Genomic DNA, 57,671 nt, shown 5'->3' with positions numbered 1-57,671 from the left:
TACTACAGATAGAACCTTCCCGATGAGACGTTTCGATGTTGAATCAGGGTGCCAGTACTTCCTGGAATTCATGATAAACGTAAAAAAGCAGTTTCGTCAGCCTGTCGTGACGTTGTTCTCCAAGAATCAGAGCCGTTTTCCCGATGTGTCCGGCGGGAACGCCTGTGGAATTAGCGCAGTCTGAAGATCCTTTCTCAGGGGTTACCCTGAGAAATAGCTGAAGGCCAGCCCACGGCAAGCTTCCGCCGATAAACAGAAGGGAAATACCATCAAATGAATTAACATGTAAGCTAATTGACTTTGTCTACAGTCTGAGAACCGCAGTGAATGCGGTTCTTTCGATCAGGAAGGCCCTTCCCGACTGCGATGTTTTTTGATTTTGAGAAGATCTTTTGCATCTACCTGCCTGTTCAGTCTGGCTCTGTAGAGGAGCCAGGATACGCCAGCGATCAGAAGCAGGATCACTGCTGTAAGGATTAAAAATACGGGCAGATACATGGTGCTCTTCCTCCTTTAGTTACAGTTTATTGGGAAGCGAGCAGGATTTCTCCTTCCGGCTGCAGACTGTTTGGCTGCGGCTCCAGACTGATCGCAATTTGATCAATCTGCGTATCCTCCATATCCGTCAGTCTGTAGGTTACAGCTCCGTTCCCGTTCTCGTCAATCGTAAAACTGCCTGCCGGAACCGGCGTTTCTCCTTCGATTACCCAGGCCTGAAACGCTTCGGTGCCTTCCAGCTGCGGCATATTGGACACTTGAATAACTAAATCAATATGTCCGTTCTCTGAAATGATCGTGGCTGATCCTTCTCCCTGAAAGCCCTCGCCAGCTGGGCTCAGAGCCGAAGCAAGCAGCACATCCGATACCCCGTCTTGCTCCTCCAACTGTGCAGCCAGTTCCTCGTAATCCGCTTCAAGCAGATCACGCTCAAAGACGAGTTCCTGCCGCTCTTCTTCTAATAGGGAGGTCTCTTCGGCAAGCTGCTGCCGGTCATTCGCTTGAAATATATTTCCGGATACAGAAAGGAGAAGCGCAGCCGCTGTTAATCCCAGTGCCCATACGGGGATTCCACGCTTCTTCTTCATTTTTTCTTCTAATTCCGCCGGCTGTTTTCCTGGCGGAGGCATTTCTTCCTTCGTTTCTTCTTCAAAAACCGTCCCAAGAATTCGATCTTTCATTCCCTCCGGCGGTTCGGCAGCTGCACTCATGAACGGAAGCTCTCCGGCTAATTCTTCCCATTCCTGAAGCTCTTCTCTGCATGATGCGCAGGTCTCCAGATGCTGCTCAAAATCGCGGCGCTCCTGCTCATTCATTTCTCTGTTGAAGTAATCAATCAGCTGATGACATTCTGTGCTGCTCACTGCCAATCCCCCCTCTCCTCATAAAGCTCCTGTTTCAAATGTTTTAGCGCCAGTCTGATACGTCCTTTCACTGTTCCAAGCGGAATCCCTGCCGATTCCGCAATTCGCTTGTGTGAATAGCCTTTAAAGTAAAACAGCTCAATGATCACCCGCTGTTCACTTTTCAGTTTTTTCATGGCTTCTTTAATCGTTTCCCGCCTTTGTTTCCATTCGACCAGGTCATCGACGCCCGGCCCCGCATCTGCTGTTTCTGCTTCCGTATGCATTTCTTCAGCGGCAGTCCGTGTATGCTTGCGTATATAATCAATCGCCGTATTACGCGTCACGGTAAGCAGCCAGGAGGAAAACCTCCCCTTGTCCGTGTGATACACGCCTTTGCCGCGCCATAGCTTAATCATGACTTCCTGCACGATTTCTTCAGCGGCGCTTCTATCCTGAACCATCTTATAAGCAAATGAGAACAGCAGCTTTGCATATTTGTCATATAACTCTTCCATAGCCTGCTTATCCTTCTTTTTCAGTCTTTCATAAAGAGCCGCATCTTCCTGATTTCCCATTTCACCCTCCTTCCGGCAGAAACAGCACCTCTGCCTATAAAACGAAAAAAATACCGGTTTGGATCATTTATTGCCTGGTCGTGCGGGCAGAGATTGTGTCCACAAAAATGAACGCTCAAATAAGGATGCTGTTTGAAGCAGCAGGTCCTCACGACCTTTTGCCGCCATCACCTGGATGCCCAGCGGCATGCCTCTGTCAGATCCTGCCGGAATGGATATAGCAGGCTGTCCGCTCAAGTTCGCCAGCTGCGTAAAAGGCGTGTAGCACAAGCTAGGCTCAAACATTTCTTCAATGAGCTCCAACCTGTCGCCCCCGTGAAGCATCCGTTCCCGCATACGTTCTTCTTCTTCCGTTGTTTTCGTGAGCTCACCTGTTAATGGTGCGCGCGAAGCAGTCGCCGGCGTTATGTACAAATCAAACGTATCGTGAAAATCCTGCATTCGGGCTGCGGTCTCATCCCAGCTTTTAAGGCTGTTTGAATAAGCTGCCGCATCTACGTAACGGCCAGCTTCCTGCAGCATCCACGATTCAAGCTCAAGCCCGCTGCCGTCCACTGATAACCCAGCCTGCTCCAGCTGCTGAACCACCGATCTCATTTCTCCGGCGTTCATCGTATAATAGTTTCTCATCAGTGAGCGGCCGTCTATGTCCGGCTGCTGTTCCTCTGCGGCGTGACCTTGTTCTTCCAAGAATGAAACGGCACGGCGGACAGACTCCTGAGCTTCAAATGAGACGGTCGTTCCGACAGGAGAATCAAGCGAGAAAGCGATTCGCATGCTTTTAGCCGGATCCCGTAAGGCGAAAGCAGCTTCCGGCAATGTTGGCCAAGGAAAAGCGGCTTCCGGCTGAAATGTCTGTGAAGCTTGCAACAGTGAAGCACAGTCCCGCACGGTTCGTGTTAAAACAAAATCGATCGCCGCTCCCTGCCACTGTCTTCCGGCTCCTGGTCCTACGGGTGTCCTTCCGCGCGTCGGCTTTAAACCGACCAACCCCGAAAACGAGGCTGGAATACGGATAGAACCGCCTCCGTCACTCGCACCAGCAGCGGGAACCATCCCTGCTGCAACAGCGGCGGCTGCACCCCCGCTCGATCCGCCGGGACTTCTGTTCATATCATGCGGATTGCGGGTCGCCCCAAACGTTTTTGGTTCTGTAATGTTTTTCAGCCCGAACTCCGGCGTATTAGTCTGACCGATGATACGCAGCCCTGCCTGCCTCCACTTCCGCACCAGATGTGAATCTGCTGCAGCTGGAGCAGTTAACAGCTTCGAACCAGCTGACAAACGTACTCCTTTTATTGCCTGGGAAATATCTTTGACAACGAACGGAACCCCGGCAAACGGCCCGTCCTGCTCCACGTCCGGCTGCACCCTACGAACGATTGCGTTCAACAGCGGATTCCACTGCTGGATCGTCTTTTCAGCAGCGGCCTGCACCTCTGCTGTCCGCACGTCTCCGCTTTTCAGCCCTGCTGCCAAAGCGGTTGCATCCATGTTGCGGTATTCATCCACTCTCATCGTGTGCACGTCCTTTCTCTGCTTCCTATCATACCTGAAGTCCTCTCGTGATACGACTGATTTGCGGCTTTATTAGACAGATCTTCCACCTGCAGCATTAAAAAAGCTGCCCGTCCGGATTTAGCGGACTAGGCAGCTTTCCTCACTCTATTTCCTGCGTCAGCGTCTGACGCTCCATGCAGACATGATACAATCGTTCAGCTTCTTGTTTATCAGCAGTTCCATGAATGAGTGCACGACCGTCTGCGAACACCATCATCCGCCTGTCTTCAATCAGCAGCTCAGTAAAGGCGCCCACCTCTCTGACTGCTTTAGCTTCCCTTACAGACCGGCGCAGCTGATACGAAAGACCCACTGGACGAACCTGAACTGTGTTTCTTCCGCAGAGCGTCATGACCGCGAGCCCATTTTCCATCCGGCTTAAGGCTGGATAAGTTGGACTGTTCCCGCATGAGGAGCAGGATTCCTGTTTCATCTGGCTTACTTGGAACGTCCGGACAGAGAAATCGATCAACTCCGCCTGAAGCAGGCCGGTTCTCCGTTTCTCTGGCTGACCTGAAAGCAGCTTCAATGCTTCTGCTGTCTGCAGTCCGGCTGTAATTTGTACAGCAGGTCCGAGCACACCTGCCGTTTCACAGGACTCCGTTTCCTGATCGCTTTCACCGAATAAACAGCGCAGACAAGGTGCCTCCTCACCGGGCAGAACGGTATACGACATACAGCGGTCGGCCAAAGCGCCGCCGTAAATTAGGGGGATGCGATGCTTCAGCGCAAAATCATTAAGCAGCAGCCTCGTTTCAAAATTATCAAGACCGTCCATGATCAAGGAAACGTCTTGGAAGGATTCCACTACTGCTGGCGTAAGTTCAGCTGTGTACGCCTCTACCTGAACCGAGCTGTTTACTTGCTGGAGCCGTTCGAGCGCGGCTTCTGCTTTAGGACGGCTTTGTTCCACATCCCATTCCGTATAGAGCTGCTGGCGCTGCAGATTGGTGAGCTCCACTATATCCCGGTCAATCAAACTGAGCCGGCCGACACCGGCTCTGCAAAGACTTTCCGCGATACTGCTTCCGAGCGCTCCGACGCCGGCTATCAGCACGTGGCTGTCCTGAATCTGCTTCTGTGCACTCCCGCCGAATCCCGGAACACGCATTTGTCTGGCATAGCGCTCCATCACGATTTCCGGCTCATTCCTGCAGCAGGACTGCTTGCTGATGCTGATGATGCTTTTGCGATTCGCCCTGCTTCAAAGCCGGCTCTGCCTGCCTCACATGCACGTCGGACAGCTTCTGCCATTTTCGCAGGATCTTCTGCCCCGGCTACCGCTGAATTGAGCAGCACTCCGTCTGCGCCGATCTCCATTGCCAAACAGACATCAGCTGCCCCGCCCAGTCCTGCGTCCACAATAACAGGACAGTCGAGCTCTTCTGTAATTATTTTTAAGTTATACGGATTTAAAATACCAAGTCCGGAGCCGATCGGGGAGGCTGCCGGCATCACAGCATGGCACCCAAGGGCTTCCAGACGTTTTGCAAGCACGATATCATCTGACGTGTAGGCGAGCACGGTAAAGCCCTTTTGCAGAAGCGCTTCAGACGCCTTCATTGTTTCAATCGGGTCCGGCATCAGCGTCCGGCTGCAGCCGATCACCTCTACCTTTACCATGTCACAAAGTCCTGCTGCACGAGCGAGTTCTGCTGTCCGGACCGCTTCTTCTGCTGTAGAGGCTCCAGCTGTATTGGGAAGCATATGATACTTGTCAAGGTCCAAGCCGGCAAATACGTCCTGATCTGCCGTCTCCAAATCAATGCGCCTCACTGCGAACGTAAGCACTTCGGTTCCGGAAGCGGTTACTGCCGCTTGCTGTTCTTCTGTATTGCGGTATTTACCTGTTCCGAGCATCAGCCGTGACTGAAGCTGATAGTTTCCTACTTGAAGCATGCGTCATCCTCCTCCTACAAAATGTACGATTTCCAGCTGATCTCCATCTCTAACCGGCTGGCTTTCCCACTCGTCTCTCCGCAAAATAGTGCCGTTTTGTTCAACCGCCGTGCGCTTTCCGTTTACTTCAAGTGACGCGAGCACATCAGCTATCGTTTCCGTCTCTTTTGTCAGCTCTTTCGTTTTCCCGTTTACGATCACGTTCATCTGTTAGTCTCCTTCCGGATTGAATGGCTGCAGTGCTTCGGGCACCCGTCCAGAGCTGCACGCTTCTGCCAGCAGCTTTCCCGTGTAGCCTGAAAACAAAATTCCATTGCGGTAATGGCCGGTGTTCACATAAAGACCGGCAGCTAATCGACCAATGGCGGGTCTTCCGCGAACACTTTTCGGCCTCACGCCAGCCCACCTTTGTTTAACTGCTCCACCTGAAAGCTCCGGACAAATTCTTTCAGCTTCTTTGAGGAGCCATTCTTCGGACGCAGCGTGAACGTGCAATGTCGTGTCATAGGGCGTTTCTGTCGCACCGCAAATAACTGATCCATCGGCTTTCGGCACGAGATAAACCGTTTCTGTAACAATCACCGTATCCAGTATGGGAGCTTCCGGCTTAAAGCGGAGGCATTCTCCTTTTACCGGAACCATTTCCGGCATTCCCGGACAAGGTGCGGGGCCTATTCCGCCAGCATAGAGTACGTGTCGTCCGACGTATGTTTCTCCGGCAGCCGTTACGCTCCAGAGCGTATTTTCCGCCGTGATGCTTGTTGCCTGAGCAGGATAGATCACCTCCACCCCTTCTGCGTCCGCCGCTGCACGTAAGGTGTTCAAGTAAGCAGTTGCTTCCACCTGCGCTTCACTTGGAAATGAAATACCAGAAAGCGCTTGGTGAACACCCGCTATTTCCGGAGCATCTACACAAGTGAGGCCGGCCTTATCCGCATGAGCCCTCAACTCTTCCTGCCCCTGATCCGTATACGCAAGTCTCCATGCTCCTGTGTTCAATAATCCCGCCTTCACGCCTGTCTGCTTCTCTAAATCCGGGACCCAGCTCTTCAAATAATCACGTGCCGATTCAGCATAGGATCTGACGGACTCATCCGGAAGCCATTCGGTCGAAGCACCAAGCATACCAGCAGCAGCTGAAGAGGCCCCTGCCCCCGGTTTATCCCGTTCCAAAACGACTGTCTTCATCCCTTTTCGCGCGACGTGCACGGCAGGCGCCATACCGTTGACTCCTCCACCAATTACGATCAGATCATACATAGACGATCACGCTCCTTTCGAATTTCTGCTGCAGCCTCACCGGGATGCGGTGCCAGCATCACCGCTGACAAAAAACAGGCACCGGCGTACCCTCGCTCGTGAAACTGCTTCAGCGTCGAGCGTTCAGCACCTCCGATTCCGATCACAGGGATCGACGCACGGCTTAAAATGTGCTGCTGGACATGAAGCGGCAACACCTGTTTGGGCGCGCTGAATGGAGGCAGAACCGGTCCGCTGACCGTATAAACTGCTTGCTCGTTCTCTGCCTTCGAAAGCTCTCCCAAGCTGTGGATCGACATCCCTCCACCGCGTTCGACGGTGCTGTCAGACGGGGAGTGAATGGTTCCTTTCCACAGTTCCCAGCCCGTTGTCTTCTTATTCACAATCAGCTTTATCGTAAAAGCCTCTTGTAAAAACCATTGAAAAAAGGCGCTGCTTTGTTCCGCTCTCCACGATGGTTCTCTCAGATGCACGGCGTCAAAACGTCCATTCAGCTGTGTAATCACTTCTGAAAACTGATCAGGCTGCATCAAGCCCGTACTCACCGCGTGAAGGTCCAAGCCATTTCCCCCTTTTATCAACATGCAAAAAGCGCTCCCCTGGATGCAGGAAAGCGCTTCAACAGTCACATTACGTGCCCTTGTCGTCACTTCCCTACGCCAGTATCAACTGGATCAGGTTCCGGGAGTCCCAAAGCGCCGCTTCGATCTCAGCCCCTGCATATGGGGCACCTCCAGTGAGCTTCTATTTAATTTCCAGTCTAGTTGCACCCGAGCCCTTTGTCAATCCGAACGTTCAGGCTACAACGTCTGCTTCTACCTGCTTCATTTGGTAGAAGACGCCGCGCTGATGCATGAGCTCCTGATAGGAGCCCGATTCAACCAGCCTGCCTTCTTCCATGACAAGAATCTGATCCATCGCTTCCAGTCCATTTAAGTCATGGGAAATGACAAAAAGCGTACTGCCGGCTGAGGCCCGTTCCACTTCCATGCCTACTTCTGCTGCCGTAGCTGCATCCACCGAAGCTGCAGGTTCATCCAAAATCCAAACCGGCTTCTCCCGCAGCAACAGTCTCGCTGTACCGAGCCTTCGGCGCTCGCCGCCCGACAGGTTCGCAGCACGTTCCTGCAGCACGGTATCCAAGCTTAAATATCCGAGACGGACGCGCTCCAGTACTTGCTGCAACTCCGTTTCATCTGCCCCGTTGCTGAATAGATTGTCCCGAACAGTTCCGGCAAAGAAATGCTGCTCTTGCAGCTGTGCATTGACATGCGGCCAAATGGTCGTTTCATCCAAGCTGGAGGTGGATGCCTCACCATAGCGGACAGTGCCTTTATCCGGCAGGTAAATGCCGAGCATCAGCTGCGCTAATGTTGATTTTCCTGATCCGCTCGCGCCTACTACCGCTGTTCGTGAACCATTCGGAAGCTCAAAGGAAACGTCTTTCAGCACTGAACGTGTTTCATTCGGATACGTAAAGCTGACAGAGTCAAACACGATTGGAACGTCTGCCTGCTGAAGCGCAGCTGCGCTTCGCTCAGGCTGATCCTGCTGTTCTTCCTCAATCGCCTCGTTCAGACGTCCGGCTGCCTGCCGGCTCTCCTCGGCATAAGAAGGATACTGGGCCATCGGCACCGCATTTTCAAATACCGTCAAACTGATCATCATCAGCATTGCCAAGTAGACCCCATCAAGTGTTCCATTCGCTGTCATGACAACACCGGTTACGAGAATCAGCCAGGAGATAAGAAACGCCGTGCTTTGATTCCACGTAAGCCCCGCCAGCCTGCTCCCCGCAGCCTGACGCTGCTTGGCAACGTAGCTGCCGGCCGCTTCAAGCAGCTCGGCCTCTTTCGCGTCCAGCTTTTGAAACAGCTTCAAGTCTTGGTAGCCGTAGAAAAACTCTGCAGCATCGGTTGACAGCTTACCTCTAGCAGCACGAATACCGGCCGACGCCCGCTGCTGCCGTTTCCGGTAAACAGTCGGAAGGATCCATCCTGCCAGGAGCACTCCGCCGACGAGCAGTGCAGCGGCTGCCGGTGAAAAAAACACCGTAAAGGCGACCGTTGCTGTAAACACAGCAGCCATTACGACCGGCGGATAAAAGACGCGCAGAAAATAGTTCTGCAAACTTTCAACATCCCCGACGATCCTGGATAAGAGATCTCCGCTTTGAAACCGGTGCGTAATCCGCGGAGCAAGCGGTGCAAGCTGCCGAAAGAAATGCGTTCTAACGCTGCTCAGCATGGTAAACGTCGCCCGGTGTGAATACAGCCTCTCTCCGTAGCGGCTGAGCCCTCGCGTAAAGCTGAATAGTTTGAGCAGCGCAATCGTCACCGTCAGAACATATAACGGTGGTTCAATTGCTGCTCTGGAAATCAGGTACCCGCTGTTTGCAAACAGGGCCACTGCCCCCATACCAGCGAGAAAGCCAAACAGGACCGATAAAAAGACATCACGCTTCTCACGTAATACAAACGATCGAATCAGCTTCATATTTCCACCTCCTGACGGTTCAGCATGGTTCTGTAGCGCTCTGAACTTTTTACGAGTGCATCATGTGTTCCAGCTTCAACTACCTGGCCTTGTTCCATAACAAGAATCATATCAGCATCGCGGATTGTGTGGAGACGGTGCGCGATTGTCATTACGGTTGCATGTTTCCCGAGCTCTTGCAACGCTTTTTGCAGCACTTGCTCTGTCCGGACGTCGAGTCCTGCCGTCGGTTCATCAAAAAAGAGCAGGTGCGGCTTTTTCATAAACGCTCGGGCAAGAGCTACACGCTGCTTCTCTCCTCCCGACAAGCCGCGTCCACCATCGCCTATGACCGTATCCAGCTTGTCAGGCAGCTCCTCTATGAGCGGTGTGAGTCCCGACTGCGCCACTGCAGCTGCAATCTCCTCTTCAGACGCGGTTTCCATTCCAAGCGCAATGTTTTCCCGCAGCGTCCCTGCAAACATGTACGGGTGCTGGGTGATATAGGCTGTTTTCTGAAACCAGCCGGCTTCACTGTAAGCTTTCTGTTCCAGACCGTCTGCTGTAATGCGGCCTTCGGTCCCGAGCAGACCAGATGCGGCCTGCATCAAGGTCGTTTTGCCGGATCCGCTTCGTCCAATAACGGCTGTACTCGATCCGGCTGGCAGGACTGCAGTTACAGGTCCAAGCTGAAAACGGCCGTCGTCATAGGCATATGAAGTCGCTTCAAACGAAAGCTGCGGAGCTTTTTCCAGAACAGCTTTCCCTTCTCGTTCCGCCTCTGTTTCTTCATCAAGCTCTGCATAGACTCGTTCCGCTGCTGCCATGCTCCCTCTCCCCGTATGAAAAGCGCTTCCCATTTCCTTCAAGGAAGCAAAAAATTCAGGCGCCAGAATCAGTACAAAGAAAGCTGTGAAGAAAGAAAGCTGGTCATAAACGACAAGTCTTAAGCCCACTTCAAGTGCAACGAGCGAAACGCTGAGCATCGATATAAATTCGAGCATGAGAGAAGAAAGAAAGGCAACTTTTAGGACCGTCATCGTTGCATCCCGGTACCCGATGCTGCTTGCCTCTACTTCCTGCTCCTGCTGTCTCGCCCGTCCGAACAGACGAAGCGTGCCGAGCCCCTGCAGCACGTCTAAAAATTTACCGGAAAATGCCTGCAGCTTCTCCAGCTGTTCGTCTGATTTAGCCTGTGTACTTTTGCCGATCATAATCATGACAAGCGGTATGAACGGTGCAGTGACGAGCAGGATCAATCCGGATACCCAGTTCATGTAAAAAATGGCGCCGAGCAGAATCAGCGGGACAATAGATGACTGCATCATCACCACGTAGTAGCTGCTGAAATAAGCATCCATTTCATCGACTGCATCCAGAAGTGTACTTACTTTTCGGCCCGTTTGACGGGTGCCTGCCTGCTGAAGCGGCTGCTTTTTAAACGTCGCCAGCAGCTGCCGGCGAAAACGCTGCTTCACTTCCGCAGCGAGCCATTCACCTGTGCGATTATTCACATATTGAAGCGCAGCACGTAACAGCAGCGCTGCTGCAGCTCCTGCGAGCAGCCAGATCACCTCTGCCGGTCCGCTTCCGCCAAGAAAGACGGCATCAACAACGGCTACGATAAAATAGGTCTGCAGCACAATTGTAAGTCCAATCAGAACGGAAATCGTCATCAGCAGCATTCTTGTTTTTTTGTATTCTTTGGAGAGCTCTTTTAACCTCTCTTTGACACTCATAAACGTTCTCCTTTATGCATTGATCGTTACTTTTCTCATTATAAACGATAAGCATACGATTTCGACAGCACAAAGACCGGTCCGATAAAACGGCCGGTCCTCTCAGGCACCTTAGTGGGACATCCACTTTGGCGGTGTATTTTTATCCCAGTAAACATCTGCTATCGTATGATGTTCTTCAAAATCATCTTCTTTCATATGATAATGAAAGTTAAAATAGTATCCTTGCTTTGGCTTCATATCACGTCTAACGTGAAACCGGACCACGTCTGTTTCCGCTTCTTCATCATAAATGTGAAAAATCTTTTCGCCATATCCGCTTGACGGATGCTCGGAAATCGAAAGCTTCACCGGGATATCATCTTCTTCGTAAATAGATGATATGACATCTTCCATCTTAGGAATAATTTCTTCTAAAATATTGTCTTCCACTTTGTTCAATATTTTAGGTCCGAGTTTGGAATACATCTGCTCCTTCGCCTGCGACGTTAAGTCTTCAAGCTGCTCCTCTGCCGTTAAGTAGAGGGTCTCCTCTTCCATGATGGAACTGTCGGAGACAGAATCAAATGCACGGGACGTATCGTACTTAACCTCATCCGGCTGTTCGGAATCCTTCTTTTCTTTTTTGTCTTCCTCATCTCCAGGAACGTAGGCACCGAGAGTCAGGATGGACAGTGTAATCATTGTTAATCTTCTGAGCCACAATTTCATGTATGACACATCCCTTCCCGCACGGCCCTTTGCTTTAGTTTAACACGCAGAAGAAGTCGTTTGGCATTTTTTTCACTATTCGCTACTTTTCGACCGGCTGCCCTTGTTCGGCCAGCTGAATCCAGGATTGTCCTCCATCGTCTGTCACATAAACATCTTCTTCAGCTGTGCCGACAGCGAGCTTCCCATCCTCTTCAGGATGCGGTGCAATATGGAGCACAACGTCATCATCCAGCGTCAGATCAACGTCATTCCAGCTTTCTCCAAAGTCTTCACTCATCATGAGACTTCCGCCTTCTGCGTCAGCCGTATAGGCATAAAGCCCACTGCTGGAAGCTGCCGCACTAACCATAACACGCGCCTGGTCCACTGCTTCCCAGGAATCACCGGCATCCGTCGATGCATAGATGCCTCCGCGTCCGCTTATAAGTAAATGGTCCGGATTTTCCGGATTGGATACAAGGCTGATCAGATCCGGGTACTGTTCCGGAAGGTTCGATGCGTCAAGACGATCCCATTCCAGCCCTCCATCTTCCGAGCGATAAAAAGCAGAATCCGCTGCATTGATTCCGTACAGCCGGTTCTCGTCGCCCCGATTGACGTCCATGAGGTGAAAATCGACCTCGCCTTCAAGCGCAGTCTGCTCCCAGCTTGCTCCGCTGTCAGTGCTGCGGATAAAGCCAATCGGGTCCTGCAGGTCGGAATCGTGAGATGGATGACCGCTCGATACCATTGTATTATCCTCTAAAAGGGTAAAGCCCATCAGATCATGCTGTTCCTCATGCTCTGCAGGATCTCTCCAGACCCCGTCTTGATCAATCGTTTTGACACCGTGATGGGTCGATACGTGAAGGGTGTCTGCCTGTTCACGATCAAATTCCAGTCCATGTATATGTTCAAATGTGTCCACCTCGTGCCCTGCCGCCTGTGAGCATCCGCCGGCGAGCAGCAGCAAAGCGGCTGCAGCTGTCTTTTTCATAACGAGTCCCTCCCATTCTGAGAGCATCATAGCATATTCCCTGTCATACAGCAGTACTTAGGTGAAAATGTACGATTATTGTCAACATTTTGCGGTCTTCTACTGACGTTTAAAGTGTCCCGGCATTGAAAAACACGGGCGTTTCGTTCAATATAGATGAAGAGACGAAAGAAATGAGGGCCTGGCATGAACGAAGATAACATTACAAGACTAACAATGAACGATAAAGAACTGATTTTAATCGGCACTGCTCACGTTTCTAAGTCGAGCGCCGAAGAAGTGAAGCACGTTATTGAAATGGAACAGCCGGACTCGGTTTGCGTGGAGCTTGATGAACAGCGGTATCAATCTGTCATGGACAGTGACAGATGGAAAAACATGGACATCTTTAAGGTCATCCGCGAAAAGAAAGCAACACTGCTGTTCATGAATCTTGCAATCTCATCCTTTCAAAACCGGATGGCCAAACAGTTCGGTATTAAGCCGGGACAGGAAATGATCCAGGGGATTGAATCTGCTGAGGAAATCGGAGCAGATCTTGTACTTGCCGACCGGGACATTCAAACGACATTTTCCCGTATTTGGGGAAACCTCCGCTTTGGCGGCAAAGCGAAGCTGATCACGTCGATCTTCGGAAGCGTAATCGTTCAGGAGAAAATTTCCGAAGCCGAGCTTGAGCGGATGAAGAAACAGGATACACTGAATGCCGCGATGCATGAATTTTCCCAGGCTTTCCCCCGGCTGAAAGAGCCGTTGATCGACGAGAGGGATCAGTATTTGGCGCAAAAGATTAAAGAGGCTCCCGGTAAAAAAGTTGTCGCGGTGCTCGGCGCTGCCCATATACCGGGTATTTTAAAGGAAATTGAACACGAGCAGGATTTAACTAAACTGACTGAAATTCCGAAAAGATCACCGATTCCTAAATTGATCGGCTGGGCCATCCCGCTTGCCATAATTTCTGTCATTATCTACACGTTCTTAAATAATCCGGCGGCCGGTCTGGAACAGACTATCAGCTGGCTTTTGTGGAACGGATCTTTTTCAGCACTTGGTGCGGCCATCGCTTTCGGTCATCCGCTTGCCGTTTTGACCGCGTTTGTCATTGCTCCGCTCAGCTCGCTTAATCCGCTGATGGCCGCAGGCTGGTTCTCCGGATTCGTTCAGGCGTACATCCGCCGACCGAACGTCGGTGATTTGGAGGTGCTGTCAGATGACGTGCAATCGTTAAAAGGCTTTTGGCAGAACAAGGTTACCAGAGTGCTGCTCGTCGTGATCCTTACGAATATCGGCAGCACGCTCGGCACCTTTATTGGAGGAGCCGATGTCCTTCGTGTCTTTTTTGAGAACTTGTAGGCAGACACATGACAGCTCATACGATCGCGCAACAAAGCCCGGATACGGCGTCACGTATCCGGGCTTTGTTTTTTAGTTTACAGGTAGATCGTAGCGAACTCGATGTCAGAGGATTCAGCGTTTCTCCCGGTTCGCTCCATACGGAATCGTGTAAAAATAAACATCATCGCGCTTAAACCGCTGAAAAAATCCCGGAGATTCATTGGAGGCAAGCTGTTTTGGCGTATACGTGCGGCCAAGCAGCTGCGGCATCCGCTCCTGAGAATGAAGTGGCGTTGTTTGTGCTTTTTCTAATACATCTCCAACTATTCCAAGTGAGAGTTTTTCTTCAAGTATTTGTTTTGTTTGGTAAACCGATAAAAATGGATATCCCGATCCACCTTCGTAAACAGCATGCAGAAAAATTAATTCATAATCCAGCTGCATGAGCCGGCGGAATTTATGCAGCTTTTCTTTTTTCGACTTTGCTTCCTTAATGGCCCTCGTTACTTCCATGCTTTCTTCGTAACGGCCGTATATCATGCTCTCCAGCTGATCAAACGTATCGGTAAAATAGACTTTCCGGTGATCGTGGGGAATGCCTTTAGGATTCAGCTCGACTTCATACATAAAGTAGCCGGCACCGTCCTTTTGAATTTCTCCATCCCGGAACATCCGTCTAAGGTCAATATCATGATAGCGCCGCTTCTCTTGCAGCTGAGGGGGAGCCGGAGGGTTCGGCCGCTTTCTGTCATTTGGCAGCATAGCGTTCACCCTTTTCTTTGATGTTACCTATATTGTACACCTTGTATAAAAGCTGTACAACGGAAACGGTTTCATGCTGCAACACGGTTTCTGCTCCTTCAGTCAGACGCTTTTTTTCACTTACGAGTGGCGTTTTAAGGCTTCGTCCGCAAGCTGGTCCAACACAATATCGTCCATCGGCGGATTATGAAGTCCTGCACGAATATCCCGATAGCAGCGCTGGAGCGTGCTTTGAGCAGACAAGCTGCCAGCCCCTCCAATTCGCATCGCCAGATCGACCATTCTCATCCCGTTATTCGTTACCGTATATTTTGCGGCAGCGAGATCCGGCTGCAGGTCCGGTTTATCTTCTTTTGCTGCAGCTTCATACTGTTCAGCTGTCCGGTATAATACCGCTTCGCTCTGCCGGAGAAGCAGCTCCATCTCTCCCAGCTTAGCCCGCACATGTGCGGTTTCACTGATCGTCCCGTCCAGCGAGTTTGGAGAATAGGATTGACTGAACGAAACTGCCGTACGAAACGCTCGTTCTGCAATTCCTAAATAGCATGCTGGAATATGCAGCAGCCAGCCGTTGACTGGCTGAACCTGCTGTGGCTGCAGCTGTATTTTTGCATCCGGACGAAGCGAGACGTTCTCAAGCCGGAGATCGTGACTCGCTGTCCCGCGCATAGCGATAGAATCCCACGTTTTTTCTACTGTTATACCAGCCGTCTGCATCGGCACAAGAAATTGTGCGGCCCCCTCTCCTTCTATGTTTGCTGTAATTGCTGCATAATCCAGGACTGGAGCCATTGAAGCAAATGCTTTATGCCCGTTCAAGATCCAGCCGTCTTCCGTCCGTTCAGCTATTGTTTCGGGCTTTCCTCCTCTTGCCGGGCTGCCAGAAGCCCTCTCCGACGCAACAGCATTATAGAGCTTTCCGGCAACTGCTTCTTTCATCAAAAATGCCTGTTGTTCCTCAAGCCACAGACTATGTTCTCTCATATGATAAAGCAGCCCATTATGCCACCCCATGCATAGGGCAGATGCCCCGTCAGCTCTCGCCAGCAGCTGCTGAAGTCTTAAAAAATCAGGAAGAGTCATGCCGAATCCGCCAAGATGTTTCGGTACTGTCAACGATGTATAGCCGGCCTCCGTCAGAATCGCTGCTGTCTCTGCCGGGAATGTCCCCGCCCGATCATGCGCATCTCCTGCTGCTGCGATCGTTCCTTCCTTCTCCAGCAGCCAGGCTCTCATAGTTTCTGTCACATCCGTCACCTCCGCTTATCCCTATGCTACACTGTGTTTTCTCCATTTCGCCAGTTTCACGCCCGCAGCAGGAGAACCAGCATGCAGAGCTGTCGCTTCAGTGCTTAGAAAAAGCGCCGTTCATGCATATTGTCCCTTCTTCACGTCTGAGAATATCTTCACGCATCCCCCACCTTTTCCTTCTTTTATAATCCAGGCTGGCGAGCTGCTTGTGTCTTTTCCTTCTGCCTAAACAGAGCGTTATTTTACGTTGCGTTTGCCACTTTTACGATGCTCGGGATGAACGAAAAAATGCAGCCCTCAACTGAAAGGACTGCCTGCCTTCTATTATGATGGAAAACGCGTGGATTTGAAGCGGAGCAGCAAGTATGGATGCATCCGTTTCGCTGAACGCGCCTGCATGGCTCGTTTTGCTGCCCAGCGATTCAAGCTGCTGTTACCCGCTTGGTTACAGCTTTTTAAAAACAGAAGCCCCACCTTCTGTAAAGGCGGAGGGTTATACATCCATCTCTTCTTTATAGATGGCTATTTGATTTCGGCCGCCATTCTTGGCTGCGTACAAAGCGCGGTCCGCTCGCTGTAAAAGTGATTCAGCGGAGTCACCCGCACGCCACTGCGCAATGCCGCCGCTGATCGTGATTGGACAGGATTCCCACTCTCTTTTGCTCATATGCAGGCGGATATCATTGCCTGCTACCTCTGCCTGTACCGAATCAACAGAACTGAACAGAACAAGGAACTCTTCGCCGCCTAAACGCCCTACCGTGTCCCCTTCGCGGATGATGGCCTGAAGCTCGCGGCCAAGTTCACGTAAAACATCATCTCCGACGTGATGTCCGTAACGATCGTTTACCATTTTAAAATGATCGATATCGAGCAGCATCACAGAAAACGGTACGTGATTGACATAGGCAGCATGAAGCAGTGATTTGAGCCGTTCTTCCAAAAAGCGCCGGTTGGGAAGACCAGTCAATTCATCTGTTATGGACAGCCTTGACAGCTTTTGATTTAGCTCAATCAGCTCACGACGCTTATCTTCGTATTCACGCATGAGCGTCTGTAATTCACGGAATGCTGTATCTTTATCTTCCAGCACCTGTTCCGACTGACGCTTTGCATGCATCAGCTCCTGCTCATACGCTTCACGCTGAGTCATTTTCACCAGGGCACATAAAATGCGGTCTTCCTGCCTCATCGCGTTAACAAGTACGGGAAAGGCGGTTCCGTCACGATGCCTGAAAACCAGATGCATCTCCGCGATTTCCCCATGAACCATCATAAGCGGAGCAAAGTACGTTTGGAAATAAATTCGGGACGGCCTCGTCAGCATGTCATGCATATGGGTGTTCGTTATGCCCGTTTCATGTCCCAGCAGCCGTCCCATCGTGTTATTCATCTCTAAAATATTGCCGTTCATATCAAGCTCTAACAACCCGCATGGCAGTTCGTCATAGAGGCGATTCATCGGTCGCTGCCTGCCTCATGAGCTTTTACAAACCGAAGAATATGGTTCGACACTTCATCGGGGGCACTCAAATGGGGATTGTGGCCCGTTGCTTCAAGCAGAATCAGTTCGCTGTCCGCGAGCTGCTCATGGATAAATTCCACTGCTTTAAGCGGTGAAATTGTATCCTCCTGGCCCTGTAAAATCAGAACCGGTTTATGCAGCTCTCCAACGCGGCCGCGCATGTCAATTTGAAAAGTCACTTCCGCAAACTGCCTCGTAATCGTCGCGTTATTCCGATTCAGCCGTTCTTCGAATTCTGCTGTCAGACGGTCCGGGTTGGCCGGCCCCATCGCGACAGGGGCCAGCATTTTCGCCCATTCCTTATAATTTCGTTCCATCAGCGTCAGCAGCTCATCGATTTCATCCTTCTCAAATCCCCCGTAGTACGCTCCGTCGTTTAAATAATGAGCAGAAGGCCCGATCATCGTGAGCGTCTGAAATAAATCCGGACGTTCAATCGCCGCTTCTGCTCCAATCATTCCGCTTACAGAATGACCTATGAAATGTACGTTGGTCAGCTGTCTTTCGTCTAAAATCGCAATAATATCTTCCGCATAGCCCGATTCGCTGCTGTAGCGGACAGGATCATACGCCGACAGATCTGAACTGCCTGCACCCGTATAATCAAATGTAATCACTCGATAAGCCTGCGATAATGCCGGAATCATTTGCTGCCATACCTGCTGATCCGTGCCAAATCCATGAGCCAGAACCAATGTTTCCATTCCATCACCGTATTCGTGCACATTATTCTGTTTATATGTAGAAAGCGCCATCTGTATGCCCCCTTTTTTATCTTATATAGGATCAGTATAGCATATCCATTTATCTGATGATTCCTTCTTCTGTGAACAAAAGGGGACTATACCCAGCTTTTTTATCCATTAAATACCAACTTTCATCGAAAATACGTTTTATCATCCACTTTCCTAGCAAGGATGCCAACTATTTCTCTACGTTGAATAAGAATGATCATGATATAGTATATTCATCTTAGGATAAAGGTGGCGGAAGCAGTGAAAGCATTCACAATTACACTATGCCTGCTGACTCTGACTGTGCTGACAGCTCCATTTATATGGTGGCATTTAACAGAAGAGACTGATTTGCAGGCTGCGGTAATTTCCAGAGATGGATTAAATGAAGTCGGAGACGCAGGCGGGGTGCCGGCCTGGTTATTTCCTCATAAAAAGCTTGATACCGCATCCGCTGAAAATGGAGTGCTTCAGAGTAACGGCTTGATCGCGGCTCTCGATAACGGAAACAGCGATTCCTTTTCGGAGGACATCTGGATGCCGGTTAAAGCAGCCGTAGAGGGTGGAGACACAGACTTACTTATGGAATCCGCTCTGTTAACAGGTTCTACAGAACAGGACGTGCGAAGCGATATCTTATCCTTTACAGAGTCGTCCTGGTCCGGTTGGAGCGGACGCTGGATGTCTTCGTTGAATAAGAACGATGCCGACGTTTCTGCAGAATTAATTGCGCAGTACGAGCAGATTGACCCGTGGAATTATACGGGTGCGGGATATGTATTCGTTCACGAAGGAACAGGTGGCATTGTTGCCGTCCCTTCAGAAGGAGAAGGACCGGTGCTTTCCTTTACGGATATGGGCCGCGAGCGCTATGGCATCGAGCAGTCACCTCGTTACAGCGGATGGTTCCAGCTCATTGAAGCTGACAGCAGCGATCATCTGGCCGCCTCATTCGAACTAAATTTAACTGAGGCAGAGGAAGCACTTCTGAAGGAGGCATCGATCCCTGTTACATCAGCTGCTGTGCAGCAGTTTCGCCGCAGCGGGTCTACGATCACTTTTTTGAGCGGTGACTTTTCCGATCTTGACGCTGCCCCTTTTACCTACCGGTATACACACCCTGCCTTCGTGGATGTCATCCGGGCAGCCGTGCCTGGTGAGCCGGAGGATCGTTTTTTCTGGCTGACCGGAAAAAGATTGTTTACAGAAGCAATCATTGCTGCAAAAACCCCGGATGAGCCCGACGATACAGCTGCTGCTTTACCGGATGGAATGGAGCATGGAGGAGCCGTTTACTCCAGTAGAATGAACGAGCATCATATGGAAGTATTCCGCGGCGGCGAATGGATGGAAATGCCCGTAAAAGGAGTAAATATGGGTATGGGGAAGCCTGGTTATTTTCCTGGAGAAGCAGCGATCACCCGCTCGGAATACCGGCGCTGGTTTGAGCAAATTGGAGAAATGAATGCAAATACGATCCGCATATATACTATCCATCCGCCTGTTTTTTATGAGGAGCTGGCAGCTTATAATCATACAGCTGATGAGCCGCTTTACGTGATGCATGGCGTGTGGATTGATGAAGAGCCTCTTGAAGAAACACTTGATGCATTTGACGAGGAGATTATTTCTGTTTTTGAAGCAGAGATGAAAGACGTGATTGATGTCATTCACGGAAATGCCGTTATCGAACATGTGCCGGGACATGCGTCCGGGGTATATGAAACGGACGTATCACCTTATGTAAGTGCTTGGGTGCTCGGTATTGAATGGTATCCGTTTATGGTGGAGAACATGGATGAGCTGTATCCGGATCTTCCGGACATGCAGGGGACGTTTGTGTACACCGAAGACGCTTCCCCGTTTGAAATATGGCTGGCCGAACGGTTTGAAACCTTAATAACCTATGAATACGACACGTATGAATCCGTACGACCTGTCAGCTTTACGAACTGGGTGACGACAGATAAACTGAACCACGAAGCTGAGCCGCTGGAGCAGGAGGACCTGGCTTCTGTCGATCCGGACACGATTTATTTAAGCGGACCTGCCGAAATGGCAGGCCAGTTTGCTTCCTATCACGTCTATCCGTACTATCCAGACTTTCTGAATCTCGAAGAACGATATTTAAAATATGAGGATCATACCGGTCAGCCGAACAATTACGCTGGTTATCTGGATGACTTGAAATCGGCACACCGCCTTCCCGTTTTAATCGCAGAGTTCGGTATTCCCGCTTCAAGAGGCCGGACTCATGCAAATCCATTTGGATGGGATCAAGGGCATATTTCCGAGCAGGAACAGGGAGAGATTACTGCCCATTTATACAAAACCATTCAATCGTTTGACCTGATGGGAGGCCTCGTCTTTTCCTGGCAAGACGAATGGTTTAAACGCACATGGAATACGATGGATTACGACGATCCTGACCGCAGACCCTATTGGTCTGACATCCAAACAAATGAGCAGCACTTTGGCCTTCTCAGCTTTGACCGTCACATCATCATGATTAACGGGGACAATGACTGGCAGAGTCGCACGGTGCTTGGATTGTCTTCGGATCAGGTTCAGCTTGCTGCAGAGCATGACGAAACCTATCTATATCTCCAAATTGACGGAGCTGAGGCAGATGACTTTACGGTATACCTCAGCATAAGAGAAGATAAAGGAGTCGACGTCAGCGGCTTTCCAGCTGATTTCCGCCTCACGCTCGGCGCTGAAGAAGGAAAGCTTGAAGTAGCTGGGGATTATGATCCTTTCTACGTGGACTATGCCGATGAAGCCCTTGACGAAGATGGAAGCTGGTCCGAATCATTGACGGACGTGTTCCACCCCATCCGCCTCGCCCTGAATAAAGAGATGGTCCGGCCGGATACCGGTGAGACACTGCCCTTTGAATACGATGAAACAGGCAAGCTGTTAAGAGGATCTGCTGATCCCTTAGAAGATGATTGGAGCTCCCTTCATGATTATGAAACGAACGGAACGTATACCGAGGTCCGAATCCCGTGGCTGATGCTGAATGCAACCGATCCCGGCAGCCGGGAGTTTCTTGGCGATGTTTGGGCAGACGGGTTTGACGACCGTATTGCGATCAATGAGATCGGGATGCTGCTTGAACACGACGGCAGCTTCTACGAGCCTGAATCCGGCTACAGCTGGGATACATGGGACTTGCCGCAATCAGAAGAACGATTAAAAGATTCTTATTATTATCTGCAGGATGTATTTAAAGACTGATTTACGTGGAGGACAGCTATGGATCTGTCAACAGGGATACTGGTTATCACGGCGCTGTGCGCACTGCTAATCGGTATATCCAAAACCGCATTGCCAACGCTTGGTATTTTCGTCGTCGCTGTGATGGCGACGATTTTTCCGGCGCGGGAATCAATTGGCATCGTACTCCCCATGCTGATCGCCGCAGATCTCGTCGCCGTTTTTTATTATCGGAGAAGTGTTGACTGGTCTACGCTTCTCCGCCTGCTTCCCTGGGTTAGCGGCGGCCTGGCTATCGGCTTTTTCTTCTTATTTACGATGGAAAGCGGACGGTCCATCGAAATTGCACTAGGACTGATCATCACTGCTATGGTCGCGCTTCAAGTGCGCAATATGCGCCAGGCGCCAACTGCTGAAGCTGATTATTCAAACCTATTCCTCATCGTCATTGGCACGCTTGCTGGCTTTACAACGATGATCGGAAACGCTGCAGGTCCGGTCATGGCTATTTTCCTTCTCGCAGCTGGTCTCCAGAAACAAGCATTTATTGGAACAGGCGCCTGGTTTTTTCTGACTGTCAACTTGATCAAAGTCCCCCTCTATACGTCACTCGGACTTATCACAGCCTCTTCTTTAACCCTTAATGCGGTTATGCTGCCTTTTATCTTGCTCGGCACGTGGGCTGGGATACGCCTGATTCGACTTATTCCGCAGAAGCTTTTTTCTGTGCTGATTTTGATTTTAGCGCTTGTTGGCGGCTTAAGGTTGCTGTTAGGGGCGTAGCTCTTCTATTTCCCGGGAAATAGAAGAATGTGAAAGGAGTGATCGTCATGCCTGAAGGTCCAGAAATTCGCAAAGCCGCTGACCGTGTTGAAAAAGCGGTTAAAAATCGGGAAGCATCTGATATTTTTTTCGCGCATGATCATTTAAAAGGGTATGAAGACATCCTGCGAGGGTCCGTCATTACCGGTGTAGATACGAAAGGAAAAGCCATGCTCACCCGGTTTAATAATGGATATACCGTTTATTCGCACAACCAGCTTTACGGGAAGTGGATCATCCGAAATGTATACAATTATCCGCAAACAAACCGTCAGCTGCGGTTTGCGGTTCACAATGAGAAAAAATCGGCTCTGCTGTACAGTGCCTCTGATATTGAAGTGCTTCCCGATGAGGAAGTTGCCGAGCATCCATTTATCCGCAAGGCAGGACCTGATGTGTTCAGTGAACACGTAACGGCTGAGATGCTGAAAGAGCGATTTTGGAGTAAAACCTTCCGCAACAGACGCTGGGCCTCTTCTCTGCTCGATCAGGCTTTTGTAGCAGGAATCGGCAATTACCTGCGAAGTGAAGTTCTGTTCGCTGCGGGCATCCATCCTTCTCTCCGTCCCGCTGATTGCTCGGAGGAGCAACTGACAAAAGCGGCAGAAGCTGTTATTCAGATGATGTGGCAGTCCTACCGGCATGCCGGTATTACAAATGATTTGTCCCTTGCTGAAAAAATGAAAAAAGCAGGGCGCCGTCGAAACGAGTATCGCCACTGGGTGTTCTCACGAGCAGAGCAAAGCTGCCACCTGTGCGGAACGCCTGTTACAAAAATACAAGCTGCTTCCAGAAGACTTTATTTCTGCGAATCGTGTCAGCCGGAGCTTTCGTGACAGCATCCAGCTCGACCGAAAACGACCTGCCGCTCAGCATTAGAGCAGCAGGTCGTCCGAGCGGTTCTTGTTTTTCCGGTCTCGGCTGATTTCATCTATGCGGATGGATTTGGGAAATAGCTGAAGACAGGCTGTTTGTTTGCGTGAATGAGCCCTGTTAGGAAACATTGCCTTCCATTTGATTAAATGCTTCCTTCAATGCTTCTTCATGCTGAGGGTGAATGTCGCCTAAAATGATGTGCAGAATGTGCGGCTCGCCGTTAAGCTGCACTTTGAATATGCCTGTCGTAAAATCGGTATGGATCAACTGATAAAATGTTCCCTGGTAGCATTTGCAGGATGGTTCTCCCAGCGAGAATATAAACGATCCGTTCTCCCGGTATACCCAGCCGCTGATTCCCTTATCGTATTCCGGTTCTTTGGCAACATTTGATTTACTCACTTTGTAAATGGTCACATCTACTTCATCAAGTTCGTGGAACAAGTCATTGACGAGCGAACCATGTACAATCAAATCCCAGCGGCTCTGCACTGCTTGCCCAATAATAATATGGTTTACGTCATATTGTGTAGCCGTATCTCCAATAATGCCGGCAATGGTTTCTCCTTTGTGAAGCGGCCGGAAAATCATTGTTGCATTGTATTCATCTGCCCACCGCTGAATGTGATCCCGTTCCTCGATTTTATCCATGGCCTCTCCCTCTTCAGGCGAATACACATGGAGTACAATACAGTCGCTTTTAAATGCCTTCTTCTCAGTCATGCCTCGCTCAATTAAAGCTGCAGCATTGCGGTAGTTGGCAATACACACCAGTACATTTTCTTTTTTCACTGCCTCATCCTCCCTTTTAACCGGGCCCTTTACGTTAATAACTGATTCGTTTTTGATCCGGTGCTTTAAACCTTTCCACACGCGGCGACCGTTTCCTGCTATGTTTTGTTTTTCTCCCGGAAACTCGTTTGCGCCACATGGTAAACGAGGAGCGCTTCATTTCCCTGCGCATCAATTTAACCACTTCTTTTTCCTTCAGACCAACCTGCAGCTCAATCGCTTCAAATGGTGTCCGGTCTTCCCACGCCATTTCAATCACGCGGTCGACCTCTTCTGGAGTTAAATCCTGATGCTTGTGCATGAGCTTCTTCCTTCCATTTATGGTTTAGGAGCTTTTTGACGAAAAACGGCAGCCGGAAGTGATATCCGGCTGCCCATTCAGCTTCAGCTGAAGTCACGCTCTTCTTCAACTTCCATTTTGTTGTTATAAATAAGCAGCCGGCTTGGCGCTTTGTCTTTCGCCATTTCTTCAGCATGCGCAATTGCTTCGTCCTTTTGATCGAATGATGTTTCCGGTGCAACATCCTCAATTTTCACCATCCAGGCAGTTGCATCTTTGTTAGGTCGTACTGAATATTCGCGCATCCAATCCACTCCTTCAAATCGTTGTTACTTCTGCTATTTCCGGATTGTTTCTGCGTTAAACGACTTTTTTAGGAGATAAAGAAAGACCGAACAATGGAATACGCGTTTAAAAGATGGAAATACTGGCAATGATACGCATAACGTTAAAAAAATGGAGGTCATTCCCTACTATGAGATATGAAGAAGTGAAGAAGCTACAGACAGATGGACAGCCGCAGCAAAGGCAGAACCGGCAGCCGGGTCTCGAAGACAGTGAAATGGAGCCGATGCCAATCTTCGATGATCCTGATTACAAGGGCAGTGAAAAGCTGAAAGGAAAAGTGATGCTGATTACTGGAGGAGACAGCGGCATTGGCCGTGCGGTGTCTATCGCTGCTGCGAAGGAAGGCGCGACTGTCGTGATCTCCTATAAAGATGAACATGAGGATGCGGAAACAACTAAAACATTAGTAGAAGATAAAGGAGCAAGCTGTTTATTAATCGATGGCGACATCGGGAATGAGGCGCACTGCCAGGAGATTGTCAAGCAAACGATTGATCAGTTTGGAAAACTTGATATCCTGATTAATAACGCAGCAGAGCAGCACTTTGCTGAAGACTTACGGGATATTTCGACTGAACAGATGGAACGTACGTTTAAAACAAATGTATACGGCACCTTTCATATGACAAAAGCAGCTTTGGACTATCTTGAGCCTGGGAGTTCCATCATCAATTCAGTCTCCATTGTCGCCTATAAGGGAATGCCTGTACTGATGGACTATGCAGCCACGAAAGGAGCACTTGTTGCACTTACCCGCTCCCTCTCCGAAAACCTTGTTTCGAAAGGGATTCGAGTCAACGGTGTTGCTCCAGGTCCAATCTGGACTCCGCTCATTCCGGCATCTTTCCCGGAAGATAAAGTAGCAGAATTTGGTACAAGCAGTCCGATGGGGCGCCCAGGACATCCGGCAGAGCTGGCTCCAAGCTACATCTATTTAGCTTCAGATGACTCCTCTTATGTATCAGGCCAAGTGTTGCATGTAAACGGAGGCTCCGTCGTAAACGGCTGATGAATCGGCAGACGGTCTTTGGTCCGTCTGCTTTTTTAACGACATGCATCAAAAAAAGCGTCGGGAGTTTTATTCGTCCCGGCGCTTTACATGTGATACGCATAACGGAAATCTAGTCACTCTCGCTGCCTTCATGGTAATTGTAATGAATCTCCTGCTTCTCTTCATCAAATTCAACCGTCAGGTCGTAGCCGTCAAAATACCAGAGATCCTTCTCTTCGACAAAGAACGTAATCCCGTCTTTTTCTTTTTTAACACCTGCAGATTCCGGTGTCTCATGAAGAGCAAAACCTATGGAAAAGCCGCTTTGAATTGGACTCTCTCCTCCGTACTTTGCGAAGAATTTAATCGTGTCCCCTTCATCTGCTTCCACTTCATTTTTAAACCATTTTAATGCTTCATCTGTTATCTCCAGATTCATGCGGCGGCACCTCCATTACCTTCCTTGAAAGAATTCTTCTGCTTTCTTCAAGTATACCTCATCTTTTGGTTCGAGCTCGTGCTCATCAACAATTGCATCTACCGGGCAGACAACGACACATGCACCACAGTCAATACAAATATCCGGATCAATGTAGTATTGTTCTTTCCCTTCTTCTATACAATCCACCGGACAAACATCGACGCACTCTCCAGCTTTTTCCCCTTCGCAGGGACTCGTGATGACGAATGCCATAAAGCCTTCCCTCCTTCCAAAATCTATTATGATACCGTTCCTCTTTTTTATACTCTCAAAACATGGGATCGGATTTACAGTAGCGGCACCCGGGAAGATATGAGAAAATATAGCACAGAAGAATCTGGATCGGAGAGGGTGCTTCATGAGAATGATGGAAAGTTTGCACGAGGTGGAAGAGATTATTACTGCAGAGCCGCTAACATTTGTTTACCTTTCCCGGGAGAATTGCTCTGTCTGTCACTCGCTCAAACCGCAGCTTGAGCGCTGGGTTGAGGATGAAGCCGGACTGAGCCCGCTTGCAGTTTCTGTCGATGACATTCCGGAAGCTGCGGGAAGGTTTGAAGTATTCACTGCTCCCGCCGTCATTCTCTTCGTGAAGGGCAGAGAAAAATGGCGGGCCGCCCGCTTTGTACGGGAAGAGGAAGTTCGCAATGTTTTACGGCAGTGGCGCGAAGCTGCAGACGGACATTATTAGAAATAACGCGTGGAATACGTTATACTGAACTACTGGATGAGCAATTTCGGACAGCACCGCACTTGAGGCGGATTGAATATAGAGGAGGAATTAGTGTGCAGACGGAAAAGCAGCAGCAAAAAGAAGCGATGAAGATGCTTAAGGATACAAGCCGAACATTTTACATTCCCATTACGCTTCTTCATCCAGAATTGAAAAAGACAGTGGCTTCTGCCTATCTTTGCATGCGGGCAATCGACGAGATCGAAGACAGTGAGATTCTTGCCAATCCAGTAAAAGCATCGCTGCTGAAACAAACAGAAGCACTTCTTGAACAAGAGCAGTTTCAAACTGCGGCATACGAAGAGCTGACTGCTCCTTTTGCTGCTGAACTTCCTGAAGTAGCGCTTCGTCTCGGAGACTGGCTGGATACATGTCCGCCTGACTACGTGCATAAAGTGAAGCAGTTTACAGCTGAGATGGCTGGAGGAATGGCTTACTGGGCTGAACACAACTGGAACATTCAAACAAAAGAGGATTTGGACGATTATACGTACTACGTCGCTGGCCTTGTCGGCGTGATGCTGTCGGATATTTGGGAGTGGCACGATGGAACGGTAACGGATCGTGATCTCGCTATCGGTTATGGACGCGGGCTGCAGGCCGTTAACATCCTGCGTAATGTAGAGGAAGATGCGGAGCGCGGCGTCTCTTTTATCCCTGATGGGTGGACGATCGACGATATGTTCGATTACGCGGAAGGCAATCTCCGTCTTGGGAGGGAATACATGAACGGTGTTTCCACTAAAACGATTCTGCTCTTCTGCCGCATTCCGCTTGCACTGGCGGAAAAAACGCTTAAAGCACTGAAAGACGGCCGTGAAAAAATGTCACGTGCTGAAGTCGAAGAAACCGTTGCTCGAATTCAGCGCGACGTATAATGGTCATATATGGGCAGGGGCACCTTTCAAGGTGCCCCTGCCCAAGCTTTTGATAAAGTCATTTCAGGTGAATGACCTTGCACCTGCCTGCATCTACGGACACTCGCTTTCCGGAGGGAACGGCCTCAGCTAACCGCTTCCTTCTTCCGTCGGAAGCGCTGGATCTTCGCCTCGTTCTGATCCTCTCGGAGTCGAGTATCCTCCGATTTAGCAGCTGGCTGTCCGATTGAAACCTTGGTGATGATCCACACGAGCTTGTTCCATCTAGAGAGAACCTTTCGTTAGGCAGCGCTTCGATGTCGAATCGGGATGAACGTCAACGTATCCACCAAAAAAAGCCGCAGCGTCCAGCGATTGGAACGTTTTTCTCCATTAAACAAAACCATTTCCCCTTTGTGTCTGGCGTCCCGGTGGAAGCTGCGCAGCCTGAAGATGCCGTGCCGTTCAGATCTGCGAACGGCATGAAAAGCGCGAGCGGAGCCGGAACATGTCTTGAAGGCTTCTTGTGAGAAGCCTGAGTCCGAGTGAAGCCTCATCGCCGTTCGAACTTGAACGGCATGAAAAGCGCGAGCGGAGCCGGACTATGTCTTGAAGGCTTTTTATGAGAAGCCTGTGTCCGAGTGAAGCCGCGCCATCCTTCCCTTCGTACGGGATCATCCTGAGAAATAGCTGAAGGGCAAGCCCACGGCAGGCTCGGTAAACAGAGGGGAAAGTCAATCAATCGAATAAACATGTAAACAAATTGACCTTATCAACACTCTGGACAGGGGCACCTTGAAAGGTGCCCCTGCTTGTTTGTGTTTAATCTAAAAAGGAAAACGCAGCTTGCCCAAACTGATTCCACGGATATTCTTTAGGTGGAGAGGACAGCACTTCAAGCGGCTCCCGTTTGACCGGGTGCGTAAGGCCAATACGTGCAGACCAGAGTGCAATTTGTTCGCCCGGCTTGTTGACGGAAGACCCGTACTTCTGATCACCGTAAAGCGGACAGCCAGTTTCAGCAAATTGAACACGGATCTGATGTGATCTTCCGGTGAGAAGCTGAATCCGCACGAGCGCCAATCCGTTATGCTGTGCGAGTGTTTCGTAGGTAAGCAGCGCATGCTTTGCGCCTTCTGTCCCCGGCTTTCTGACGTACACCTCATTTTTCTGCCGGTCTTTCCACAAATAATGCTCCAGTGTGCCGGCACGTTCAGGCGGGATGCCGCGAACGACAGCCAGATACGTTTTATCCATCTGCTGCCGTCTGATAAGGTCGGATACGCGAGACGCAGCTTTTGACGTTTTCGCAAACAGGATGGCTCCTCCTACGGGCCGGTCAAGCCGGTGCAGCAGCCCCAAATAGACGGCGCCCGGCTTCTGATAGCGGACTTTTATATCCTCCTTTACCATATCAAACAGGCTCGTATCCTTAGATTCGTCTCCTTGAACGGGGATGTTAACCGGTTTTTCCACGGCAATTAAGTGGTTATCTTCATACAATATGTTCACGTTGACTGATCACCCTCTGCTTTCCTGATTATGGAGCGTAGCTGCTGCTTCCAAACGTCAGCGAGAGTTGGAAGGGACGCTAGAACTTCCACCGCCTCAAGCCCGCCCTCCTGCTGGTACATAATCCGATTGGCTTCCATCACGGTCATTGTGCTTTTTTGCCTTTCAAGCAGATTCCACTCGTCACCCTTTTTTACCATTCCTTCTTTGAGGACACGAAAGTACCAGCCGCTCCACCCTGTCTCCCGGACCTTTACCGGAAAGGAAGTATCACCGTATCGCAAAGCAAGCTTGAAGCACGGCTGACGCGGCTGGGAAAGCTGCACAATCGCTCCTCCGATCTGGTAAACATCACCGATATGCGCGGTACTCTCGGTCAGCTCACTTACCGTTATATTTTCTCCGAATGCTGCAGGCGGCAGCTTCCGTTGAAGCTTCTGTTCCCACCAGCTGTAATGTACGGCGGGATATACACAGACGGCTTTATCTTCTCCACCGTGGTGCCGAAGATCTGCCTGTCCGTCTCCCTCAAATTGCTGGATATGCAGGTAAATCGGTCCTGCTACCGGTTTCTTCACAATTGCAGTCGTGACCGGCCGCTTTGCCCAATGGTACGTTTCCGGTCGTCCAATACTTAGCTCTGCTACATTCATCGCCAGCTCTCCTTCCTTTACCTGGGATCTATTTTACTATATTCTTAGGCTGCAGAGAAAAAGGAATCATATCTGCTGGAACTTGATGCCGGGAGGTCAATAATGGAAGCATATGAGCGAGACGGGTACTTGAAACAGACAGCTCAGTTTATGATGGCAGAAACTGGTCTGTCAGAGCAGGAAGCCTATGCACGCATTCGCAAATCCGGCCTCATCGGCAAGCTGCGCTCCGAAAAGCAGCTGCCTGCACATTCACCGAGAGAACAGGCCTCCCTTCTTATCCATTCAAAAGAGATTACATATAACGATAAAGAGCCGGACTAGGCTAGTCCGGCTCTTTCCTGCTTATGCGTTTCGATCGATTTCGTTGTTCCAAATCAGGGCGAGCGTTCCTTCACCAGCGTGTACGGCAATAGACGAACTGATCTCCCCGACGGTTACTTTCAAATCAGGAAAAGCATTAATAATGTTTTTGCGAAGCTCTTCTGCCTTTGGAAGTACATTTCCGTGCATAATTTGCACCTGGCGGATTTTTGCACGGTCCCGTGCTTGTTCAAGCAGCTCCATCATCCGGCGGACAGCCTTCTTTTCAGAACGAACCTTCTGAAATAAATCAAACTTTCCTTCATTCGTAATACGCAGGATCGGCTTGATTTTCAGGATATTTCCCAGCAGATAGGAAGCACCGGACATGCGGCCTCCTTTGTAAAACTGCTCTAAGCTTCCAAGCAGAATATAGCTTTCTGAATGCGAAGCAAGTGCCTGCAGTTTCTCTCCGATGAACGATGGCTCCACGCCCTCTTCCGCAAGGTGCATTCCCTTCTCCATGAGCGTCGTGATCGCGTATGACATCGAAAGTGAATCAACCACTTCCACCGGAAAATCAGCCAAATCGCGTCCCTGTACCGAGCTGGAGTACGTTCCGCTCAACTCACTGGAAATATGAATGGCGACTGCCGCGTCATATTTTCCTTTCAGTGACTCATACAGCTCTGCAAACCTTCCTGGGGAAGGCTGTGACGTTTTAGGCACTTCTTTATTTGTCCGAATTTTTTCGTAAAGCTGATCGGTCGTTAATTGAACCCCATCATCGTACGTATTTTCCTGAAACGTGATTGACAGAGGCAGGACGTAGACATCCGGATGTGCGGCCATTTCCTCTGTGATATATGCTGTACTGTCAGTCACCCAGGCAATTCTCTTCTGCGTCATCGCTATCCTCTCGCTTCCTTAAACCGTTTTCACCATTATACACGCTGCCAGAAATTATTACTAGGTTATAAAGGTTGATAACAAATATTGGAATATTTTTTACTATAAAGAAGTTCATTGCAGCAAATGCAAAAGACTCCCCTTTTTAAAGGAGAGTCCCAGAGTGTTGATAACGTCATTTCAGGTGAATGGCCTTGCATCTGCGGACCCTCGCTTTCCGGAGGGAACGGCCTCCGCTAACCGCTTCTTCCTTTCGTCCGCCGGATCTTCGCCTCGTTCTGATCCTCTCGGGAGTCGAGTTTCCCCCGATTTAGCAGCTGGCTGTCCGGTTGAAACCCTGGTGATGATTCACACGAGCTTGTTCCATCTAGAGGGAACCTTTCGTTAGGCAGCGCTTCGGTGTCGAATCGGGATGAACGTCAACGTATCCACCAAAAAAACCCGCAGCGTCCAGCGATTGGAACGTTTTTCTCTATAAACAAATCCATTTCCCCTTTGTGTCCGGCGTGGACGCCTTTGGAATTAGCGCAGCCTGAAGATGCCGTGCCGTTCAGATCTGCAAACGGCATGAAAAGCGCGAGCGGAGCCGGACTATGTCTTGAAGGCTTCTCATGAGAAGCCTGTGTCCGAGTGAAGCCGCGCCATCCTTCCCTTCGTACGGGATCATCCTGAGAAATAGCTGAAGGCAAGCCCACGGCAGGCTCGGTAAACAGAGGGGAAAGTCAATCAATCGAATAAATATGTAAACAAATTGACTTTATCAACAGCCTAAGACTCTCCTTTATAAAGGAGAGTCCTGGGTCAATCATATTTTATCACTGCTTGCTGCTTTATATCATGCCATTACTCATCAATCAGGGCCCAGCCCTTAGTTTGAGACAGCCTCGCTGCTCGCTTGCTTCGAACCGGCACGTATCGCTGCCTGTGCTGCTGCCAGTCTTGCAACAGGTACACGGAAAGGGGAACAGCTGACGTAGTCGAGTCCCTGCTCTTCACAGAAGGCAATGGAAGAAGGATCCCCGCCATGCTCTCCGCATATTCCAGCTTTCAAGTCCGGCTTTGCGCCGCGACCAAGCGTGACCCCTTCTCGTACGAGTTTCCCGACACCGTCTCTGTCCAGCACGACGAAGGGATTTGTTTCCAAAGTGCCGTTATCTACATAGCGTTGAAGAAACTTTCCTTCTGCATCATCACGGCTGTACCCAAATGTTGTCTGGGTCAAATCGTTTGTACCGAAGGAGAAGAAGTCAGCTTCAGCTGCAATCTGATCTGCTGTAAGAGCAGCCCGGGGCACTTCAATCATCGTCCCGACCGTATACGTAAAATGAACCCCGGTATCGTCTGTGACCCGTGCCGCTGCGTCTTCTACGACCTGGCGCATGTCGCGCAGTTCATTCACGTGTCCGACTAGCGGAATCATCACTTCCGGCTCCACCTTCATCCCGTCCTGTTCCAGTGCAGCAGCAGCCCTAAAAATCGCTTCTGCCTGCATATCGTAAATTTCCGGATTCGTCATGCCGAGACGACAGCCGCGGTGCCCGAGCATCGGATTAAATTCATTGAGCTCCCTCAGCTTGCGCAACAGTCGCTGCTTTTGCTGCAGAAGCTCCGAATTTTCGCCTGTGACCTGCAGCTTAGTCGTTTCAACGAGCAGTTCTTCGAGATCCGGCAGAAATTCGTGCAGCGGCGGATCGAGCAGACGGATGGTTACCGGACGTCCGGCCATCGCTTTAAAAATCCCTTCAAAATCCTCCTGCTGCATCGGCAGAAGCCGCCTCAGCGCTTCCTCTCTCTCAGAAACCGTTTCAGCAAGAATCATGCTGCGAACAACCGGCACACGCTCCTGTTCCATAAACATGTGTTCTGTCCGGCACAGCCCGATACCTTCCGCCCCAAACTCGACCGCCTTCGCGGCGTCTACAGGATTATCCGCATTTGCCCGCACCCCGAGACGGCGGACATCATCGGCCCAGTTCAACAGCTGCTGAAACTCACCTGAAAGTTCCGGTTCAACCATCGGTACATCTCCCTCAAACACTTCACCAGTCGCACCGTCGATCGTAATCAGATCAAGATGGGAGAGCGTTTTATCCTGAACGCGGATTGTCTTGTCCTGAAGGTTGATTTTCATGCCTTCACATCCGCAAATACATGCCTTGCCCATTCCTCTTGCGACAACGGCGGCGTGAGAAGTCATTCCCCCTCTGCTCGTGACTACAGCCTCTGCGGCAATAATACCGTGAATATCATCGGGAGTCGTCTCTGGACGGATTAAGATGACATGCTCTCCATCCTTATAGCGGCGGTCTGCCTCGTCGGCATCAAAAACAATCCGGCCGGTAGCTGCACCCGGCGAAGCTGGCAGTCCTTTCACGAGCGCCTGCCGCTCATAGCCATCGTCAATGCGGCGGTGAAGCAGCTGATGCAGCTGATCCGGATCAACACGGTCAACAGCCTGCTCTTTTGTCAGCACTCCTTCTTCTACCATGTCCACCGCAATTTTTACTGAAGCCTGTGATGTCCGTTTACCATTTCGTGTCTGCAGCACGTACAGCTTCCCTCGTTCTACGGTAAACTCAATGTCCTGCATGTCTTCATAATGAGATTCCAACCGGCTGCAGACGGCCTGGAACTCTTCGAACACCTCCGGCATCACGTCTTTCATTGTAGATATCGGCTGCGGCGTCCGAATCCCTGCCACTACGTCTTCTCCTTGTGCATTGACGAGGTATTCTCCGTACAGCAGTGCCTCTCCGGTGGAGGGATTTCGCGTAAACGCCACACCTGTTCCGGAATCATCACCCATATTGCCGAACACCATACTTTGGATGTTAACCGCTGTTCCCAGGTTATGAGGGATTTGATGAAGCTTCCGGTAGATAGTGGCTCTGTCATTATTCCAGGAATCAAACACTGCTTTGATGGACAGCAGCAGCTGCTCATGCGGGTCAACAGGAAACGGGCGCCCTGTATGGGTGTCGACGAGCTGCTTATACGTCTGAATCAGCTCCTGCCAGTCTGCGGCAGTCATTTCCGGGTCTGAATCGTAGCCTTTGCTTTCACGATATTTTTCAAGCTCCCGCTCGAAAAAGTATGTCTCTACTCCGAGAACAACATCACTGAACATTTGGATAAAGCGCCGGTAGGAATCATAGGCAAATCGTGGATTATCCGTCAGAGAGGCCATCGCTTCTACTGTCTCGTCATTCATACCGAGGTTCAGTACGGTATCCATCATTCCAGGCATGGACGCAACCGCTCCTGACCGAATCGAAACGAAGAGCGGATCAGCCGCGCCGCCAAGCGTTTTCCCTGTCTTTTTTTCCAAGTCTTTAAGCGCTGCAAAGGTTTCCTGCTTCACCTGATCAGAAAGCGTTTGGCTGTTCGTGTAGTAATCAAGGCATGCCTCTGTCGAAATTGTAAATCCTTCTGGTACCGGCAGGCCGATGTTCGTCATCTCCGCAAGGTTGGCCCCTTTGCCGCCAATCAGTTTTTTCATATGACGGTTTCCTTCTTCAAACGCGTATACAAATGTCATGAAATGTGTCTCCTTTCCAATTTGAGTACTTCTAAAATGTAACTGGCTGTTTCTTCTACCGCTTTATTCGATACATCAATAACCGGGCATCCGACCCGCTTCATTATTTTTTCTGCAAATTCCAGCTCTTTTAGGATTCGGTCGAGGCTTGCGTAGTCGGCTTTTTCCGTCAAGCCCATCGTACGCAGCCGAATCCGCCGGATGTCATTCAGCTTTGACGGGGAGATCACCAGTCCGATGCAGCGCTCACGCGGAAGCTCGTAAAGCTCTTCCGGAACTGCGACCTCTGGTACGAGCGGCACGTTCGCTACTTTGAACTGTTTGTGCGCCAGGTACATGGAAAGCGGTGTTTTGGAAGTCCGGGAGACGCCGATCAGCACCAGATCCGCCTTTTTCAATCCCGAGGTATCCTGTGCATCATCGTATTTAACCGCGAATTCCACTGCTTCGATCCTTCTGAAATACGCTTCATCCAGCTGCCTGATCCGCCCAGGTTCTTTTTTTGGCTGTTCATTAAACGTCTCACTCAGCATCGACAGCAGTGGATCGAGCAGATCGACGGAAGGGACGGAAGTTTTTTCTGTCAGCGTTCTCATTTTTTGCTGAAGCTCCCCTAATACCAGGGTATAGGCTACTACAGCTCCAGCTGTCTCCGCTTCTTCTACGATACGCTCCAGCTTCTCCGGTGTCTGCACGTGCGAATATCTTCTTACCTCCGTTTTATCTTCAGTAAATTGGGTAAGCGCTGCTTGTACCATTCGGTCTGCTGTTTCTCCTATTGAATCGGATACAACAAATACTAGTCTCATTGCTTCCTCCCTCCCCCTAATGTGACATACTAATAAAAATAAGTATAGCACATTATTTTCCCCTATCAAGAGGAAATTTCCATCTGCAGAAAAAAGGGTAAACGTAGAAACGAATAAGTGCTATGCACGGATAAATTCACGAAAGTCCCACATAAGACGGTAAGCACATCAGCATTCGCGTCTAAACAGGGTGCCCCTGGCCGCAGCTTTCTTGAAACAGCTGTCACATAAGCATTTTCACCCGTTATTCAGCTGCAAAAAAAAACGGAATCAGCAATAATTGCTGATTCCGGTCTTCCGGTGACGATTACATGCATTGCTGATCTGCCTTTAGCGAATGGCTGTCTTCCTGTTTCATTTGAAAGAACGCTCTCACTTCTTCAGGAGAAAGGCCCATGCTCCGCGCTTCCATAACCAATTGTACCCAGCTCTCTGCCCGTTTCAGTTCATTCATGCCCTATCCCACCCTATGTTAAGTATTTGCTCCACATAGGCGGCCCGGCCGTCGTAGGCACCCCACGCCCTTAGACCCGAAGCTTTGCGCCCCTGCTTTTCAACAGGTTTGCCGTTTTTCTCTGCAGAATGTTGCGGAAACTCCATTTTCCTCCGTGTCTGCCCACCGTCCTCTAAAACAAGCTGCAACGTTCTGTATGTGTTCACTCTACAAAACAAAAGTTAAAATAAGGTTAAATAATCATAATTTTTTAAAAATAAATGTGACTTTTTTTGTCATGTCTTTATTTCCAGTATACAGCGCTTTTTAATCAATCCTTTATACCTATTTATCTGGCTGCGAATTTGTATCCAAAGCCTCGTACCGTTAAGATATAATCTGGATATTTAGGATCCTCCTCAATTTTCTTGCGAAGGTTTCGTATGTGTACTGATACGGTCTTTAAATCTCCATACATGTCGATCCCCCAGATATGATCATAAATCTGCTCTGCACTGAATACTTGTCCAGGGTGTTTCATTAAGTACACGAGAAGCTGATATTCTTTTGCGTAAAGCGAAACCGCTTTTCCGTTTACAGTCACCGTATAGCTCTCTAAATCGACCGCGATGGAGCCGGCACGAAGCTCATTTCGGTCATCGCGGGGTCCACTGCGGCGGAGATTCGCTTTGATTCTGGCTTCGAGCTCAGCAAGATCATACGGCTTCGTTAAATAATCATCGCCGCCTGCGTTCAGGCCTTCAATTTTATCTTCAGATGAACGCTTACAGCTGATAAAGATTATTGGACTTTCAGTAAGTTCACGCATGTTTCGGCAAACGTCAAATCCTTCCATACCAGGAAGCAGGATATCCAGTAAGATCAGCTCCGGGTCGACCTGCTTTACTTTGTCAACCGCCTCCATGCCGTTTCCGACAGCATAAACACTGTAGCCTTTTTTCTCCAAATATAATGTCGTGATAGCCCGGATATCCTCATCGTCTTCTACGAGCATGATTTTATGTTGATCCATGACTGCTTGCCTCCTCTTCAAATCGAGCATGTGCGGCCAATACCGGAATACAGAAGCTGAACGTCGTACCTTCGCCGATTTCACTTTCCACCCAAATCTCACCGTGGTGCCGTGCGATAATTTCCTTCGCAATGGCGAGCCCGAGCCCTGTACCAGTAGATGGTTTTCCCCGGTCGCCTGTCGCTTTGTAAAACCGCTTGAATATATGCTCCAGCTGATCCTTTTTCATGCCGCTTCCATTGTCGGTGATGCGGATCACTGCTCCGCCGTCAAATTCACGGTACCCTGTATCCTGGCGTGTTTCCACTGATATGTGAATGCTGTTTCGCGTGAACTTGCGCGCATTTCCGATCAAATTGTTGAAAACCTGCATCATCCGGCCTTTATCAATCGATACATACCACTGTCCCTTTTCAATATGATCGTAGGTAATAGCAGGGAAATGAATATCTGATTCAGTCAGCTCCATTGCGAATGTCTGGTGAACATCGTTTAGCCAGTCCGTCAGCTCAACTGTTTCTATTCCCATGTTCATCTGACCGGTTTCCAATTTTACCAGCTCAAACAAATCAACGATCAGCCGGTCAAGCAGTTGAATCTTCTTATCGACAATTTGAAGGTAGTTTTCATCAGAGGGATCAACAAACCCTTCCCGGACCGTATGAATGTAATTTTTCAAAAACGTAACCGGTGTGCCAAGCTCGTGTGAAATGTTGGACAGCATTTCCACTCTCGCTGCTTCCATGTGAGTAAGCTGGTCGTTTTTCACTTCGAGCTCCGCATTTTTACGACCGAGCTCAGCGGTACGTTCATCCACCATTCCTTCCAGCATCAAATTGATATTTTCAAGCTCCTGCCTTCTCGATTCCAATTCCTGTACAGCCCCCGAAAGCTTTAAGTGTGTATCTACCCGAATCATCAATTCCCGTCTGTCGATCGGCTTGACGAGATAATCATTGGCACCTGCACGATACGCTGCCAGCCGGTCTTCAATTAGATTTTGAGCGGTGAGCAATAGTACCGGCAGCTCTGTATAGGAAAAGCGTGTCCGCAGCTCTTTACAGACGCTGAAGCCGGAAAGACCCGGCATCATCACATCCATAATTACCAAATCAAACGACTGCTTTTCAAGTTTTTCCATCACCGTCAGTCCATCGGGAGCCGCGGTGACATCGTATCCTTCAAGCTGAAGGTAATTAACGATCACCTGCAGATTCACGTGGTCATCATCGGCAGCAAGAATGCGCTTCGCTCCAGCATGGTTCCGCTCCAGTTCAGCTATAGAGTCAGCGGCCGGCATAAACTGTCCTGCTGCCTGCTTAGCGGCTGGAAGCGTAAATGAAAACATCGACCCTTTACCGGGGTCTGATTCAACTTCAATCCTTCCGCCCTGCAGCTCAATCAAACGTTTCGTCAAATGCAGACCGATCCCCATTCCTTCCCGGTAATATCCCTCAGCATCCCGGCCGCGTTCAAACGGTTCAAACAGCCGCCGGCGTTCTTCCTCAGAAATGCCGATCCCGGTATCCCGGATATAAATGGTCACCGTTTCCTCGCTCTGGGAGCCGCGAATGCGAACGGTTCCTTCCTTCGTATAATTCACGGCGTTGATGAGCAAATTATATAAAATTTGCTGCAGGCGGTGCTCATCGGCAGCAACATTTGGCAGCTGCCCCACTTCGTTAATGATGGTAAGAGATTTTTCTGCTGCAAGCGGCTTTACCATCTCGCAAGCAAGTTCTACAGCAGGCTTCAGATCAACCTCCTCGACGCGCATGTCAAAGTCCTGATTTTCCATACGCGAGACGTCCACGATATCCCCGATCAGATAAGACAGCCTGCTTCCGCTGCGGATAATAACGTCCAAATGCTTTTTAGCAGCTTCATTCTGTTCACCGGCGATGCCTTCCCGAAGTGATTCTGCGATGCTGATCATGCCATTCAGCGGCGTTCGCAGCTCGTGCGTTGTCATTTGTAAGAACTCATTTTTTAGCCTGTCGGTTCGCTGCAAGGCTTCAAGTGCTTCCTGCCTCGCCTCCTCTTTTTCTTTTTGAATAGCGGTAATTTTGTTTGCCAAAGCGAAAGAGAAGAGCACGAGCTCGACAGACGTGAAAATCTGCCACGCATATTTCGTGAAAAAAGAGTATGGAACAAAACCGAGATCGGTAAAAATAGATATTAAAACACCGATGACAAAGAACTGCCACGCAAACAGAAAATAAATGGAGGGGCCGAATCCCTGCCGGTAGCGGATGAGTGCCGCCGTCAGAACAGTAAGGACCGTCGCGACGCTTGCGATTACGATTAAATTAAGTGCCAGTGGATATGAATAGGCCCAGACTCCGAGCAGAATGAGGTTAATGGAGAAGGCCATATACATATAAATGAGAGATCTCGGCACTTCCTTCCTAAGTTCAAGAAAGTTCACAGCAAAGATAATCGCCATCATGTTGGACAACAGCATAAAAAACAAGATCGCCCGATTGTTAAACCAAACTGCTTCCGGCCAAATGAACTGATATGCAAGACCTGTAAACGATAGGAATGTGAATAAATTCACGATAATGAAAAGGACGTAGAATAAGTAGCTGGGGTGCCGGAGTGATAAGTAAATAAAGAAATTGTAGAGCGCCATAACCGCCGCAAGTCCTGCAAGCAGACCGAGTATTAAATAATCCCACTGTGTTTGTTCACTGTAAACCCGCTGGTTGTTCAGCTCCAGCGGAAATTGCATCGCTCCCTCTGTTTCAAAGCGCATGTAATGAGTCATGAGACCCTCTGTTTCCGCATAGTCCACCGGAAAAACAAAGTTGCGGTTGTTGCGCGGACGTTCTCTGTATGGGACAAGATCCCCTGTTTCGACAGAGGTCACGGTTCCATCCGCAAGCTCTGTATAAAGTGTGACGTGATCCATCGTCGGACTGAGCAGCTTAAGAAACCATTCGTCCTCAGCTGCTGAGGCATCTACCTGAAACCGGACCCAATAAACATCCGTTGTATAGCCAAAGCTCGGTGCATTCCCTGTAAACGACTCAAACGGCCTATCGCGGATCTCGTCAAAATTCCGTTCACCTGTCTCATCAATAAACACTTCCATTTGTTCGTGAACAATAATACGCTCGCCGTCCAGACCCGGCTCAATAGGAGCAGAGAAGGCTGTCACTGGGAACAGTATCAGACCTATAAGAAAGATAACCAGCTTCATATTGCTCCACCATCCTTTGTCGGCAAAAAAGTCCTTTCACGCGACAACGCATTCGTGCGCCAAAAGTTTTGCATTCAAATCAGTATGTCTATTCATTTGTGAGTAAAGACTCAATAGCTTTCAACATTATCCCACTATTGAATTATATCATATCTGTATTATGATGATGATAGAAATAACTTACTATTCAGACACCCGTCCGTGCTGACGATTGCAGAAGAGAAACGGTATTTGCTTCTGTTTCTATGCACGTATTGATCTGCTCACGTGTTTAACAGGACAAACTGCTTTGGAGAGGAGGGACCCTGATGCATATCGAGCCCCATGAGCTGCCCTACTATCATTCCCTGCGGCAATTCAGTGCGACAACGCTCCAGACTCTTGAAGCGCTGATTGGACGCGGGACCGTTTTTATCAGCCATACGACTGACGAGATGTTTACGGTAATATCAACTGCCGGCGACGGTTCTATACCGCTGCAGCCTGGTTCGTCCATGCCTTTGGAGGATGCTTACTGACAGCTTATTAAAAACGGCGGCGGTCTGCCGCTGATGATTCCAAACGCCCGCAAACACGATATTGTCTGCAGTTTAAAAATCACAAAAAAGCTCGGCATTCAAGCATATGCCGGGGTACCCATCACCCTTTCAAACGGAACTATTTTCGGAACTATTTGCATTTTGGACAAACGCCCGCGCTCCTTCACGGAATCAGAAGCCGAGCATTTGCAGAACATGGCTTCCCTGCTTGCCAATGCCATTGAGCTGGAATATGTGAATATTCACGATCCGCTCACAAACGCCTATAACTACGCATTTTTGCAGCAGCGTGCTGCTTCTTCGCTGCGAGAGACAACGGTCTTCCATGTAGATATTGATCATTTTAAGCTGCACAGCGATTCACTCGGCCTCGAGGACGCCAATACGCTGCTGCTCCAGCTGGCAGAAAGGCTGAAGCGGGCTGTTTCAGAAGGGCTGATCGTACGGATCAGCGGAGACGAATTTATCATTCTCGTGGAACAGCCGTTAACGGAAGGCGGTATCCAGCGACTATCTGAACGAATTCACACCACGTGCGGACAGCCTTTTTCAATCAGCCGCAGACCAGTACGTTTGACTTGCAGCATCGGGACTTCCGTTTCCGGACCAGACGATATTCAGCTGGATGAATTGCTGCAGCAGGCTGCGATTGCCCTGCAGGAAGCCAAAAAACAGGGGTACGATCAAACTGTCATGTATGAGTCCGGAATGCACACTTCCTATTCTTATAAACGGACGATCGTACGCGATTTGCCGGAAGCGCTGCGCTCGGGCAAGCTCGCACTCGTCTATCAGCCGCAGTTCCACACAGAGAGTGGAGAGCTCCGCGGAGTGGAAGCGCTGATCCGCTGGCAACATCCCGAGTTGGGTTACATCAGTCCTGCTGATTTTCTGCCAATCGCAGAAGAAGCCGGACTGATGCATGCGATCGACAGGTGGGTTATTTTTGAATCCTGCCGTCAAATTGCCACCCTGCCGATTCCTGTAGGTCTGGCCATTAATGTTTCCTCCTTTCCCTCTAAAGGCGGCTATTTAATTTCTTATATACAAGAAGTGATTCAGGAAACCGGTATAAAAGCCTCTCAGCTGGAGTTCGAATTAACAGAAACATCGGCACCCTTATCTATGGAGAAGCTGAAAAACTTTATCGAGTCACTGCGCCAGTTGAACGTACGAATCGCACTTGATGATTTCGGCACTGGCTATTCCAGCCTGACCTATATCCAGCAGCTTCCGCTTCATACTTTAAAGCTTGACCGAAGCTTTATTGCGTCGCTGAACGGCTCCATTCAATCCGAAAAAATTGTGGAACAGATGCTTGCCGTGGCAGGTCTGTTCGAACTGGACGTTATCGCTGAAGGCGTGGAAACAAGCAGACAATGGAGCCGTCTCCGCGAGCTGCGCTGCGGTTTCGTACAAGGATATTACTGCGCAAAACCAGTATCCCTCCCTATTTTAAAGGCGTATCTTCAGCACGATCCTACCTTCTCGAATGAAAATGTACCCCCTTTGTTTTAAAAAGAAGGGGGCTTCTTTTTCATTCCGATATCCCACCTTTCCAATCAGAAATTAGATGAATGGCATTGACAGAAGGTTCCACCATGGTATACTTAATTTTATTATTCCAACTAAATTAATCAACATTATGCGTTTAAGAGGTGAATGCTTTGGCAGAAGTTACGATTCAGCACGTCGAAAAAACCTTTCCCGCAACAAAAGATAACGAATCATTTACCGTATTTGATGATATCGATCTGACCATACAGGATGGTGAATTTGTTTCCCTGCTCGGTCCTTCCGGCTGTGGAAAGTCCACGCTGTTAAATATCGTGGCTGGACTCGAGCCGGCAACCGAAGGACAAGTATCAGCAGGAGGTAAAGCGATTACCGGTCCTGGTGCTGACAGAGGGGTCGTCTTTCAGGAAGCCGCTCTGATGCCATGGCTGAACGTCCGTGAGAACGTCGAATTTGCGTTAAAAAAACAGTTTTCCAAAGCGGAATCCCGCTCGCGCGCCGAAGATTATTTAAAGCTCGTCCACTTGAGCCGTTTTATGTATGCCTATCCTCATGAGCTTTCCGGAGGAATGAAGCAGCGGGTATCCATTGCCCGCGCCCTTTCAATGGACCCGGAAGTGCTGTTGATGGACGAGCCATTCGGAGCGCTTGATGAGCAGACGAGAATGATGCTCCACAAAGAAGTGCAGTACATCTGGGAGACTACCGGAAAGACCGTGCTGTTTGTCACGCATAATATCCGTGAATCCATTCTTTTGTCTGATCGCATCGTTCTCATGGGCACGAGACCCGGCGGTATCCGCGGCGAGTTCAAGGTTGATCTGCCGCGGCCGCGTGATCCAGCCTCCGAAGCGTTCACATCGCTTGAAAAGCAAATTATGGAGATGCTGGAAAAAGAGATCGAAAAAGTGATGAGAGAGGAGATGGGGGATGACTTCCGCAGTAAGAAGGCTGGTTTTCTTTATCGTTCTAATCGCGATATGGGAGATCATATATAGAATTTATTCACAGCAGACAGCTATGTTCCCTTCCCCTCTCGGATCGGTGGAACAACTGTACATTGGCCTGTTTGATACAGGTATTCTCCGCGTAGCTCTTGGGGAAAGCCTTGGCAGAATTGTATTTGGTTTTCTGCTTGCTTTAATCATCGGCGGTTTTCTCGGCGTTCTGCTCGGTGTTTCCAAGCTGGCTGACGAAACACTCGGATCACTCGTGATTGCGCTGCAGTCAGTTCCGAGTATCGTGTGGCTGCCAATCGCACTGATTTTGTTTCAGGGCGGCGGCGGAGCTATTCTGTTCGTCGTTGTACTCGGAGCTACGTGGCCGATGACGATGAACATGCGGATGGGAATGAAAAACGTCCAGCCGATCCTCATGCGGGCAGCGCGCACGATGGGCTACAGCGGCAGTGAACTCGTCTGGAAGGTAATGATTCCAGCAGCAGTGCCTAATGTGCTCACCGGCGCAAGACTCGCGTGGGCCTTCGGGTGGCGGGCGCTGATGGCTGCTGAACTGATTGGCCGAGGCGGACTTGGACGTACGCTGATGGACGCACGTGATTTTTACAACATGGATCTTGTTGTCGCCATCATGATCATCATTGCCACGATCGGACTTATAGTTGAGTATTTTGTTTTCAGCAAGGTCGAAAAGCGTGTCCTGTCCAGATGGGGACTGCAGACGAATACATAAGAGGAGTGAGTGATATATGAAGAAGTGGGGACTACTGGCAGCCGGGGTGCTGCTTTTGACAGCATGCGGAACAGATGAGGATGACTCAGCGGGAGCTGCAGGCGGAACAGACGCTGTTGAAATCGGCTATTTTCCTAACCTCGATCACGCAGCGGGCATTGTCGGTAAAGAAAAAGGATACTTTGAAGAAGAGATTGACGCGGATGTCGACTACCTCAACTTTCCAAACGGCAACGACTTTATTGAGGCGCTTGATACCGGTGTCATTGATCTGGGCTATGTCGGACCGGGCCCTGCAATCAACTACCACCTTGCAGGAGGAGATGTCGTCGTCGTAGGCGCAGCTGCGAACGGAGCGACCTTAATCGTATCACGTAAGGACTCCGGTATTGAAACGATCGAAGATTTCTCTGGTAAATCCTTTTGCACGCCTGGCAACGGCTGCACACATAACGTCCAGCTCGAAATGATGCTGAAGGATAAAGGCATGGAAACGAACCGCCTTGGCGGGGAAGTGGAGCATCAGTCACGCGTTAATCCGGCCAGCATGGTCGCGATGTTTGAACAGGGACAAATCGACGCAGCAGCGGCGCCGGAGCCTTGGGGAACGCTTCTTGTCGAGGAGCATAACGCAAATGTCGTCACCGAATGGAATGAGGTCTTTCTTGGTGAAGAGCTTGCGAGCGTTGTCATCGTAACAACAAATGAATTTCTGGAAGAAAACCCGGAGGCTGTTGAAGGTGCTCTCCGCGCTCATAAACGAGCAGTTGACTATACGGCAGAAAATGAAGCTGACACGCTTGTAACAGTAAATGACCTGCTCTACAGCCTCACTCAGACTCGACTGCCGGAGAACGTGCTTGAAGCAGCCTGGGAGCGTATGGAAATCACGACCGAAACACATGCAGATGCTCTTCAGGCCTGGGCAGATGCATCCTACGAACTGGAATTCATTGACGACGACCCGGATCTGGACGGTTTTGTCGATACGAGCATTCTTGATGATATCGTCGCCGAATAAAGGAGGTTCTGCAGATGAAATGGGTCATCCTGCCGCTCATCGCAGTATCCCTGCTGTTCACTGCAACGGGCTCTGCTTACGAGGAGCCATTTGATCCGACACGGTTTATGGACTACTGCCATTAACAATATGCGTGCAGAAACAGCCAGCAGATCAAGCATTCTGCTGGCTGTTTCCTAATGGTGTTAGTCTTGATGAACGGGTAATGCTGTATCACAGCGGCCGTCAGGTTTGGGAAGATTTATACACCGTTCAGCTACTCTGTCCAGGTGCACTTCGCCTGCGGTATACTGCTAACAACACAATGGATTTAAAGGAGAGTGATTCGATGGAGCCTGTCGGTTTGAATTTGACGAATAAGCATGTTGTCATTATTGGCGGAGGAAATGTGGCCTTCCGAAGGGCAAAGCGTGTATTTTCAGCCGGCGCGTCGATTACGATCGTCAGTCCGGAATGCGCGGATGATATGACGCGATGGATCAGTGAGCACTCAATCCAGTGGGAAAGACGAAAAGCAGTTCCCTCCGACACCAATACTTTTCTGCTTATACTCGCTGCAGGAGAAGACGTTCACGAGGCAATCTACAGCTGGGAGCCTGGGGCCTGCCTGATTAATGATGCGGCGGACAGCAGCAAGGGGTCGATCGTTTTCCCCGCGGTCGTCCAGCGCGGGCAGATAAAGGCTTCCGTGCATTCCGGCGGGGCTGGTCCGCTGTTTGCTAAATCGCTTTGCAGCAAAATAGAGCCGCTCGTTGCAGAGGAGGCCGCATACGTTTCTTTTTTAACAGCTGCACGAGAACTGGTTACCGCCTCTTCTCTATCCGCTGAAAAGAAAAAAGCGGAGCTGGAGTCTTTACTCCATCCCCGCTTCAGAAGCGCTGAACTTCAGCAGCATAAACTTGCTCAGCTGCGCACCTTTTCGTGAAAATTAACGCCATCCGTCGTTGCTTCAATAATGCCGCGGCGGATAACAAAATCACCAAACCGTTCCCCGGTTTCCTTTTCTTTTGCGAAGGAGGCAAAGATCGGCTGCAGTTCCTGCAGAATCTGCTCTTCTCCGATATTTTCCCGGTACAGCTTGTTCAGCCGGTCTCCTTTAAATCCGGCGCCAAGGTACATGTTATACGTCCCCGGTCCTTTTCCGATAAAGGCAATTTCCCCAAGCGACGGTCTTGCGCATCCGTTCGGGCAGCCGGTCATCCGGATAATGATCTCTTCATCACGCAGACCGTTCGCATCCAGCATATCCTCCAACTTATCAATCAACGAAGGCAAATACCGCTCCGATTCGGCCATAGCAAGCCCGCACGTCGGAAACGCTACGCACGCCATGGAGTTTCGGCGCAGCGCTGAGTTCTCACGACCGTCTGTTAAACCGTATTCGGACACGATTGCCTCGATCTGCTTGCGGTTTTCCGGTTTAACGTCTGCAATGATGACGTTCTGATTTGGCGTGAGCCGGAACGTTCCGTCATGCACCTCTGCTACCCGCTTCAATGCCGTTTTCAGCTCATATCCGCCGCTGTCGGCAATACGGCCGTTTTGAATGAATAAGGTCAGATGCGACAGGCCTTCTGCATGATCATCCCACCCGTAAATATCGCCGTTTCGGTCAAACGAATAAGGCTTTGCCGGTTTTACTTCCCAGCCGAGACGTTCATTGACTTCGTTCCGCACCGTCTCGATGCCAAGCCTGTCGACGGTGTATTTAAAACGGGCATACTTTCGCTCAGAGCGGTCGCCATAGTCCCGCTGTACAGTCAGGATAGCTTCTGCTGCTTCCGCCGCTTTTTTAGCCGGGACGAAGCCAAGCATTCTGCCGAGCTGCGGATACGTCTTTTCATCTCCGTGCGTCATGCCCATTCCGCCCCCGACGAGAATGTTATACCCAAGCAGTCTTCCTCCGCTAATAATGGCGATAAAGCCAATATCCTGTGAATAAATATCAACATCGTTTGACGGCGGAACTGCCACACCTATTTTAAACTTCCGGGGCAGATACGTTTTTCCGTACACCGGCTCCTGCTCTTCTTTCGTGTCGATCAGCTTTTCTTCATCCAGCCAGATCTCGTGGTAAGCCCTCGTTTTCGGAAGCAGACGCTCGCTGATATCCGCGGCGGAGTCATATACCTTTCGATGCGCATCAGACTGGGAGGGGTTTGCTGCGCACATGACGTTTCGATTCACATCTCCGCAGGCAGCAATGGTGTCCATCAGCGCCTCGTTCATCTGCTGCAGGCTCGTTTTCATGTTCCACTTCAGGATGCCGTGCAGCTGAAAGGTCTGCCTCGTCGTCAACTTCATCGTGCCGTTGCCGTATTCATCTGCAAGCCGGTCCATCGTCAGCCACTGCTCCGGCGTTGCTACCCCCGCCGGGAGCCGGACGCGCACCATAAACTGATAGGCAGGCTCCAATTTCTGCTTTCGCCGTTCTTCACGCAAATCACGGTCATCCTGCATATAGCTCCCGTGAAACTTCAGCAGCTTTGTCTGATCCTCCGGAATGCCGGCACTGATACGGTCCTGGAAAAACTCCTCAAGTCTTCCCCTCAAATAGCTGCTGTCTTGTTTTATATGTTCCGTTTCACTCGGCTTGCCGCTTGTACTCATGGAACCTCTCCTTTCAATTGCATCAATATACGTCCCGTTGATAGCGCTTCTCGCTTCTAAGCTCTTTTAAATAGGCTTCAGCTTCCTCTTCGGAACGTCCGCTCTCCTGTACAATCACCGTTCGCAGTGCATCATGCACATCTCCCGCCATGCGATCCTTATCGCCGCACACATACAGAACGGCGCCGCGCTCCAGCCATTCAAACACGCTCTTGCTTTGTTCCAAAATACGGTGCTGCACGTATATTTTTTCGTCCTGATCTCTTGAAAATGCCGTATCCAACCTTGTTAAGAGCCCGTCTTTATACCAGCCCTGCCACTCTGTCTGATAGAGGAAATCGGTCGTAAAGTGCTGATCTCCGAAAAAAAGCCAGTTGTCACCTTCCGCTTCCCGTTCCTCGCGCTCTTCCATAAATGAACGGTATGGAGCAACTCCGGTTCCGGCACCGATCATGATAATCGGTTTCTCATCTGCAGGAAGCTTAAATGACTTGTTGGACTGGACGAATACCGGCAGTGTCGATCCCGGTTCTCCCCGTTCCGCACACTGAATCGAGCAGACCCCGTCACGCTCCCGTCCATGCGTCTCATAGCGCACGGCACCGATCGTGAGGTGTACTTCACCCGGATTTGCAGACAGGCTGCTCGCAATTGAATAAAGACGAGGCGGAATTGGACGAAGGCTGTCGACCAGCTGCTGGGCCGTAAAGGTCCACGGCGCTTTATCCTGAATCAGATCGACAAGATCCCGACCTTCCATATAGCTTTTCCTGTCTGCCTCCTCTAACGCAGCCAGCTGATCTGAATAAACCGCAAGCTTTTCCAGCAGCGGCTTTGTCAATACCGTAATTTCAAGCTGCTCCAACGCTTTTGCAAGCGTCTTTTCTTCCTTGCCTGACAGGACCGTTTCCTGGCCATTGAAATCCAGGACGCCAAGCAGCTCTTCTACGAGCACCTGATCGTTAACCGGCAGAATGCCGAGGCTGTCACCAGGCTCATAGGTCAGCCCTGATGCTTCCAAGTCCAGTTCAATATGCCTCGTTTCTTTCGCGGACCCTCTGCCGTTTAAGGAGAAATTGGTGACAATCTCTGCTGGAAACGGATGTTTTTTTGAATACACTGCTTTTTCCTGCAGCGCTGTCGGCTCACTGGCAGGCAAAACCGGCTCTCCGTCTGCAAACTGCTGCTCTGCCTGCTTCAGCCACGTCGCTGCTGGCTCCTCGTAATCTACATCGCAGTCGATTCTTTCAAGAACTCGCTCTGCACCGAGCTTTTCCAGAATTCCGTCAAAATCTTTGCCTGTCTGACAAAAATATTCGTAGGAGCTGTCGCCAAGCGCCAGCACAGCAAAGCGCATGTGGGACAAATCAGGCGCTTTCTTGCTGAATAAGTAATCGTATAAATCCAGCGCTTCATCAGGCGGGTCGCCTTCACCGTGCGTACTTGCAATAAGGATGACGTCCTCCAGGCTGCTGAATTTTTTAGGCTTCAGATCGCCAGCAGCGACAACGCTTGCTTCCAGTCCGAATGCTCCGGCAGCCTCCTCGGCAAGCGCCGCTCCATTTCCGGTCTGGGAAGCTGTAAGAATCGTCAGACTTCTCGATTCCGTCTTTGTTTCCGAGGCGGGACGCTCCAGCACCGCGGTACCCGCTGCTCCAGCTGCAGCCGTAAAGCCTGCCAGCCACTGAACCTGAGCTTCTGTCAGCTCCGGCAGCAGCTCATTTAACAGTCCTGCCTGTTTTTCCGTAAACGGGCTGTTTTGTGCACTAACTTGCAAGTTCACTCTCCCCTTTCTGCGGCCGTTTCTGGCCATTTAGATCCACCACGCCATATGCTCATCCAGTCTGTTTTCAATCGTTTCAGCATGCAGTGCCTGTCCGGCTCGTTCTGAAAGCGCCTCGACCATCAACAGGTGCGCGCCAAGATATGGGGCCAGCCTGAACGGTGAAGCAGCCACTTCGCGCTCCATTGACTCGTACAACAATCCAGTGAACCATAAGTAAGGCAGCACAATGACATCATCGTATTTAGCTGCACTCTCCATTCCTTCTGCGAAAGACGGTTTGCACGCCGCCAGATAACACGTTTCTACTTTTTTCACACCGAGCCTTCGCTTCAGCCTTTTCGCTGTCAAACGGACAGCTGATTTCGTTTCCGGCGAACGGCTGCCTCTCCCGACGAGCAGAATGACCGTGTTTTTTGTAATGGCACCTGCTTCTTCTGCGCGCCTGGCCAATGCTTCGACAGTACGCTGCTGAACCCCCAGAGGCCGCCCGTATGTCACTCGAATATGCGGAAATTCCTCACGAACGTGTTCAAGCTCCTCCGGGATGTCAGCATAGTAATGCCCGGCGCTCAAAAGCAGCAGCGGCACAATAGCGATAGACGTCGCTCCATTTTCCACGAGCTTGGTAAACCCGTCCCTGATGGTAGGACTTTCCAGTTCCAGAAAGCAGAGCTCCTGGAGCGGCGCTTCGACTCTTGCCTCCACCTGTTGAATAAATTGAATGGATTCCTCTTTTGTTTTCGGTGATCGACTGCCATGTCCGATGTAAAGTACACCCTGCATATGCTCCTCCTTCAGCTCACCACTTCTTCTCTGAGACTGCCGTTCAGTCTGCTCATCAAGCCGACCACTTCTCCAATCACAATCATCGCCGGCTGCGGCGCCCCCGCCGCTTCTTCTGCAATGGCATGAAGCGGAGCTGTGACCACTACTTCGTCTGCAGTCGTTCCATTTGAGATAACAGCAGCCGGCATGTCAGCTGGCTTTCCTGCCTGGATGAGCTTCTCGCAAATGAGACGAATATTGCCGCCACCCATGTAAATGCACAGTGTATCCATACTGTTCGCCGTGTGATGCCAATATGCGTCATCGTCCAGCTTTGTAACTCCTGCGATGATGCCGACCGAAGAACTGACATGACGATGGGTGACCGGAATGCCTGCGCTTGCCGGTACAGCAGCGCCGGACGTGACACCAGGGATTACTTCAAACGAGAGTCCGGCCTCTTTCAATGCAATGGCCTCTTCGCCGCCTCTGCCAAAGATAAACGGATCTCCGCCCTTCAGCCTCGTAACTCGCTTCCCGCTCAGAGCGGATCGAATAAGCATCGCATTAATATCCTCCTGGGAAACTGCGTAACCACCTGGTTTTTTCCCGCAGTAAACAAGTGCCGCGTGTGGACTGGCCTCTTTCAGCAGTTCCCGGCTGACAAGCCTGTCATAGTAGATAACGTCCGCTTCCTGTATGGCTCTTAATCCTTTTACGGTGATCAGATCCGGGTCTCCCGGTCCAGCACCTGTCAGTTTTACTGGATACATGTCAGTCCTCCTTTTTCGTCGGCAGATGCAGGCCGCATTCCGTCTTGCCGGTGCCGGCCCAGCGTCCATCGCGATTGTCTCCTCCGTCTGACGGGACGGTGCATGGAACACAGCCGATACTCGGGTAGGAGCGGTCGTGCAGCGGATTATAATCCAGCCGGTGTTCATCGATATAGTTCCATACATCCTCCCATGTCCAGTGGATGAGAGGGCATATTTTCACGCTGTCAAATTTCGCATCTTCCTGCACAAATTCCGTATGCTTTCGTGACTCGGACTGTGCCCGTCTCAGCCCGGAAATCCAGGCTGGCACACCGTGAAGCGCACGCTCCAACGGTCTGATTTTCCGCAGATAGCAGCATTGGTCCGGATTGCGCTTCCAAAGCTCCGGTCCGTATGCTTCTTCCTGCTCTGACAGCGTCAGTTCAGGCTGCTGCATCGTCATGCGAAGCTCAGGATATCTCGACTGAACCCGGTCAATCAGCTCATAGGTTTCGTTAAAGTGAAGATGTGTATCCAGAAAGACAATTTCAGCTGGAACGCTGAATCGGTGAAGCAGATCAATCAGCACCATGCTCTCTGCTCCGAAACTGCACGCATACACGAGATCTTCCTTGTACGTTTCTGCCGCCCAGCGCAGAACACCCTCTGCACCTTTCGTTCCGTCCGTTATCTGGTCAAATGATCGCTGCATACGATCTGCCTCCTTTCATTCAGCGGTTGTTCGCTTCTGACGAAATCACACCTTTTTCCTGCAGATACGTGATCAGCAAGGACACATTTTTCTCTATGGAATCCTTCCCTGTATCAAGTGTTAATTCCGGTGCTTCAGGCTCTTCATACGGATCATCAATCCCGGTAAAGTTACGGATCTCTCCTGTCCGGGCCTTTTTGTAAAGCCCTTTCGGATCCCGCTCTTCACAAACCGCAAGCGGTGCTTTCACGAATACTTCCGCGACATCTTCGCCTAGAGAAGCTTTTACGCCCTCTCGGTCCTTCTCATATGGAGAAATAAATGCCGTTAAGGTCACTAACCCTGCGTCTGCCATCAGCTTCGCTGCTTCTCCGACACGGCGGATGTTTTCTGCTCGATCTGCTGCTGAAAAACCAAGATTCTGATTCAATCCCATCCGGACGTTATCTCCGTCCAGCCTGTACGTTCTTACTCCTTGCTGATGCAGCTCCAGTTCAAGCGCTGCAGACAGCGTGGACTTACCGGAGCCGGACAAGCCTGTAAACCAAAGCACAAAGCCTCGATGACCGTTGAGCTTTTCCCGGTCTTCTTTTCTAACGTGCGAATCGTGCCAAGTTAAATGAGAACTCACATGTTTCACCCTTTCAGCTGAAATCAATCCATATTGCGCTGACGACAACCATCGTCACAATAAAATAAAGTAAATTGAGCGGCATCCCCACGCGGACAAAATCCATAAAACGATAGCCGCCGGGCCGGAACACGATTAAATTAGTTTGATACCCAACCGGTGTCGCAAAGCTTGCCGAGGCCGCAATGGCTACTGCAGTGAGAAATCCTGCCGGATCCTGTCCGGACTGAAGCGCTGCTGCTACTGCAATCGGAAACATCACGACAGCAGCCGCGTTGTTTGTTATAAACTCCGTGAAGATCGATGTCATCAGGTAAACGGCAGCAAGCACGCCGATCACTCCAAGCCCTGCAGATACAGCGACCAGATGCTCAGCAAGCCAGACCGCCGTTCCTGATTGTTCCACTGCTGTACCAATACCAATCGCATAAATAATGATGAGCAGCACATCCACCCGTATGAACCGGTGCAAGCCCTTTAAAGGAAGAACCCTGCCAGCAAGCAGCACAATGACAGCACCAAACGCCGCTTCAAACATCGAGAGAAGTTCAAGTGCAGCTGCTCCTACCATCACCGCAAGGACCAGCAGCGGCAGCATACCTCCTTTTCCTTCAATCATTGCAGGCGGTTTAGGGTCCGACTGCTTCGGTTCGTGATTCGGCATAATCCGGTAACCAATGGTCACCATATAAAGAATGCCAAACACGGCTGCCGGAACACCGACTGCTGCCAATTGGAACATGGAAAATCCACTCATCCCCCGATCCAGCATCAAGCCGTGTATTAGCAGGTTTGTAGAGGTTCCGATGAGGGTGATCGTTCCTCCGAAAATCGCTGCGAACGAGAGAGGCATTAGAAATTTAGATGGTGAAATCTGCCGCTGCTCGCACCAGCGCTGAATCATAGGGGAAAAAATAGCGACGATTGGTGTATTATTCAAAAATGCCGACATGCCCGCAATTGGAAACATCATCGATAAAAGCGAACGCCTTTTTCGCTTCCCGCTCCCCAGGCCTGAAAAGATAAGTCTCTTTAACGACGGATGGCTCTGAACAGCTCCGGCCACTAAAAACAATAGCGCCACCGTCCACATCCCTTCGTTCGTTAATCCGCTCACCGCCTGAGATGTATCAATTGCACCGCCTATCCACAGTACGAGCAAAGCAGCAAGCAGGATCATATCAGCGCGCAGCCACTCTGTGATGAGCAGGCCGATCATGACCGAAATCACGATCAGGACAAACCCGATTTCAACCGTCATGACGGACCCCCTCCTCGCTTTTACTGCACCGCTGCTTTTTGCAATCCGTTGATCAGTACTTCTGCTACTTCTTTTCTAGAGAACTCTTCTGGCAGAGATTCACCGTTTCGCAGACGCTCTCTTACTTTTGTTCCGCTCAGATGAACATGGTGGTCGCCGTCATGCGGGCACGTTTTTGCCGTCCCCATGTTTTTGCACGTTTTGCAGTAAAAGGCGTGCTCAAAGCGCATTAGCGTGACCCCAAGCTCTTGTTCAAACGGAGCCGTGTATTCTTGTGCTTCATACGTACCGTAATAGTCGCCTACTCCGGCATGATCCCTTCCGATAATGAAATGGGTGCAGCCGTAGTTTTTGCGGACGATGGCGTGCAGCAGTGCCTCCTTCGGTCCTGCATACCGCATCGCTGCTGGATATACGACCAGCGCTGTGCGCTCTTTCGGATAATAATGATCGAGCAGCACCCGGTAGCTTTTCATGCGGACATCAGCCGGTATATCATCAGACTTCGTATCGCCAACGAGCGGATTCAGCAGCAGTCCGTCCACTGTTTCCAGCGCACTCTTCTGAATATACTCATGGGCCCGGTGAACCGGGTTTCGCGTCTGAAAGCCGACTACCGTTTTCCAGCCCTTCGCTTCAAACAGCTGGCGGGTTTCCGCAGGAGAAAGGTGATAGTCTCCAAACGCATGCGGAAGACGTTTTAACAGGGTAATCTCCCCTCCAACAAGCAGGCTTCCTCTGCTGAACAGAGCGGCTACCCCGGGATGCGCGGGATCCGACGTACCATAAACAATTTCGGCCTCCCGCTTTAAATCAGCCCGGAACGTTCCCCGGCTCTTAATAAGGCCGTAAATCGTTCCTTTTTCGTCTGTCAAAGCCGCTTCTTGTCCAGTTGATAAGAACGCTGCCTCCTTTTCCGTGACGGGCAGAGTGATAGGCACAGGCCATATGCTGCCGTCCGTCAGTCTCGTATTTCTCAGCACACTCTCATAGTCATCCTGATCCATAAAGCCTGTCAGCGGACTGAAACCGCCAAGACCGATCAACTCCAGATCGGATAAGTTCCATGAACGAAGCGTGACGACCGGCAGGGAAGCTGCTCGATCCCTTTCAGCCTTATTTTCAGACAATCGATTGATTAACGTACCTCCGTGCGCCTGATTTACCATCGTATCTTCCCCTCTCTTAACACATTATTCTTACCAACTTACTCGACTTTAAAATCATAAAAAAAAAATACCGGCTGGTTTTATGTGATGTATTGAAGATTAATGGATATAACAAGAAAAATCAATACTAAATCTGACAAAAAACATATTTTACACATTATTCTCATTAATATAGTCGGTTATTAAAATGAAGCACGTTATTTTTTCTAATCCACCTTTAGCCTGGGCAAACGTCTGAATGAGTCTGATGAGTGATCGAGGCTTACGGTTTTGACGATTTCGATCACTCGATATCCAGCAACAGAATTTTTGAACTGCTTTTTCTTACATTGCAGATTCTCCCCTGCTTTCTTCGCAGTACGAAACAAACCGTTGTACCTATGATCATTTATTAGCACAGTATAAAAGTCTTAATATAGAGAAAATTTGTTTAGTTAACCTGACAGCGGGTACAGATTCGACAGGTGAAAACAGCATTTATTTGGTAATTCATCATACTTAGGTATTTTAATTTCGCTCTCTATTTGTAGTTCATAAGATGACAAACACGCTGTTTTCCCAACACTTTTTTAGGAGGAATTTAGAATGGTCAAAGATCTTTACCCGTCCCGAGTTAATGAAACATCCCAGATTGTCAGACGTCAGGATCCGGTGATTCACAATGAGAACGCCCGAACGGAAGGGCCGCTTTCTGCAGAGCAGGTCGATTTTTACGAGGAGAACGGCTACATTTTGCTGAAATCGTTTTTCCAGGGAGAAGAGCTAAAAAAATTAAAGCAGGAGCTTGACAGTACAATGGAGGATCACCAGCATAAAGAAGGTCCGGATATTATAAAAGAACCGAGCAGCAACGAAATCCGTTCCATCTTTGAGGTTCATAAAGATAAAAGCTACTTTGAAAACTTGTCAAAAGATGAACGGCTCGTCTCTATTATGGAGCAAATTTTAGGCAGCCAGGTTTATATTAATCAATCCCGTATTAATTTTAAGCCAGGATTTAAAGGAAAAGAGTTTTACTGGCACTCTGATTTTGAAACGTGGCATGTCGAGGACGGGATGCCTAGAATGCGTGCACTCAGCTGCTCGATTGTCCTGACAGATAATTACGAGTACAATGGACCGCTCATGCTCGTACCGGGTTCTCATAAATGGTATGTGCAGACTGCAGGCGAAACGCCGGATAACAATTTTGAATCGTCCCTGCAGAAGCAGGAGGTCGGAGTTCCGGATGAAGACAGCATGCGCTGGCTAGTCGATCAGGCTGGCGGACGAATTGACCGTGCCACTGGTCCAGCTGGTTCCGTACTCCTGTTTGAAAGCAACACGATGCACGGCTCAGCCGGCAATATTTCACCTTACCCGCGCAGCAACGTATTTTTTGTTTACAATTCAATTGAGAACAAGCTGGAACAGCCGTTCAGCGGCAAGGAGCCGCGACCGGAATTCCTCGCTAACCGCGAGAACATCCAGCCGATCCAGCCGGTATCAACTAAATCGACAGCACGTCAGTAAATTATTGATGTATCATCGGCACTCCAGAAAAAAATCAGCTCACGAACGAAGCAGCTCTTTTCAGGGCTGCTTTTAGATTGTCGGCAAAGTTTCGGACGCATCGCATCTGCCTGTATTTGCGGGCACTCGCTTTTCGTATGTGGCTGAATCAGGTGAATAACGCTTTAAAAAACCGCACACCCATTTGGATGTGCGGACGTTTCCGTTATAAGAGGGAGGATCCTCCATCGATAAACATTTCTGTACCGGTTATATGCCTGGACGCGTCTGATGCGAGAAAGGAGACGAGATCGGCTACCTGCTCCGGCTCACCAGGGCCTTCCAGGGGCTGGTCTCCTTCCGGATATTCGACCGGAATTTCGACTTTTTCCAGCTCTTTTTCCTTAGGATATGTTTTGCTGCCGATGTCCGTCTCAATGAATCCCGGACAGATGACGTTGACCCGGATATCGTAGTTCGTCAGTTCAAGCGCCGCCATTTTACCAAAAGCGAGCTGACCGGCTTTCGTGCTGCTGTAGGCAGACATCCCAAAGTTTGAGAATACACGCGTACCGTTAACTGAGCTCGTTAAAATAATACTGCCGCCATTTTCTTTCATATGAGGAATGGCTGCTTTTACCGTATGAAATGTTCCGTTCAAATTAATTTCAATCGTTTTATTCCACTCGGATGATTCGAGATCCTCAATCGGGGCAACCGTACCGTTCACGCCGGCGTTTGCAAATACGATATCCACGGAGCCAAATGTATCCGCTGCGCGCTGAAACGCATCCTTTACCTGCTGCTCGTCAGTTGTATCAACTTCTGCTGAAATGACATCGCCATCAAACTCCTTTTCGGCTTTCTGAAGAGCCTCTCCGTCTACATCCACAAGACAAATTCGAACGCCCTGTTTTGCAAGCTGGAGCGCTGCCGCTTTGCCCATTCCGGATCCTCCGCCCGTTACAACAGCTGTTTTCCCTTTTAGCGACGTATATGTATCCATGTGACCCACTCCTTTTTCCTTATCTTGGAGGTTTCTTCCCCTATTAACGCTTAATCAAACCTTTCTCCTTTGCTATAGACAAGAAGTTGAAACCAGTGTATTATATCAATTAGATACTATCAATTTGATATATAAGAAGGTGACGTATGGCAAAACAAAACCGGACCCGTTTTGCGCTTCTCGGTCTCCTTGCATCGGAGAGCTTGACTGGTTATGAAATGAAAAAGAAGATCGACGGAAGCCTTAACCACTTTTGGAAGATCAGCTTCGGCCAAATTTATCCAACGCTGAACGTTCTGGTGGAAGCAGGTGAAGTCGAAGGAGAAGAAGAGAATGGCAGCACCCGCTATAAGTTGACCGAAGCCGGCAGGATGGCATTGACAGCATGGCTGAGGCAAGTGCCGGATGAACTGCCGGTGCAAAAAAACGAGCTGCTGCTGAAGCTTTTTTTCAGCCGGCACGAAGATCACCGTGAAACGATTAAGAAGCTGGAAAAGCATGAACAGCTTCTGACCGCAAGACTGGAAGTCTATGAGCAGATTGAATTGTCTCTTATGGAAAGCTGCGGTTCGTCACCGGACTTGCCTTACTGGCTGCTTACTGTTCGTCATGGCATCGCCGTGACCAAGGCAGGACTCGACTGGTGCCGGCAGTCGATCACATTCATGAAGGAGTGAAAACAATGAAGCAGATTTATGCGCCTCCTCACACTGTCCTACCGGATAAGCCGCTGACCGTATTTATTATTGGCATGCGCGTCAATAAGCCGCTCTCAG

The 57,671-nt window shown here is 49.9% G+C and carries 55 protein-coding genes and 2 riboswitches (1 of these 57 running past the window's edge); of the genes, 17 read left to right on the top strand and 38 right to left on the bottom strand.

Annotated features, from left to right (window positions below; genetic code table 11):
* Positions 1-524 precede the first annotated feature (524 nt).
* The 12 genes from ACFO4L_RS08655 to ACFO4L_RS08600 all read right to left on the bottom strand — a co-directional run bounded on the left by ACFO4L_RS08655 (position 525) and on the right by ACFO4L_RS08600 (position 12,541).
* Complete coding sequence (locus ACFO4L_RS08655; RefSeq protein WP_377909285.1) at positions 525-1,361, bottom strand: anti-sigma factor domain-containing protein; 837 nt, start codon at positions 1,359-1,361, stop codon at positions 525-527.
* Positions 1,358-1,918, bottom strand: a complete 561-nt coding sequence (locus ACFO4L_RS08650) for an RNA polymerase sigma factor (protein WP_377909284.1) — start codon at positions 1,916-1,918, stop codon at positions 1,358-1,360. The genes ACFO4L_RS08655 and ACFO4L_RS08650 overlap by 4 nt, the downstream gene beginning before the upstream one ends.
* Before the next feature lie 63 nt (positions 1,919-1,981).
* On the bottom strand, positions 1,982-3,436 hold the full coding sequence (locus ACFO4L_RS08645; RefSeq protein ID WP_377909283.1) for an amidase family protein: 1,455 nt from the start codon (positions 3,434-3,436) through the stop codon (positions 1,982-1,984).
* 142 nt (positions 3,437-3,578) lie between these two features.
* A complete protein-coding gene (locus tag ACFO4L_RS08640; protein WP_377909316.1) occupies positions 3,579-4,610 on the bottom strand; it encodes a ThiF family adenylyltransferase in 1,032 nt (343 codons plus the stop codon).
* On the bottom strand, positions 4,610-5,377 hold the full coding sequence (locus ACFO4L_RS08635; protein ID WP_377909282.1) for a thiazole synthase: 768 nt from the start codon (positions 5,375-5,377) through the stop codon (positions 4,610-4,612). The genes ACFO4L_RS08640 and ACFO4L_RS08635 overlap by 1 nt, the downstream gene beginning before the upstream one ends.
* Positions 5,378-5,380: 3 nt before the next feature.
* Complete coding sequence (gene thiS, locus ACFO4L_RS08630; RefSeq protein ID WP_377909281.1) at positions 5,381-5,584, bottom strand: sulfur carrier protein ThiS; 204 nt, start codon at positions 5,582-5,584, stop codon at positions 5,381-5,383.
* A gap of 3 nt (positions 5,585-5,587) precedes the next feature.
* Positions 5,588-6,637 (bottom strand): NAD(P)/FAD-dependent oxidoreductase, encoded by a 1,050-nt coding sequence (locus ACFO4L_RS08625; RefSeq protein ID WP_377909280.1) that lies wholly within the window; start codon positions 6,635-6,637, stop codon positions 5,588-5,590.
* Positions 6,625-7,197 carry a thiamine phosphate synthase gene (locus tag ACFO4L_RS08620; protein ID WP_377909279.1) on the bottom strand — a complete coding sequence of 191 codons (573 nt, stop codon included), beginning with the start codon at positions 7,195-7,197 and terminating at the stop codon, positions 6,625-6,627. Before ACFO4L_RS08620 ends, ACFO4L_RS08625 begins: the two co-directional genes overlap by 13 nt.
* A gap of 74 nt (positions 7,198-7,271) precedes the next feature.
* A riboswitch (TPP riboswitch) is annotated at positions 7,272-7,382 on the bottom strand.
* 50 nt (positions 7,383-7,432) lie between these two features.
* Positions 7,433-9,133, bottom strand: a complete 1,701-nt coding sequence (gene cydC, locus ACFO4L_RS08615; RefSeq protein WP_377909278.1) for a thiol reductant ABC exporter subunit CydC — start codon at positions 9,131-9,133, stop codon at positions 7,433-7,435.
* A complete protein-coding gene (gene cydD, locus ACFO4L_RS08610) occupies positions 9,130-10,851 on the bottom strand; it encodes a thiol reductant ABC exporter subunit CydD (RefSeq protein WP_377909277.1) in 1,722 nt (573 codons plus the stop codon). Before cydD ends, cydC begins: the two co-directional genes overlap by 4 nt.
* A 111-nt stretch (positions 10,852-10,962) precedes the next feature.
* Entirely contained in the window at positions 10,963-11,562 is a 600-nt protein-coding gene (locus ACFO4L_RS08605; RefSeq protein ID WP_377909276.1) for a YpjP family protein, read from the bottom strand.
* 82 nt (positions 11,563-11,644) lie between these two features.
* Entirely contained in the window at positions 11,645-12,541 is an 897-nt protein-coding gene (locus ACFO4L_RS08600; RefSeq protein ID WP_377909275.1) for a F510_1955 family glycosylhydrolase, read from the bottom strand.
* A 186-nt stretch (positions 12,542-12,727) separates the two neighbouring features.
* Between ACFO4L_RS08600 and ACFO4L_RS08595 the strand changes: the two genes are divergently transcribed.
* The gene (locus ACFO4L_RS08595; protein WP_377909274.1) at positions 12,728-13,894 is read left to right on the top strand and encodes a TraB/GumN family protein; all 1,167 of its coding nucleotides are present in this window, start codon (positions 12,728-12,730) and stop codon (positions 13,892-13,894) included.
* Positions 13,895-14,008: 114 nt separating this feature from the next.
* Here ACFO4L_RS08595 and ACFO4L_RS08590 read toward each other — a convergent pair whose 3' ends face one another.
* From ACFO4L_RS08590 to ACFO4L_RS08575, 4 genes are all read right to left on the bottom strand, one after another.
* On the bottom strand, positions 14,009-14,638 hold the full coding sequence (locus ACFO4L_RS08590) for a hypothetical protein (protein ID WP_377909273.1): 630 nt from the start codon (positions 14,636-14,638) through the stop codon (positions 14,009-14,011).
* Positions 14,639-14,758: 120 nt separating this feature from the next.
* Positions 14,759-15,886, bottom strand: a complete 1,128-nt coding sequence (locus ACFO4L_RS08585; RefSeq protein ID WP_377909272.1) for an acyl-CoA dehydrogenase family protein — start codon at positions 15,884-15,886, stop codon at positions 14,759-14,761.
* A gap of 496 nt (positions 15,887-16,382) precedes the next feature.
* Positions 16,383-17,351 carry a sensor domain-containing diguanylate cyclase gene (locus ACFO4L_RS08580; RefSeq protein ID WP_377909271.1) on the bottom strand — a complete coding sequence of 323 codons (969 nt, stop codon included), beginning with the start codon at positions 17,349-17,351 and terminating at the stop codon, positions 16,383-16,385.
* Entirely contained in the window at positions 17,348-18,169 is an 822-nt protein-coding gene (locus ACFO4L_RS08575) for an alpha/beta fold hydrolase (protein ID WP_377909270.1), read from the bottom strand. Before ACFO4L_RS08575 ends, ACFO4L_RS08580 begins: the two co-directional genes overlap by 4 nt.
* A 240-nt stretch (positions 18,170-18,409) precedes the next feature.
* Between ACFO4L_RS08575 and ACFO4L_RS08570 the strand changes: the two genes are divergently transcribed.
* From ACFO4L_RS08570 to nei, 3 genes are read left to right on the top strand one after another with little or no spacing between them, the layout of a single operon-like run.
* Positions 18,410-21,388 carry a hypothetical protein gene (locus ACFO4L_RS08570; RefSeq protein ID WP_377909269.1) on the top strand — a complete coding sequence of 993 codons (2,979 nt, stop codon included), beginning with the start codon at positions 18,410-18,412 and terminating at the stop codon, positions 21,386-21,388.
* Between the two features lie 18 nt (positions 21,389-21,406).
* Positions 21,407-22,150, top strand: a complete 744-nt coding sequence (locus tag ACFO4L_RS08565) for a TSUP family transporter (RefSeq protein ID WP_377909268.1) — start codon at positions 21,407-21,409, stop codon at positions 22,148-22,150.
* A gap of 47 nt (positions 22,151-22,197) precedes the next feature.
* On the top strand, positions 22,198-23,025 hold the full coding sequence (nei, locus tag ACFO4L_RS08560) for an endonuclease VIII (protein WP_377909267.1): 828 nt from the start codon (positions 22,198-22,200) through the stop codon (positions 23,023-23,025).
* A gap of 157 nt (positions 23,026-23,182) precedes the next feature.
* On the opposite strand, the gene ACFO4L_RS08555 is transcribed toward nei, so the two are convergent.
* The 3 genes from ACFO4L_RS08555 to ACFO4L_RS08545 all read right to left on the bottom strand — a co-directional run bounded on the left by ACFO4L_RS08555 (position 23,183) and on the right by ACFO4L_RS08545 (position 24,442).
* Entirely contained in the window at positions 23,183-23,857 is a 675-nt protein-coding gene (locus ACFO4L_RS08555) for an adenine nucleotide alpha hydrolase family protein (protein ID WP_377909266.1), read from the bottom strand.
* A 34-nt stretch (positions 23,858-23,891) separates the two neighbouring features.
* A complete protein-coding gene (locus tag ACFO4L_RS08550; protein ID WP_377909265.1) occupies positions 23,892-24,158 on the bottom strand; it encodes a TIGR03643 family protein in 267 nt (88 codons plus the stop codon).
* Positions 24,159-24,241: 83 nt separating this feature from the next.
* Entirely contained in the window at positions 24,242-24,442 is a 201-nt protein-coding gene (locus ACFO4L_RS08545; RefSeq protein ID WP_168007251.1) for a DUF2188 domain-containing protein, read from the bottom strand.
* Between the two features lie 170 nt (positions 24,443-24,612).
* On the opposite strand from ACFO4L_RS08545, the gene ACFO4L_RS08540 reads away from it, so the two are divergent.
* On the top strand, positions 24,613-25,494 hold the full coding sequence (locus ACFO4L_RS08540) for an SDR family oxidoreductase (protein ID WP_377909264.1): 882 nt from the start codon (positions 24,613-24,615) through the stop codon (positions 25,492-25,494).
* 112 nt (positions 25,495-25,606) lie between these two features.
* Here the strand turns inward: ACFO4L_RS08540 and ACFO4L_RS08535 are convergent, their stop codons facing one another.
* Together ACFO4L_RS08535 and ACFO4L_RS08530 are read right to left on the bottom strand one after the other, a co-directional pair.
* Positions 25,607-25,915 (bottom strand): HesB/YadR/YfhF family protein, encoded by a 309-nt coding sequence (locus ACFO4L_RS08535; RefSeq protein ID WP_377909263.1) that lies wholly within the window; start codon positions 25,913-25,915, stop codon positions 25,607-25,609.
* Between the two features lie 15 nt (positions 25,916-25,930).
* Complete coding sequence (locus ACFO4L_RS08530; protein ID WP_377909262.1) at positions 25,931-26,170, bottom strand: indolepyruvate ferredoxin oxidoreductase subunit alpha; 240 nt, start codon at positions 26,168-26,170, stop codon at positions 25,931-25,933.
* Positions 26,171-26,315: 145 nt separating this feature from the next.
* On the opposite strand from ACFO4L_RS08530, the gene ACFO4L_RS08525 reads away from it, so the two are divergent.
* Positions 26,316-26,648: a thioredoxin family protein gene (locus tag ACFO4L_RS08525; protein ID WP_377909261.1), complete on the top strand. Its 333-nt coding sequence runs from the start codon at positions 26,316-26,318 to the stop codon at positions 26,646-26,648.
* A 95-nt stretch (positions 26,649-26,743) separates the two neighbouring features.
* Positions 26,744-27,568 carry a squalene/phytoene synthase family protein gene (locus ACFO4L_RS08520; protein ID WP_377909260.1) on the top strand — a complete coding sequence of 275 codons (825 nt, stop codon included), beginning with the start codon at positions 26,744-26,746 and terminating at the stop codon, positions 27,566-27,568.
* Positions 27,569-28,369: 801 nt separating this feature from the next.
* Here ACFO4L_RS08520 and ACFO4L_RS08515 read toward each other — a convergent pair.
* Positions 28,370-29,059 (bottom strand): RluA family pseudouridine synthase, encoded by a 690-nt coding sequence (locus ACFO4L_RS08515; RefSeq protein ID WP_377909259.1) that lies wholly within the window; start codon positions 29,057-29,059, stop codon positions 28,370-28,372.
* Positions 29,056-29,712: an MOSC domain-containing protein gene (locus ACFO4L_RS08510; protein WP_377909258.1), complete on the bottom strand. Its 657-nt coding sequence runs from the start codon at positions 29,710-29,712 to the stop codon at positions 29,056-29,058. The genes ACFO4L_RS08515 and ACFO4L_RS08510 overlap by 4 nt, the downstream gene beginning before the upstream one ends.
* A gap of 102 nt (positions 29,713-29,814) precedes the next feature.
* Between ACFO4L_RS08510 and ACFO4L_RS08505 the strand changes: the two genes are divergently transcribed.
* On the top strand, positions 29,815-30,036 hold the full coding sequence (locus ACFO4L_RS08505; RefSeq protein WP_377909257.1) for a hypothetical protein: 222 nt from the start codon (positions 29,815-29,817) through the stop codon (positions 30,034-30,036).
* Between the two features lie 21 nt (positions 30,037-30,057).
* Here the strand turns inward: ACFO4L_RS08505 and ACFO4L_RS08500 are convergent, their stop codons facing one another.
* The 6 genes from ACFO4L_RS08500 to ACFO4L_RS08475 form a co-directional block, all read right to left on the bottom strand.
* Positions 30,058-30,924 carry a DegV family protein gene (locus ACFO4L_RS08500; RefSeq protein ID WP_377909256.1) on the bottom strand — a complete coding sequence of 289 codons (867 nt, stop codon included), beginning with the start codon at positions 30,922-30,924 and terminating at the stop codon, positions 30,058-30,060.
* An 868-nt stretch (positions 30,925-31,792) separates the two neighbouring features.
* Positions 31,793-34,462, bottom strand: coding sequence for a pyruvate, phosphate dikinase (gene ppdK, locus ACFO4L_RS08495; RefSeq protein ID WP_377909255.1), 2,670 nt, complete (start codon positions 34,460-34,462; stop codon positions 31,793-31,795).
* Positions 34,459-35,271, bottom strand: a complete 813-nt coding sequence (locus ACFO4L_RS08490) for a pyruvate, water dikinase regulatory protein (protein WP_377909254.1) — start codon at positions 35,269-35,271, stop codon at positions 34,459-34,461. The genes ppdK and ACFO4L_RS08490 overlap by 4 nt, the downstream gene beginning before the upstream one ends.
* 307 nt (positions 35,272-35,578) lie before the next feature.
* Positions 35,579-35,725: an anti-repressor SinI family protein gene (locus tag ACFO4L_RS08485; RefSeq protein WP_377909253.1), complete on the bottom strand. Its 147-nt coding sequence runs from the start codon at positions 35,723-35,725 to the stop codon at positions 35,579-35,581.
* 35 nt (positions 35,726-35,760) lie between these two features.
* A riboswitch (cyclic di-GMP riboswitch) is annotated at positions 35,761-35,848 on the bottom strand.
* Positions 35,849-36,053: 205 nt separating this feature from the next.
* A complete protein-coding gene (locus ACFO4L_RS08480) occupies positions 36,054-36,737 on the bottom strand; it encodes a response regulator transcription factor (protein WP_377909252.1) in 684 nt (227 codons plus the stop codon).
* Entirely contained in the window at positions 36,724-39,942 is a 3,219-nt protein-coding gene (locus ACFO4L_RS08475; RefSeq protein ID WP_377909251.1) for an ATP-binding protein, read from the bottom strand. The genes ACFO4L_RS08480 and ACFO4L_RS08475 overlap by 14 nt, the downstream gene beginning before the upstream one ends.
* 308 nt (positions 39,943-40,250) lie before the next feature.
* Between ACFO4L_RS08475 and ACFO4L_RS08470 the strand changes: the two genes are divergently transcribed.
* The 6 genes from ACFO4L_RS08470 to ACFO4L_RS08445 all read left to right on the top strand — a co-directional run bounded on the left by ACFO4L_RS08470 (position 40,251) and on the right by ACFO4L_RS08445 (position 45,634).
* Positions 40,251-40,460 carry a hypothetical protein gene (locus tag ACFO4L_RS08470; protein WP_377909250.1) on the top strand — a complete coding sequence of 70 codons (210 nt, stop codon included), beginning with the start codon at positions 40,251-40,253 and terminating at the stop codon, positions 40,458-40,460.
* Between the two features lie 33 nt (positions 40,461-40,493).
* Positions 40,494-41,999: an EAL domain-containing protein gene (locus tag ACFO4L_RS08465; RefSeq protein ID WP_377909249.1), complete on the top strand. Its 1,506-nt coding sequence runs from the start codon at positions 40,494-40,496 to the stop codon at positions 41,997-41,999.
* 149 nt (positions 42,000-42,148) lie between these two features.
* Positions 42,149-42,994: an ABC transporter ATP-binding protein gene (locus ACFO4L_RS08460; protein ID WP_377909248.1), complete on the top strand. Its 846-nt coding sequence runs from the start codon at positions 42,149-42,151 to the stop codon at positions 42,992-42,994.
* Positions 42,927-43,688 carry an ABC transporter permease gene (locus tag ACFO4L_RS08455; RefSeq protein WP_377909247.1) on the top strand — a complete coding sequence of 254 codons (762 nt, stop codon included), beginning with the start codon at positions 42,927-42,929 and terminating at the stop codon, positions 43,686-43,688. The genes ACFO4L_RS08460 and ACFO4L_RS08455 overlap by 68 nt, the downstream gene beginning before the upstream one ends.
* 16 nt (positions 43,689-43,704) lie before the next feature.
* Positions 43,705-44,709 (top strand): aliphatic sulfonate ABC transporter substrate-binding protein, encoded by a 1,005-nt coding sequence (locus ACFO4L_RS08450; protein ID WP_377909246.1) that lies wholly within the window; start codon positions 43,705-43,707, stop codon positions 44,707-44,709.
* 328 nt (positions 44,710-45,037) lie between these two features.
* Positions 45,038-45,634 (top strand): NAD(P)-dependent oxidoreductase, encoded by a 597-nt coding sequence (locus tag ACFO4L_RS08445; protein WP_377909245.1) that lies wholly within the window; start codon positions 45,038-45,040, stop codon positions 45,632-45,634.
* On the opposite strand, the gene ACFO4L_RS08440 is transcribed toward ACFO4L_RS08445, so the two are convergent.
* From ACFO4L_RS08440 to sat, 8 genes are read right to left on the bottom strand one after another with little or no spacing between them, the layout of a single operon-like run.
* Positions 45,613-47,319 (bottom strand): NADPH-dependent assimilatory sulfite reductase hemoprotein subunit, encoded by a 1,707-nt coding sequence (locus tag ACFO4L_RS08440; RefSeq protein ID WP_377909244.1) that lies wholly within the window; start codon positions 47,317-47,319, stop codon positions 45,613-45,615. The two genes, ACFO4L_RS08445 and ACFO4L_RS08440, sit on opposite strands and share 22 nt — an antisense overlap.
* 22 nt (positions 47,320-47,341) lie before the next feature.
* Entirely contained in the window at positions 47,342-49,096 is a 1,755-nt protein-coding gene (locus ACFO4L_RS08435) for an assimilatory sulfite reductase (NADPH) flavoprotein subunit (RefSeq protein WP_377909243.1), read from the bottom strand.
* Positions 49,097-49,132: 36 nt separating this feature from the next.
* Complete coding sequence (locus tag ACFO4L_RS08430; protein WP_377909242.1) at positions 49,133-49,888, bottom strand: sirohydrochlorin chelatase; 756 nt, start codon at positions 49,886-49,888, stop codon at positions 49,133-49,135.
* Between the two features lie 11 nt (positions 49,889-49,899).
* On the bottom strand, positions 49,900-50,643 hold the full coding sequence (gene cobA, locus ACFO4L_RS08425) for a uroporphyrinogen-III C-methyltransferase (protein WP_377909241.1): 744 nt from the start codon (positions 50,641-50,643) through the stop codon (positions 49,900-49,902).
* A gap of 1 nt (position 50,644) precedes the next feature.
* Positions 50,645-51,337 carry a phosphoadenylyl-sulfate reductase gene (locus ACFO4L_RS08420; protein ID WP_377909240.1) on the bottom strand — a complete coding sequence of 231 codons (693 nt, stop codon included), beginning with the start codon at positions 51,335-51,337 and terminating at the stop codon, positions 50,645-50,647.
* Positions 51,338-51,356: 19 nt separating this feature from the next.
* The gene (cysC, locus tag ACFO4L_RS08415) at positions 51,357-51,968 is read right to left on the bottom strand and encodes an adenylyl-sulfate kinase (RefSeq protein WP_377909239.1); all 612 of its coding nucleotides are present in this window, start codon (positions 51,966-51,968) and stop codon (positions 51,357-51,359) included.
* 13 nt (positions 51,969-51,981) lie between these two features.
* The gene (locus tag ACFO4L_RS08410) at positions 51,982-53,229 is read right to left on the bottom strand and encodes an SLC13 family permease (RefSeq protein ID WP_377909238.1); all 1,248 of its coding nucleotides are present in this window, start codon (positions 53,227-53,229) and stop codon (positions 51,982-51,984) included.
* Positions 53,230-53,249: 20 nt separating this feature from the next.
* Positions 53,250-54,398: a sulfate adenylyltransferase gene (sat, locus tag ACFO4L_RS08405; RefSeq protein ID WP_377909237.1), complete on the bottom strand. Its 1,149-nt coding sequence runs from the start codon at positions 54,396-54,398 to the stop codon at positions 53,250-53,252.
* A gap of 585 nt (positions 54,399-54,983) precedes the next feature.
* Here sat and thpD point away from each other — a divergent pair.
* The gene (gene thpD, locus ACFO4L_RS08400; RefSeq protein ID WP_377909236.1) at positions 54,984-55,910 is read left to right on the top strand and encodes an ectoine hydroxylase; all 927 of its coding nucleotides are present in this window, start codon (positions 54,984-54,986) and stop codon (positions 55,908-55,910) included.
* A gap of 205 nt (positions 55,911-56,115) precedes the next feature.
* Here thpD and ACFO4L_RS08395 read toward each other — a convergent pair whose 3' ends face one another.
* Positions 56,116-56,895: an SDR family oxidoreductase gene (locus tag ACFO4L_RS08395; RefSeq protein ID WP_377909235.1), complete on the bottom strand. Its 780-nt coding sequence runs from the start codon at positions 56,893-56,895 to the stop codon at positions 56,116-56,118.
* 146 nt (positions 56,896-57,041) lie between these two features.
* Between ACFO4L_RS08395 and ACFO4L_RS08390 the strand changes: the two genes are divergently transcribed.
* Positions 57,042-57,572, top strand: coding sequence for a PadR family transcriptional regulator (locus ACFO4L_RS08390; RefSeq protein WP_377909234.1), 531 nt, complete (start codon positions 57,042-57,044; stop codon positions 57,570-57,572).
* Between the two features lie 5 nt (positions 57,573-57,577).
* Positions 57,578-57,671 carry the 5' portion of a DUF4188 domain-containing protein gene (locus ACFO4L_RS08385; RefSeq protein ID WP_377909233.1) on the top strand. It continues 389 nt past the right edge of the window, so the window shows 94 of its 483 coding nt (coding positions 1-94); its start codon is at positions 57,578-57,580; the stop codon falls past the right edge of the window.

Origin of the sequence: Bacillus daqingensis, from assembly GCF_042654445.1 — a bacterium.
In the GTDB taxonomy this organism is placed as follows: domain Bacteria; phylum Bacillota; class Bacilli; order Bacillales; family Salisediminibacteriaceae; genus Alkalicoccus; species Alkalicoccus luteus.
Note: the sequence above shows the minus strand (reverse complement) of the source record. Positions and strands in the feature narration are given on the sequence as shown.

Coding starts and splice junctions, on each gene's coding strand:
- ACFO4L_RS08565 (WP_377909268.1), top strand. CDS start 21,407: ATGGATCTGTCAACAGGGATACTGGTTATCACGGCGCTGTGCGCACTG.
- ACFO4L_RS08580 (WP_377909271.1), bottom strand. CDS start 17,351: ATGAATCGCCTCTATGACGAACTGCCATGCGGGTTGTTAGAGCTTGAT.
- ACFO4L_RS08395 (WP_377909235.1), bottom strand. CDS start 56,895: ATGGATACATATACGTCGCTAAAAGGGAAAACAGCTGTTGTAACGGGC.
- ACFO4L_RS08600 (WP_377909275.1), bottom strand. CDS start 12,541: ATGAAAAAGACAGCTGCAGCCGCTTTGCTGCTGCTCGCCGGCGGATGC.
- ACFO4L_RS08430 (WP_377909242.1), bottom strand. CDS start 49,888: ATGCAGGGTGTACTTTACATCGGACATGGCAGTCGATCACCGAAAACA.
- ACFO4L_RS08470 (WP_377909250.1), top strand. CDS start 40,251: ATGCATATCGAGCCCCATGAGCTGCCCTACTATCATTCCCTGCGGCAA.
- ACFO4L_RS08440 (WP_377909244.1), bottom strand. CDS start 47,319: ATGAGTACAAGCGGCAAGCCGAGTGAAACGGAACATATAAAACAAGAC.
- ACFO4L_RS08455 (WP_377909247.1), top strand. CDS start 42,927: ATGACTTCCGCAGTAAGAAGGCTGGTTTTCTTTATCGTTCTAATCGCG.
- ACFO4L_RS08575 (WP_377909270.1), bottom strand. CDS start 18,169: ATGGCGCTTTCTACATATAAACAGAATAATGTGCACGAATACGGTGAT.
- thiS (WP_377909281.1), bottom strand. CDS start 5,584: ATGAACGTGATCGTAAACGGGAAAACGAAAGAGCTGACAAAAGAGACG.
- ACFO4L_RS08550 (WP_377909265.1), bottom strand. CDS start 24,158: ATGCACAAGCATCAGGATTTAACTCCAGAAGAGGTCGACCGCGTGATT.
- ACFO4L_RS08500 (WP_377909256.1), bottom strand. CDS start 30,924: ATGACGCAGAAGAGAATTGCCTGGGTGACTGACAGTACAGCATATATC.
- cydD (WP_377909277.1), bottom strand. CDS start 10,851: ATGAGTGTCAAAGAGAGGTTAAAAGAGCTCTCCAAAGAATACAAAAAA.
- cydC (WP_377909278.1), bottom strand. CDS start 9,133: ATGAAGCTGATTCGATCGTTTGTATTACGTGAGAAGCGTGATGTCTTT.
- ACFO4L_RS08640 (WP_377909316.1), bottom strand. CDS start 4,610: ATGGAGCGCTATGCCAGACAAATGCGTGTTCCGGGATTCGGCGGGAGT.
- nei (WP_377909267.1), top strand. CDS start 22,198: ATGCCTGAAGGTCCAGAAATTCGCAAAGCCGCTGACCGTGTTGAAAAA.
- ACFO4L_RS08535 (WP_377909263.1), bottom strand. CDS start 25,915: ATGAATCTGGAGATAACAGATGAAGCATTAAAATGGTTTAAAAATGAA.
- cobA (WP_377909241.1), bottom strand. CDS start 50,643: ATGTATCCAGTAAAACTGACAGGTGCTGGACCGGGAGACCCGGATCTG.
- ACFO4L_RS08490 (WP_377909254.1), bottom strand. CDS start 35,271: ATGAGACTAGTATTTGTTGTATCCGATTCAATAGGAGAAACAGCAGAC.
- ACFO4L_RS08510 (WP_377909258.1), bottom strand. CDS start 29,712: ATGAATGTAGCAGAGCTAAGTATTGGACGACCGGAAACGTACCATTGG.
- ACFO4L_RS08605 (WP_377909276.1), bottom strand. CDS start 11,562: ATGAAATTGTGGCTCAGAAGATTAACAATGATTACACTGTCCATCCTG.
- ACFO4L_RS08545 (WP_168007251.1), bottom strand. CDS start 24,442: ATGCGCGAATATTCAGTACGACCTAACAAAGATGCAACTGCCTGGATG.
- ACFO4L_RS08540 (WP_377909264.1), top strand. CDS start 24,613: ATGAGATATGAAGAAGTGAAGAAGCTACAGACAGATGGACAGCCGCAG.
- thpD (WP_377909236.1), top strand. CDS start 54,984: ATGGTCAAAGATCTTTACCCGTCCCGAGTTAATGAAACATCCCAGATT.
- ACFO4L_RS08635 (WP_377909282.1), bottom strand. CDS start 5,377: ATGCTTCAAGTAGGAAACTATCAGCTTCAGTCACGGCTGATGCTCGGA.
- ACFO4L_RS08525 (WP_377909261.1), top strand. CDS start 26,316: ATGAGAATGATGGAAAGTTTGCACGAGGTGGAAGAGATTATTACTGCA.
- ACFO4L_RS08595 (WP_377909274.1), top strand. CDS start 12,728: ATGAACGAAGATAACATTACAAGACTAACAATGAACGATAAAGAACTG.
- ACFO4L_RS08420 (WP_377909240.1), bottom strand. CDS start 51,337: ATGCAGCGATCATTTGACCAGATAACGGACGGAACGAAAGGTGCAGAG.
- ACFO4L_RS08480 (WP_377909252.1), bottom strand. CDS start 36,737: ATGGATCAACATAAAATCATGCTCGTAGAAGACGATGAGGATATCCGG.
- ACFO4L_RS08485 (WP_377909253.1), bottom strand. CDS start 35,725: ATGAATGAACTGAAACGGGCAGAGAGCTGGGTACAATTGGTTATGGAA.
- ACFO4L_RS08410 (WP_377909238.1), bottom strand. CDS start 53,229: ATGACGGTTGAAATCGGGTTTGTCCTGATCGTGATTTCGGTCATGATC.
- ACFO4L_RS08645 (WP_377909283.1), bottom strand. CDS start 3,436: ATGAGAGTGGATGAATACCGCAACATGGATGCAACCGCTTTGGCAGCA.
- ACFO4L_RS08465 (WP_377909249.1), top strand. CDS start 40,494: ATGATTCCAAACGCCCGCAAACACGATATTGTCTGCAGTTTAAAAATC.
- ACFO4L_RS08505 (WP_377909257.1), top strand. CDS start 29,815: ATGGAAGCATATGAGCGAGACGGGTACTTGAAACAGACAGCTCAGTTT.
- sat (WP_377909237.1), bottom strand. CDS start 54,398: ATGGTAAATCAGGCGCACGGAGGTACGTTAATCAATCGATTGTCTGAA.
- ACFO4L_RS08445 (WP_377909245.1), top strand. CDS start 45,038: ATGGAGCCTGTCGGTTTGAATTTGACGAATAAGCATGTTGTCATTATT.
- ACFO4L_RS08625 (WP_377909280.1), bottom strand. CDS start 6,637: ATGTATGATCTGATCGTAATTGGTGGAGGAGTCAACGGTATGGCGCCT.
- ppdK (WP_377909255.1), bottom strand. CDS start 34,462: ATGACATTTGTATACGCGTTTGAAGAAGGAAACCGTCATATGAAAAAA.
- ACFO4L_RS08450 (WP_377909246.1), top strand. CDS start 43,705: ATGAAGAAGTGGGGACTACTGGCAGCCGGGGTGCTGCTTTTGACAGCA.
- ACFO4L_RS08390 (WP_377909234.1), top strand. CDS start 57,042: ATGGCAAAACAAAACCGGACCCGTTTTGCGCTTCTCGGTCTCCTTGCA.
- ACFO4L_RS08475 (WP_377909251.1), bottom strand. CDS start 39,942: ATGAAGCTGGTTATCTTTCTTATAGGTCTGATACTGTTCCCAGTGACA.
- ACFO4L_RS08590 (WP_377909273.1), bottom strand. CDS start 14,638: ATGCTGCCAAATGACAGAAAGCGGCCGAACCCTCCGGCTCCCCCTCAG.
- ACFO4L_RS08650 (WP_377909284.1), bottom strand. CDS start 1,918: ATGGGAAATCAGGAAGATGCGGCTCTTTATGAAAGACTGAAAAAGAAG.
- ACFO4L_RS08530 (WP_377909262.1), bottom strand. CDS start 26,170: ATGGCATTCGTCATCACGAGTCCCTGCGAAGGGGAAAAAGCTGGAGAG.